This window comes from Candidatus Pelagibacter communis (assembly GCF_001180105.1).
GTDB classification, from domain to species: Bacteria; Pseudomonadota; Alphaproteobacteria; order Pelagibacterales; family Pelagibacteraceae; genus Pelagibacter; species Pelagibacter ubique_K.
This window is the reverse complement of record NZ_CVSO01000064.1, coordinates 1-46590: the sequence shown is the minus strand read 5'-3', so window position 1 is coordinate 46590 and position 46590 is coordinate 1. Positions and strand designations below refer to the sequence as shown.

General features: G+C 30.3%; 54 protein-coding genes and 1 pseudogene. 41 read left to right on the top strand and 14 right to left on the bottom strand.

All coding sequences use genetic code 11. The annotated features are described in order from the left end of the window. From AMN84_RS04045 to AMN84_RS03890, 32 genes and pseudogenes are all read left to right on the top strand, one after another. Positions 1–1373, top strand: a pseudogene (locus AMN84_RS04045) (DNA-directed RNA polymerase subunit beta); the annotation flags it as partial. A gap of 2 nt (positions 1374–1375) precedes the next feature. Further along, the gene (gene rpoC, locus AMN84_RS04040; protein WP_075483606.1) at positions 1376–5545 is read left to right on the top strand and encodes a DNA-directed RNA polymerase subunit beta'; all 4170 of its coding nucleotides are present in this window, start codon (positions 1376–1378) and stop codon (positions 5543–5545) included. Between the two features lie 150 nt (positions 5546–5695). After that, positions 5696–6067, top strand: a complete 372-nt coding sequence (gene rpsL, locus AMN84_RS04035) for a 30S ribosomal protein S12 (protein WP_075483604.1) — start codon at positions 5696–5698, stop codon at positions 6065–6067. Between the two features lie 2 nt (positions 6068–6069). Beyond that, the gene (gene rpsG / locus AMN84_RS04030; RefSeq protein WP_075483602.1) at positions 6070–6540 is read left to right on the top strand and encodes a 30S ribosomal protein S7; all 471 of its coding nucleotides are present in this window, start codon (positions 6070–6072) and stop codon (positions 6538–6540) included. Positions 6541–6546: 6 nt separating this feature from the next. Continuing rightward, positions 6547–8631, top strand: coding sequence for an elongation factor G (fusA, locus tag AMN84_RS04025; protein WP_075483600.1), 2085 nt, complete (start codon positions 6547–6549; stop codon positions 8629–8631). After that, on the top strand, positions 8624–8932 hold the full coding sequence (rpsJ, locus tag AMN84_RS04020; protein ID WP_075483612.1) for a 30S ribosomal protein S10: 309 nt from the start codon (positions 8624–8626) through the stop codon (positions 8930–8932). Before fusA ends, rpsJ begins: the two co-directional genes overlap by 8 nt. Then, positions 8932–9642 carry a 50S ribosomal protein L3 gene (gene rplC / locus AMN84_RS04015; protein WP_075483608.1) on the top strand — a complete coding sequence of 237 codons (711 nt, stop codon included), beginning with the start codon at positions 8932–8934 and terminating at the stop codon, positions 9640–9642. The genes rpsJ and rplC overlap by 1 nt, the downstream gene beginning before the upstream one ends. Next, positions 9643–10266: a 50S ribosomal protein L4 gene (gene rplD / locus AMN84_RS04010; RefSeq protein WP_075483598.1), complete on the top strand. Its 624-nt coding sequence runs from the start codon at positions 9643–9645 to the stop codon at positions 10264–10266. Beyond that, positions 10266–10559, top strand: a complete 294-nt coding sequence (rplW, locus tag AMN84_RS04005; RefSeq protein WP_075483596.1) for a 50S ribosomal protein L23 — start codon at positions 10266–10268, stop codon at positions 10557–10559. Before rplD ends, rplW begins: the two co-directional genes overlap by 1 nt. A gap of 1 nt (position 10560) precedes the next feature. After that, positions 10561–11394, top strand: a complete 834-nt coding sequence (rplB, locus tag AMN84_RS04000; RefSeq protein ID WP_075483594.1) for a 50S ribosomal protein L2 — start codon at positions 10561–10563, stop codon at positions 11392–11394. Position 11395: 1 nt separating this feature from the next. Further along, positions 11396–11701 (top strand): 30S ribosomal protein S19, encoded by a 306-nt coding sequence (rpsS, locus tag AMN84_RS03995; RefSeq protein WP_075483592.1) that lies wholly within the window; start codon positions 11396–11398, stop codon positions 11699–11701. Beyond that, positions 11698–12099 (top strand): 50S ribosomal protein L22, encoded by a 402-nt coding sequence (gene rplV, locus AMN84_RS03990; protein WP_075483589.1) that lies wholly within the window; start codon positions 11698–11700, stop codon positions 12097–12099. The genes rpsS and rplV overlap by 4 nt, the downstream gene beginning before the upstream one ends. After that, positions 12083–12742: a 30S ribosomal protein S3 gene (rpsC, locus tag AMN84_RS03985; protein ID WP_075483587.1), complete on the top strand. Its 660-nt coding sequence runs from the start codon at positions 12083–12085 to the stop codon at positions 12740–12742. Before rplV ends, rpsC begins: the two co-directional genes overlap by 17 nt. A 2-nt stretch (positions 12743–12744) precedes the next feature. Continuing rightward, entirely contained in the window at positions 12745–13155 is a 411-nt protein-coding gene (rplP, locus tag AMN84_RS03980) for a 50S ribosomal protein L16 (protein ID WP_075483585.1), read from the top strand. Continuing rightward, positions 13155–13346 carry a 50S ribosomal protein L29 gene (gene rpmC, locus AMN84_RS03975; RefSeq protein ID WP_075483583.1) on the top strand — a complete coding sequence of 64 codons (192 nt, stop codon included), beginning with the start codon at positions 13155–13157 and terminating at the stop codon, positions 13344–13346. Before rplP ends, rpmC begins: the two co-directional genes overlap by 1 nt. Further along, the gene (gene rpsQ, locus AMN84_RS03970; RefSeq protein WP_075483581.1) at positions 13339–13575 is read left to right on the top strand and encodes a 30S ribosomal protein S17; all 237 of its coding nucleotides are present in this window, start codon (positions 13339–13341) and stop codon (positions 13573–13575) included. Before rpmC ends, rpsQ begins: the two co-directional genes overlap by 8 nt. Beyond that, positions 13572–13940, top strand: coding sequence for a 50S ribosomal protein L14 (rplN, locus tag AMN84_RS03965; RefSeq protein WP_075483579.1), 369 nt, complete (start codon positions 13572–13574; stop codon positions 13938–13940). Before rpsQ ends, rplN begins: the two co-directional genes overlap by 4 nt. After that, on the top strand, positions 13941–14183 hold the full coding sequence (locus AMN84_RS03960; RefSeq protein WP_075483577.1) for a KOW motif-containing protein: 243 nt from the start codon (positions 13941–13943) through the stop codon (positions 14181–14183). Further along, positions 14180–14734, top strand: coding sequence for a 50S ribosomal protein L5 (gene rplE / locus AMN84_RS03955; protein ID WP_075483575.1), 555 nt, complete (start codon positions 14180–14182; stop codon positions 14732–14734). Before AMN84_RS03960 ends, rplE begins: the two co-directional genes overlap by 4 nt. Next, positions 14734–15039 carry a 30S ribosomal protein S14 gene (rpsN, locus tag AMN84_RS03950; RefSeq protein WP_075483573.1) on the top strand — a complete coding sequence of 102 codons (306 nt, stop codon included), beginning with the start codon at positions 14734–14736 and terminating at the stop codon, positions 15037–15039. Before rplE ends, rpsN begins: the two co-directional genes overlap by 1 nt. Positions 15040–15052: 13 nt before the next feature. Further along, a complete protein-coding gene (gene rpsH / locus AMN84_RS03945; protein WP_075483571.1) occupies positions 15053–15448 on the top strand; it encodes a 30S ribosomal protein S8 in 396 nt (131 codons plus the stop codon). Continuing rightward, positions 15448–15987: a 50S ribosomal protein L6 gene (gene rplF, locus AMN84_RS03940; protein ID WP_075483568.1), complete on the top strand. Its 540-nt coding sequence runs from the start codon at positions 15448–15450 to the stop codon at positions 15985–15987. The genes rpsH and rplF overlap by 1 nt, the downstream gene beginning before the upstream one ends. Next, entirely contained in the window at positions 15987–16343 is a 357-nt protein-coding gene (rplR, locus tag AMN84_RS03935) for a 50S ribosomal protein L18 (protein ID WP_075483567.1), read from the top strand. Before rplF ends, rplR begins: the two co-directional genes overlap by 1 nt. 1 nt (position 16344) lies before the next feature. Beyond that, entirely contained in the window at positions 16345–16845 is a 501-nt protein-coding gene (gene rpsE, locus AMN84_RS03930; protein ID WP_075483566.1) for a 30S ribosomal protein S5, read from the top strand. Further along, a complete protein-coding gene (gene rplO, locus AMN84_RS03925; RefSeq protein WP_075483564.1) occupies positions 16845–17300 on the top strand; it encodes a 50S ribosomal protein L15 in 456 nt (151 codons plus the stop codon). Before rpsE ends, rplO begins: the two co-directional genes overlap by 1 nt. 10 nt (positions 17301–17310) lie before the next feature. Further along, positions 17311–18591: a preprotein translocase subunit SecY gene (gene secY, locus AMN84_RS03920; protein ID WP_075483562.1), complete on the top strand. Its 1281-nt coding sequence runs from the start codon at positions 17311–17313 to the stop codon at positions 18589–18591. Between the two features lie 2 nt (positions 18592–18593). After that, entirely contained in the window at positions 18594–19157 is a 564-nt protein-coding gene (locus AMN84_RS03915; RefSeq protein WP_075483560.1) for an adenylate kinase, read from the top strand. Between the two features lie 54 nt (positions 19158–19211). Continuing rightward, the gene (gene rpsM / locus AMN84_RS03910; protein ID WP_075483558.1) at positions 19212–19595 is read left to right on the top strand and encodes a 30S ribosomal protein S13; all 384 of its coding nucleotides are present in this window, start codon (positions 19212–19214) and stop codon (positions 19593–19595) included. 6 nt (positions 19596–19601) lie between these two features. After that, entirely contained in the window at positions 19602–20048 is a 447-nt protein-coding gene (gene rpsK / locus AMN84_RS03905; RefSeq protein ID WP_075483556.1) for a 30S ribosomal protein S11, read from the top strand. Continuing rightward, positions 20048–21076 (top strand): DNA-directed RNA polymerase subunit alpha, encoded by a 1029-nt coding sequence (locus AMN84_RS03900; protein WP_075483554.1) that lies wholly within the window; start codon positions 20048–20050, stop codon positions 21074–21076. The genes rpsK and AMN84_RS03900 overlap by 1 nt, the downstream gene beginning before the upstream one ends. Before the next feature lie 2 nt (positions 21077–21078). Continuing rightward, on the top strand, positions 21079–21519 hold the full coding sequence (rplQ, locus tag AMN84_RS03895; RefSeq protein WP_075483552.1) for a 50S ribosomal protein L17: 441 nt from the start codon (positions 21079–21081) through the stop codon (positions 21517–21519). A gap of 8 nt (positions 21520–21527) precedes the next feature. Then, a complete protein-coding gene (locus AMN84_RS03890) occupies positions 21528–22445 on the top strand; it encodes an RluA family pseudouridine synthase (protein WP_075483550.1) in 918 nt (305 codons plus the stop codon). Here AMN84_RS03890 and lipB read toward each other — a convergent pair. Beyond that, complete coding sequence (gene lipB, locus AMN84_RS03885) at positions 22426–23046, bottom strand: lipoyl(octanoyl) transferase LipB (RefSeq protein WP_218836774.1); 621 nt, start codon at positions 23044–23046, stop codon at positions 22426–22428. The genes AMN84_RS03890 and lipB overlap by 20 nt on opposite strands. A gap of 61 nt (positions 23047–23107) precedes the next feature. Here lipB and mgtE point away from each other — a divergent pair, with 61 nt between their 5' ends. Continuing rightward, the gene (gene mgtE, locus AMN84_RS03880) at positions 23108–24487 is read left to right on the top strand and encodes a magnesium transporter (protein WP_075483546.1); all 1380 of its coding nucleotides are present in this window, start codon (positions 23108–23110) and stop codon (positions 24485–24487) included. Here mgtE and AMN84_RS03875 read toward each other — a convergent pair. After that, positions 24484–25284, bottom strand: a complete 801-nt coding sequence (locus tag AMN84_RS03875; RefSeq protein ID WP_075483544.1) for a pantoate--beta-alanine ligase — start codon at positions 25282–25284, stop codon at positions 24484–24486. The genes mgtE and AMN84_RS03875 overlap by 4 nt on opposite strands. 29 nt (positions 25285–25313) lie before the next feature. Between AMN84_RS03875 and AMN84_RS03870 the strand changes: the two genes are divergently transcribed. Beyond that, positions 25314–26129: a sugar phosphate nucleotidyltransferase gene (locus AMN84_RS03870; RefSeq protein ID WP_075483543.1), complete on the top strand. Its 816-nt coding sequence runs from the start codon at positions 25314–25316 to the stop codon at positions 26127–26129. Next, entirely contained in the window at positions 26126–27424 is a 1299-nt protein-coding gene (locus AMN84_RS03865; protein WP_075483541.1) for a UDP-glucose dehydrogenase family protein, read from the top strand. The genes AMN84_RS03870 and AMN84_RS03865 overlap by 4 nt, the downstream gene beginning before the upstream one ends. Positions 27425–27427: 3 nt before the next feature. Here AMN84_RS03865 and AMN84_RS03860 read toward each other — a convergent pair whose 3' ends face one another. Genes AMN84_RS03860 through ruvX form a run of 6 tightly spaced genes read right to left on the bottom strand, consistent with a single transcriptional unit; the run spans position 27428 to position 33786 of the window. Next, positions 27428–27889, bottom strand: a complete 462-nt coding sequence (locus tag AMN84_RS03860; RefSeq protein ID WP_075483539.1) for a RidA family protein — start codon at positions 27887–27889, stop codon at positions 27428–27430. Further along, positions 27886–30447 carry a type I DNA topoisomerase gene (topA, locus tag AMN84_RS03855; protein WP_075483537.1) on the bottom strand — a complete coding sequence of 854 codons (2562 nt, stop codon included), beginning with the start codon at positions 30445–30447 and terminating at the stop codon, positions 27886–27888. Before topA ends, AMN84_RS03860 begins: the two co-directional genes overlap by 4 nt. A 36-nt stretch (positions 30448–30483) precedes the next feature. Then, positions 30484–31071: a glycerol-3-phosphate 1-O-acyltransferase PlsY gene (plsY, locus tag AMN84_RS03850; RefSeq protein ID WP_075483536.1), complete on the bottom strand. Its 588-nt coding sequence runs from the start codon at positions 31069–31071 to the stop codon at positions 30484–30486. After that, positions 31065–32351 carry a dihydroorotase gene (pyrC, locus tag AMN84_RS03845; protein ID WP_075483534.1) on the bottom strand — a complete coding sequence of 429 codons (1287 nt, stop codon included), beginning with the start codon at positions 32349–32351 and terminating at the stop codon, positions 31065–31067. The genes plsY and pyrC overlap by 7 nt, the downstream gene beginning before the upstream one ends. Beyond that, positions 32348–33289: an aspartate carbamoyltransferase catalytic subunit gene (locus AMN84_RS03840; protein WP_075483532.1), complete on the bottom strand. Its 942-nt coding sequence runs from the start codon at positions 33287–33289 to the stop codon at positions 32348–32350. Before AMN84_RS03840 ends, pyrC begins: the two co-directional genes overlap by 4 nt. 41 nt (positions 33290–33330) lie before the next feature. Then, positions 33331–33786, bottom strand: coding sequence for a Holliday junction resolvase RuvX (gene ruvX / locus AMN84_RS03835; protein WP_075483530.1), 456 nt, complete (start codon positions 33784–33786; stop codon positions 33331–33333). 50 nt (positions 33787–33836) lie between these two features. Here ruvX and gatC point away from each other — a divergent pair, with 50 nt between their 5' ends. The 6 genes from gatC to AMN84_RS03805 are packed head-to-tail and all read left to right on the top strand — an operon-like array spanning position 33837 to position 39975. Next, the gene (gene gatC / locus AMN84_RS03830; RefSeq protein ID WP_075483528.1) at positions 33837–34124 is read left to right on the top strand and encodes an Asp-tRNA(Asn)/Glu-tRNA(Gln) amidotransferase subunit GatC; all 288 of its coding nucleotides are present in this window, start codon (positions 33837–33839) and stop codon (positions 34122–34124) included. Continuing rightward, positions 34121–35578, top strand: a complete 1458-nt coding sequence (gene gatA, locus AMN84_RS03825; protein ID WP_075483524.1) for an Asp-tRNA(Asn)/Glu-tRNA(Gln) amidotransferase subunit GatA — start codon at positions 34121–34123, stop codon at positions 35576–35578. Before gatC ends, gatA begins: the two co-directional genes overlap by 4 nt. Continuing rightward, positions 35575–37038, top strand: a complete 1464-nt coding sequence (gene gatB / locus AMN84_RS03820) for an Asp-tRNA(Asn)/Glu-tRNA(Gln) amidotransferase subunit GatB (RefSeq protein ID WP_075483522.1) — start codon at positions 35575–35577, stop codon at positions 37036–37038. Before gatA ends, gatB begins: the two co-directional genes overlap by 4 nt. A gap of 1 nt (position 37039) precedes the next feature. Next, positions 37040–37696, top strand: a complete 657-nt coding sequence (locus AMN84_RS03815) for an O-methyltransferase (RefSeq protein WP_075483520.1) — start codon at positions 37040–37042, stop codon at positions 37694–37696. Continuing rightward, positions 37696–38598 (top strand): oxygen-dependent tRNA uridine(34) hydroxylase TrhO, encoded by a 903-nt coding sequence (locus tag AMN84_RS03810; protein ID WP_075483518.1) that lies wholly within the window; start codon positions 37696–37698, stop codon positions 38596–38598. Before AMN84_RS03815 ends, AMN84_RS03810 begins: the two co-directional genes overlap by 1 nt. Beyond that, entirely contained in the window at positions 38599–39975 is a 1377-nt protein-coding gene (locus AMN84_RS03805) for an MATE family efflux transporter (RefSeq protein ID WP_075483516.1), read from the top strand. A 1-nt stretch (position 39976) separates the two neighbouring features. Here AMN84_RS03805 and AMN84_RS03800 read toward each other — a convergent pair whose 3' ends face one another. The 6 genes from AMN84_RS03800 to AMN84_RS03775 form a co-directional block, all read right to left on the bottom strand. After that, complete coding sequence (locus tag AMN84_RS03800) at positions 39977–40711, bottom strand: amino acid ABC transporter permease (RefSeq protein WP_075483514.1); 735 nt, start codon at positions 40709–40711, stop codon at positions 39977–39979. Between the two features lie 40 nt (positions 40712–40751). After that, entirely contained in the window at positions 40752–41516 is a 765-nt protein-coding gene (locus AMN84_RS03795) for a transporter substrate-binding domain-containing protein (protein WP_075483512.1), read from the bottom strand. 59 nt (positions 41517–41575) lie between these two features. Beyond that, positions 41576–42121, bottom strand: a complete 546-nt coding sequence (locus AMN84_RS03790) for a sarcosine oxidase subunit gamma (RefSeq protein WP_075483510.1) — start codon at positions 42119–42121, stop codon at positions 41576–41578. Further along, the gene (locus AMN84_RS03785) at positions 42114–45119 is read right to left on the bottom strand and encodes a sarcosine oxidase subunit alpha family protein (protein ID WP_075483508.1); all 3006 of its coding nucleotides are present in this window, start codon (positions 45117–45119) and stop codon (positions 42114–42116) included. Before AMN84_RS03785 ends, AMN84_RS03790 begins: the two co-directional genes overlap by 8 nt. Continuing rightward, positions 45119–45394, bottom strand: coding sequence for a sarcosine oxidase subunit delta (locus AMN84_RS03780; protein WP_075483507.1), 276 nt, complete (start codon positions 45392–45394; stop codon positions 45119–45121). The genes AMN84_RS03785 and AMN84_RS03780 overlap by 1 nt, the downstream gene beginning before the upstream one ends. Further along, positions 45394–46590, bottom strand: a 1197-nt coding sequence (locus AMN84_RS03775) for a sarcosine oxidase subunit beta family protein (protein ID WP_075483505.1), incomplete at its 5' end; no start/stop codon positions are given. The genes AMN84_RS03775 and AMN84_RS03780, both read right to left, overlap by 1 nt.

The following is a 46590-nucleotide window of genomic DNA, read 5'->3' as shown; positions in this document are numbered from 1 at the left end:
AAGAAAAATTATTGAGATCAATTTTTGGTGAGAAAGCAATTGATGTTACAGATACATCTCTAAAAATGCCAAGTGGTAGTGGTGGAATAGTGGTCGATGTTAGAGTTTTTAATCGACATGGAATAGAAAAAGACGAGAGATCAATCACAATTGAAAGGGCTGAAATTGACTTAGTTCAACAAGATAAGTTGGTTGAGGAAGAAATTTTAGAAAGAAGTATAAAACAAAGAGCAGCTCAAATTTTATCAGGGACACAAATTTCCAAAAAAATTAAAAATTTAAACCAGGGCGATATATTAGATCAGAGCAATATAAATGAAGTTCCAATATCTGAAATTTTTAAAATGAATATTAAAGATTCCAGTAAAAATGAAATATTGGAAAAATTGAGAGAACAATATCAGAATGCAAGCCAGGATATTAAAGAAAGGTTTGAGGATAAAGTTCTTAAGATAAGACAAGGTGATGACTTATTACCTAGTGTAATGAAAATGGTTAAAGTTTTTGTTGCAATAAAAAGAAGATTAAGACCTGGAGATAAAATGTCAGGGAGACATGGTAATAAAGGCGTAGTGAGTAAAATTGTACCTGTAGAAGACATGCCTTATAGGGAAAATGGAAAACCTGTCGACATAGTATTAAACCCCCTTGGTGTACCGAGCAGAATGAATGTAGGTCAAATTTTAGAGACACATTTAGGCTGGGCTTGTACAGAGCTTGGCGATAAGTTGAAAAATTTAATTAATGAAAACCAAAAAAAATTAGAAATGTCTCAAAAAATAAAAGAGTTTCTTAAATCTGTTTATGGAAAAGAAATTTTAGAAAATTCAATTGAAAAATTGACTAAAAATGAATTTTCTGATTTATGTGAAAACTTAATGAGTGGTGTCCCTATTTCAACTCCTGTTTTTGATGGTGCTAAAGAAAAAGATGTAACAGAGATGCTTGGTTTGGCAGAATTACCAAAGACTGGCCAAACACCCTTATGGGATGGTAGAACTGGAGAAAAATTTGATCGAGATGTAACTGTTGGAACTATATATATGTTGAAACTGCATCACCTTGTCGAGGATAAAATTCATGCAAGATCGACAGGACCATATAGCTTGGTAACACAACAACCGCTAGGAGGTAAAGCCCAATTAGGTGGTCAAAGGTTTGGTGAAATGGAAGTCTGGGCACTGGAAGCATACGGAGCATCCTATACACTTCAAGAAATTCTCACAGTCAAATCCGATGATGTTGCCGGAAGAGTAAAAGTATATGAAACAATTGTTAAAGGTGAGGAAAATTTTGAGTCAGGTATTCCTGAGTCATTTAACGTATTGGTTAAAGAGATTAAATCTTTAGCATTAAATGTTGAACTTAACTAATTATGAAAAAAGAACTTAAAGATTTATTTAAAAGCACCGAAATATCAGACTCGCAGAATTTTAATAGTATTAAAATTTCATTAGCAAGCCCTGAAAAAATTAAATCATGGACATATGGTGAAATAAAAAAACCTGAAACGATTAACTATAGAACATTTAGACCAGAAAAGGATGGTCTATTCTGTGCAAGAATTTTTGGACCAATCAAAGATTACGAATGTTTGTGTGGTAAATATAAGAGAATGAAGTTTAGAGGAATTATATGTGAAAAATGCGGTGTTGAAGTTACAAAATCAAATGTCAGACGTGAGAGGATGGGACATATTAATCTTGCAACACCTGTAGCTCACATTTGGTTCCTTAAATCATTACCAAGCAGAATTTCTTTAGCAATTGATATGAAATTAAAAGAAGTTGAAAGAGTTCTTTATTTCGAGAACTTTATTGTAATTGAACCTGGCCTTACTGGTTTAAAAAAGAACCAATTATTGTCGGAAGATGAACTGTTAAAATACCAAAATGAATACGGGGATGAATCTTTTACAGCAGGTATTGGAGCAGAGGCTATATTAGAAATATTAAAAAATATAAACCTAGAACACGAAAGAGAAATTCTTGTAAAAAATATTAATGAAACAAAATCTAAAGTTTCAGAAGAAAGATCAATTAAAAGATTAAAATTAATTGATTCATTTATCAAAACAGGAAATAAACCTGAATGGATGATATTAACAGTTGTACCAGTAATACCACCAGAGCTTAGACCTTTAGTACCATTAGATGGAGGTAGATTTGCTACTTCAGATTTGAATGATTTATACAGAAGAGTAATTAATAGAAATAATCGACTAAAAAGATTAATGGATTTAAAGGCTCCTGATATAATCGTTAGAAATGAGAAGAGAATGTTACAAGAGTCTGTTGATGCGCTCTTTGACAATGGAAGAAGAGGAAGAGTAATTACTGGTACAGGCAAACGTCCACTTAAATCACTTGCAGAAATGCTTAAAGGTAAACAAGGGAGATTTAGACAGAACCTTTTAGGTAAAAGGGTAGATTATTCAGGTAGATCAGTAATAGTAGTTGGGCCAGATCTTAAACTTCATGAATGTGGTTTGCCCAAAAAAATGGCTTTAGAATTATTCAAACCTTTTCTATATGCTAGACTTAATAAACTTGGTTTAGCTTCAACAATTAAACAAGCAAAGAAACTAGTAGAAAAAGAAACCAACGCTGTGTGGGATGCTTTAGAAGTTATTGTTAGAGAACATCCAGTTATACTTAATAGAGCGCCAACACTTCATAGACTAGGTGTTCAGGCTTTTGAACCTAAATTAATAGAGGGAGATGCAATTGAGTTACATCCTCTAACCTGTGCGGCATTTAATGCAGATTTTGATGGAGACCAAATGGCTGTACATATTCCGTTAAGTTTAGAGGCTCAACTTGAAGCTAGAGTTTTAATGATGTCAACAAATAATATTCTAAGTCCATCAAACGGTAAGCCAATAATAGTTCCTAGCCAAGACATGATACTTGGAATCTATTATTTATCTCTTCCACCATATCAAGAGAAGAAAATTGAAGGTTATTTTGTAGATAATTCTGAAATAGAACAAGGCTTAGAGTCTGGAAAAATAAAAATACACTCAAGAATTATATCTAGATTTGAAACAGTTGATGAAAAAGGTAATCAAATTTTTGAAAAACATACTAGTACAGCTGGTAGATTTTTGTTGGCAAATCTCCTGCCGAAAAATAAAGATATTAAATTTTCTCTAATTGATAGAGTTTTACCTAAAAAGGTTGTTTCTGAAATAATTGATTTTGTTTTTAGATACACTGGTCAGAAAAGCACCGTTATTTTCTGTGATAGATTAAAAGATTTAGGATTTAAACATGCATTTAAAGCAGGTATTTCTTTTGGTAAAGATGACTTAATTATACCGGACAATAAAGAGCAATTAATCGATGAAACAAAACAATTAATCAAAGATTATGAAAACCAGTATTCTGAAGGACTTATTACTAGAGGTGAAAAGTATAATAAAGTTGTTGATGCTTGGTCTAAATGCACTGATAAAGTTGCATCCGAAATGATGAAGGGGATATCTGCAACGAATAAATCTGATAAAGGATTAGATATAAATTCTGTCTTCATGATGGCTGACTCTGGCGCAAGAGGTTCTGCTGCTCAAATGAAACAATTAGCTGGTATGAGAGGTTTAATTGCAAAACCTTCAGGTGAAATTATTGAGTCACCAATTACATCTAATTTTAAAGAGGGTCTTACGGCTCTTGAATACTTTAATTCTACTCATGGTGCCAGAAAAGGATTGGCAGATACTGCACTAAAAACTGCTAACTCAGGTTATCTAACAAGACGATTATGTGATGTCGCTCAAGATTTAACGGTAACTAAAAAAGATTGTGATTGCAAAAGCCGAGGAAGTATAACACTGTCAGAAATTATTGAAGGTGGAAATATAATTGTAAGTTTATCAGAAAGAGCCCTAGGGAGAGTGGTAGCTTCAGATGTAAAAAACCCAATATCAGGTGAAATAGTTATCAAAAAAGGTCATATGATTGATGAGACAGACTGTGAAAAAATTGATGCAGCAGGAGTAAAATCTATAAAAGTATTTTCTGTTATTACCTGTGGATCTAAAGAGGGTGTTTGTGCAATGTGTTACGGTCGGGATCTTTCTCGAGGTAAAATGGTAAACGTTGGAGAGGCAATTGGCATGATATCTGCACAGTCAATAGGTGAACCAGGGACCCAATTAACAATGAGAACCTTTCACGTTGGAGGAACAGCATCAATAAAACAAGACTCTCAAATAGTGAGTAAAAGTGATGGGGTTCTAAAAATAATCAATACAAATTTGCTAGAGGATTCAAAGAAAAATTTAATAGTAATGGGTAGAAATACTCAAATAAGTTTAGAGGATGATAAAGGTGTACAAATTGCAATTTATAAAGTTCCTTATGGATCTAAACTATTTTTTAAAAATGGAGAGAAGGTAAAGAAAAATTCTAAAATATGTGAATGGGATCCTTATACAACACCAGTTATTGCTGAAAAAAGTGGAATAGTAAATTTTGTAGATTTAATCGATGGAGTATCTTTGTCTGAAACTCTTGATGACACTACTGGTATTTCCTCAAAATCAGTTATTGACTGGAGATCTCAATCAAAAAATACAGATTTAAAACCTAGAATTACTTTAAGGGATGATAAGGGAAATGTTATTAAAAAAGCTGATGATAACGAAGCGAGATATTATTTAGTAGCCGACTCAATTCTATCTGTCCAAGATGGACAGAAAATTTTTGCTGGTGATGTTATTGCACGTTTACCTAAAGAGACATCTAAAACTAAAGACATTACTGGAGGTTTACCTAGAGTGGCAGAACTTTTTGAAGCACGTAAAGCAAAAGACAGTGCCATTATCGCAGAAAACAATGGTAAAGTAATTTTTGGTAAAGAAGTTCGTGGCAAACAAAGAGTTTCAATTGTTTCGTCAAATGGTGAAAGTTCAAATTATTTAATTCCGAAAGGAAAACACATTAACTTCAACCAAGGTGAAGAAATTAAAAAAGGAGAATACTTGTTAGATGGCCAACCTTTGCCACATGATATCTTGAGGATATTGGGTATTGAGGAACTTACTGAATATTTTGTTAACCAAGTACAAGAAGTTTATAGATTACAGGGAGTTATAATAAATGACAAACATATAGAAACTATCTTGAGACAGATGTTAAAAAAAGTTGAGATCAAAACTTCTGGAGACTCAGACCTGCTTCCCGGTGAAATTATAGATAGGTTCAAATTTGATAGTCTTAATGAGCAACTTAAAAAAGATGGAAAGAAGCCAGCAGTTGGTGAAAGAGTTCTAATGGGTATTACCAAGGCATCATTACAAACAGATTCCTTTATATCTGCAGCTTCATTCCAGGAGACAACGCGTGTTCTTACTGACGCAGCTATCAGAGGTAAAGTTGATACATTAGTTGGGTTAAAAGAAAATGTAATTGTTGGTAGGTTAGTACCTGCTGGAACAGGCTCAATTAAGAACAAGTGGAATAAAAAAGCTCTTGATGACGATCAAAAATTCATTGCTGAAAAAGAAAAGATTGAACAGCCTGAAACCCCTGTAAATCAATAGTAATTTCGCATTAAATTAATTGTTTTAGTTTGACAAATCACAAAACTGTAGTATTTTCACCAAGAATTTTGGTTGGAATGTAGTGCCCTTGTAGCACTAAACGCTACCATACATAGGTCACTAGAGTATTTCTTCCAAAATAAAATTATTATGCCAACAATTAACCAATTGTTAAGAAAAAAAAGAGTTAAACCTAAGGCACGGGACAGAGTCCCTGCATTAGAGAAATCTCCACAGAAGAGAGGTGTTTGTGTTAAAGTTTATACAACTACACCAAAAAAACCTAACTCAGCCTTAAGAAAAGTTGCTAGGGTAAGGCTTTCAAATGGTCACGAAGTAACTTCTTATATCCCTGGTGAAGGTCACAATCTTCAAGAACACTCAGTTGTTTTAATAAGAGGTGGCAGAGTTAAAGACTTACCAGGAGTTCGATATCATATATTAAGAGGTAATCTAGATACCCAAGGTGTAACGGGTAGAAAACAACAAAGATCTAAATACGGAGCAAAAAAAGGTAAGTAAAAATGTCTAGAAAAAAAAGCGCTCCTAAAAAACTTAATGTTGTTGACCCAAAATACAAATCAATAATTATTCCAAAACTAATAAATTCATTAATGTATGATGGTAAAAAAACCATTGCCGAAAAAATTGTCTACGATGCAATAGATAAAATTAAATCTAAATCAAAAGACGAACCAATTACAGTTTTTAACCAAGCAATTAGCAATATTAAACCAACTGTAGAAGTAAGATCGAGGAGAGTTGGTGGTGCTACCTATCAAGTCCCCGTAGAAGTAAAAGCAAAAAGATCGCAAGCACTTGCAATTAGATGGTTAATAGATGCTTCAAGAAAAAGAAAAGATAAAAAAATGTCTGATAAAATTTTTAATGAAATTTTTGATGCTTATCAAAATAGAGGTTCAGCAATTAAAAAGAAAGAGGATACACATAAAATGGCAGAGTCAAATAAAGCCTTTGCTCATTTTAGATGGTAAGAAAATATGCCTAGAACTCATAAATTAAATATGTATAGAAACATTGGTATCATGGCACACATTGATGCTGGTAAAACAACTACAACTGAGAGAATTCTTTATTATACTGGCAAGAGTCATAAGATTGGAGAAGTTCACGATGGTGCTGCAACTATGGACTGGATGGAACAAGAGCAAGAAAGAGGTATTACAATTACCTCAGCTGCTACAACATGTTTTTGGAGAGATCATCGAATTAATATTATCGATACACCAGGACACGTTGATTTTACAATTGAAGTAGAAAGATCATTAAAAGTATTAGATGGAGCTGTAGCGGTTTTCGATGGTGTAGCTGGAGTAGAGCCACAGTCTGAAACAGTATGGAGACAAGCTGATAAATATAAAGTTCCAAGAATTTGTTTTGTAAACAAATTAGATAGAACTGGCGCTGATTTCTTTAGATGTGTTGACATGATAAAAGATAGATTAGGGGCTAAACCCATGGTCATGCAAATTCCTATTGGAATTGAGTCATCATTACAAGGTGTTGTTGATTTAGTAAAGATGAAAGCAATTGTATGGAAAAACGAGGATTTAGGAGCCGCTTGGGAAGAAAAAGAAATTCCAGAGGATTTAAAAGAGATTTGTGAAAAATATAGACAAGAACTTGTAGAGTCAGCTGTCGAGCAAGATGAGAAACTAATGGAAAGTTATTTAAACGGTGATCAAATTAAAAACGAAGATTTAATTAAATGTGTAAGAAAAGGATGTCTAAATTTTGACTTTGTTCCAGTTCTAACTGGATCTGCATTTAAGAATAAAGGGGTTCAACCATTACTGGATGCTGTAGTTGACTATTTACCAAGCCCAGAAGATATTGGCTCAATTAAAGGAACAAAGCCTGGATCAGATGATGTTGTTGAAATGAAGTTTGAAGACAATGCTCCTTTTTCAGCTCTTGCTTTTAAAGTTGCAAATGATCCATTTGTTGGATCTTTAACATTTATAAGAATTTATTCAGGAACAGTTAAATCAGGTACCGGAATTTATAACACCTCAAAAGATAAGGAAGAAAGAGTCGGAAGAATGCTTTTAATGCACGCAAACTCTAGAGAGGATATAAAAGAGGCTAATGCCGGTGATATTGTAGCACTAGCTGGCTTAAAATATACTATTACTGGGCACACTTTAGCTAATGAGGAAAGTCCAGTTTTATTAGAGCCCATGGAATTTCCTGATCCAGTTATTGAGATTGCTGTTGAACCTAAAACTAAAGGTGACCAAGAAAAAATGGGGGAGGCTTTAGGTAGATTAGCAAAAGAGGATCCATCCTTTAGAGTTACTTCTGATGAAGAGTCTGGACAAACAATTATTAAAGGAATGGGAGAACTCCATCTAGATATAATTGTTGATAGAATGAAGAGAGAATTTAAAGTAGAGGCAAATGTTGGTGCTCCTCAAGTAGCATATAGGGAAACAATACTTAAACAGTCAGAATTTGATTATACACATAAAAAACAAAGTGGTGGTGCTGGTCAATTTGCTAGAGTAAAACTTTCAATTGAACCTTTAGAACCTGGCAAAGGAAGAGAAGTAGAAAGTAAAATTAAAGGTGGAGCTATTCCAAAAGAATTTATACCAGGCGTTGAAAAAGGAATTGAAAGTGTCTCTGACAGCGGAATATTAGCTGGATTTCCAATTATTGATTACAAAGTAACAATTCTAGATGGATTACACCACGATGTCGATTCAAGCGTTTTAGCTTTTGAATTAGCTTCAAGACAATGTTTTAAAGAAGCTTGCAACAGAGCAACTTTAAAATTACTTGAACCAATTATGAGAGTGGAAGTAGTAACACCTGAGGATTATATGGGTGATGTGATAGGCGATCTTAATAGTAGACGAGGACAGATAAACACTCAGGAGCAGAGAGGTAACGCTACAGTAATCACAGCTATGGTTCCATTGGCAAATATGTTTGGATATATAAATGCACTAAGATCTATGTCTCAAGGCAGAGCACAATACTCAATGTTCTTCGACCATTACGACAAAGTTCCACAAAATGTTCAAGATGAAGTTACAAAAAAGACAGGTTCAAATGGATAAACAAAATATTAGAATTAAATTAAGAGCATACGACAATAAAGTTTTAGATCAATCAACTGAAGAGATAGTTAACACAGTTAAAAGAACTGGTGCAAACATTAAGGGACCTATCCCTTTACCAACAAAAATAGAAAGATATACTGTTTTAAGATCTCCTCACATTGATAAAAAAAGTAGGGAGCAATTTGAAACAAGAACTCACAAAAGATTAATAGATATTATAGAACCAACACCACAAACTGTCGAAGCTTTGATGAAACTAGACTTAGCTTCAGGTGTAGATGTGGAGATTAAAATATGATTCAAGAAATTGGACTTATCGGAAAGAAAATTGGTATGACGAGGGAATTTTATAAATCTGGTCAGTCGGTGCCTGTTACAGCTGTAAAAATTGATAAAGGAAGAATAATTCAACTAATTTCAAAAGATAAAAGAGGTTATAATGCTGTTCAAGTTGGTTTTGGAAAAATAAAAAATTCAAAACTTTCAAAACAAATGAAAGGTTTTTTCTCTAAAAAAAATACTGAACCTAAAAAAGTTTTAAAAGAATTTAGGGTATCTAAGTTAGATAATTACAAAGAAGGTAACGAACTTGGAATAGAGATTTTTAAAGATGCAAAATTTGTTGATGTTCGTTCAAAAACAATTGGTAAAGGATTTGCTGGAGCAATGAAAAGACATAATTTTGGAGGTCTAAGAGCATCACATGGTGTTTCAATTTCTCATAGAGCGCATGGTTCAACTGGTCAAAACCAAGATCCGGGTAAAGTTTTTAAAGGAAAGAAAATGGCAGGCCATATGGGAAGCAAAATGAGAACTAAACAAAATATTGAAATTATCAAAACTGATTTAGAAAATGATATTATATATTTAAAAGGATCAATTCCTGGTTCAAGAAATACTGAAGTTCTAGTTAAACAATCAGTTAAGAATATTAGAAAACTTACAATGTCAGAAAAAATTGAGAAAATGGAAAAATTAAAAAAAGTTCCAGAAAAGAAGAAAAAATAAATGAAAATTGAAAAACTAAATCTTGAAGGAAAAAAAAGCTCAGTTGAAGTTAAAGATTCAATTTTTTCTTCAAAAATCAATGAGAAATTAATCAGCTCCGTTATTTATAAGACTAACGCTAATTACAAAGGAAGGAGCTCCAAAACAAAACAAAAGAATGAAATTATTGGATCTACTTCAAAAATCTACGCACAAAAAGGAACAGGTAATGCAAGACACGCAAGTAGAAAAGCTCCAATTTTCGTAGGAGGTGGTATAGCTCATGGTCCAAAAGGAAGAAATAGTTATAAAACTAGAAAATTAAACAAAAATGAAAAAAGACAGAGTATCAGCTCTATTTTATCAAAAAAATTAAAACTCAAAGAGGTAATTGTTTTTGACGACTTTTCTAAAGAGATAAAAAAAACAAAAGAAATGGACAAAATTTTGAAAAAGTTTGATGCTAAGAACTCAATTTTGATTTTAGATAAAAATTCTAAAGATAAAATATTTAGGGCTACAAAAAATATTCCTAATGTAAAATGTACAGACATAGCTCATTTCAGTGCATACGATATTATGAAATTCAAAAAAATTATTTTTACAGAAACATCGGTAAAAGAATTGGAAAAAAGGTACAATTAATGAGCAAAGTAAATTTATACGACACAATAATATCACCTGTTATAACTGAAAAGTCATCAAATATGTCTTCTCAAAATAAAGTTGTTTTTAAAGTAAGGGATGACGCTAACAAAAAAACTTTAAAGAAAAATATTGAAAAATTATTTAAAGTGAACGTAGTAAAAGTGAATATTATTAACAAAAAATCTATTCTGAAATTTACCAGAGGCAGAAACAGTAGAGTTAAAGGTTACAAAAAAGCAGTGATTACATTAAAAAAAGGTCAATCTATTGATCTAACGACAGGAATATAAAATGGCATTAAAAACATTCAAACCGTATACTAAATCTGTAAGAGGAACTATTCTTGTTGATAGAAAAAATCTTTGGAAAGGCAAACCATTTAAGCCTCTTACATCAGTAAAAAATTCATCAAGTGGAAGAAATAATCTTGGAAGGATAACAGCTAGAAATGTTGGTGGCGGACATAAGCAAAAATATAGGAATGTTGATTTTTATAGAAAAAAATTTGGTGAAAAAGCTGAGGTAGAAAGAATTGAATACGATCCTAACAGATCATGTCACATAATGTTAGTTAAATTTCCTGATGGTGAGAGATATTACTATTTAGCGCCTCAAGAAATTAAGGTTGGTGATAAAATCTCAAATGGACCAAATTCTGAAATCAAAGTAGGAAATTGCTTACCATTATCTGAAATACCTGTTGGTATTGATATACATAATGTAGAAATTAATCCTGGTGGTGGCGGAAAAATTGCGAGATCAGCAGGAACGTCTGTTTCTATTTCAGGTAATGATGGGAGTTATTCAATTATTAAGATGGCATCAGGAGAGGTTAGAAGAATTGACTCTAGAGCAATGGCCACTATTGGAGTTCTTTCAAACCCTGATCAAAAAAATATTAAGATTGGTAAAGCTGGTAGATCAAGGTGGCTTGGTAGAAGACCCCACACAAGAGGTGTCGTTATGAACCCAGTTGATCACCCTCATGGTGGTGGTGAAGGTAAATCTGCAGGTGGTAGACATCCTGTCTCTAGAAAAGGTCAATCTGCAAAAGGTTTGAAAACAAGAGATAATAAAAGAACAGATAAATTTATAATTCGAAGAAGAAAGAAAAAGAAAGGTTAAAATGACTAGATCAGTTTGGAAAGGTCCATTTGTTGAAGAAAGCTTAATTAAAAAGGCTGAAAAACAAAAAAATGAGTCTGGTAAAAAGCCTATTAAAACTTGGTCAAGAAAATCAACGATAATTCCAGATTTTGTTGGTTTAAGTTTTTTAATTTATAATGGTAAAAAGTTTATTCCACTTACTGTATCTGAAGATATGGTTGGCCATAAATTTGGAGAATTTGCACCGACAAGACAATTTTTTGGTCATACTCCAGCCGATAAAAAAGCCAAGGCTGAAGAAACTAAACCTGCAGAGAAGAAATGAAAATGAGTAAAAAAGATAATAAAGAAATAAATTTAGTAAGGTCAGTAAATAAAAATATTAGATCTAGTACCAGAAAGCTTAATCCAATTTTAAAAGGTATTGTTGGAAAAAAAGTTGACTTAGCGATCAGAGATCTTGATTTTTCAAATAAAAGAATTTGTAAGGATATCAAAAAGACTTTATCTTCAGCTATTGCTAATGCAGAGAACAACTTTCAATATGATATTGATAAACTTTTTGTTAAAGAGGCTTACTGCGGTAAACAAATCACTATGAAAAGATTTAGACCAAGAGCAAAAGGAAGAGCAGCTCCAATCTTAAAACCATATTCAAATTTAACTATTATATTATCGGAAAAATTACAAAAAAAAGAGGCTAAAGATGGGACAAAAGGTTAATCCAGTAGGTTTAAGACTAGGAGTTAATAGAGGATGGGATTCAGTTTGGTATGCTAAAAAAAAGGATTTCGGTAAATTTTTAATCGAAGACTTTAAAATAAGAGAATACATTAAAAAAAACGTCATTAACTCCGGAGTTTCAAAAGTGATGATAGAAAGAACTTCAAAAAAATGTTTTGTAACAATTTATACCTCAAGACCTGGTTTTGTAATCGGTAAAAAGGGAAGTGATATTGAAAAGATCAAAGAAAAATTATCTAGACTAACTACAAATGAGGTAAATCTTAATATTAAAGAAGTAAAAAAACCAGAGACAAACAGTTATTTAGTAGCTGAAAATATATCTCAACAATTGGTTAAAAGAATTTCGTATAGAAGAGCTATGAAGAGAGCTATGCAGTCAGCATTAAGATTAGGAGCAAAGGGTATAAAAGTATCTGTAAGTGGGAGACTAGGTGGAAATGAAATTGCAAGAACAGAATGGCTAAGAGATGGAAGTATACCTTCCCATACTCTACGGGCTGACATTGATTATGCAGAAGCTGAAGCTTTGACCACGTATGGAATTATTGGTATTAAAGTTTGGATATATAAAGGTGAAATTTTTACGAAAGAATTTAGTCAGGAAACAAATAAGAGATAACTATGCTACAACCAACTAGAACAAAATTTAGAAAAGCCCATAAAGGTCGTATCCATGGAAATGAGTCTAGATGTAATAAAATGAATTATGGTTCTTTTGGACTAAAAGCATTGCAGCCAGAAAGAGTGATTTCAAAACAAATAGAGGCGGCCAGAGTCGCTTTAACAAGACATATGAAAAGACAAGGTAGAGTTTGGACAAGAGTTTTTCCAAATATACCCGTTTCAAAAAAACCAACTGAAGTTAGAATGGGAAAGGGTAAAGGTTCACCAGAATTCTGGGCATGTAGAGTCAAACCAGGTAGAATTTTATTTGAAGTAGATGGTGTATCTGAACAAATAGCAAAAGAAGCTCTATATAAAGCTTCTGCAAAACTTCCAATTAAAACCAAGTTCATAAGAAGGATCTCATAATGAAGAAAAATGAAATAAAGAAATTTACTAAGGATCAAGCAGTAAAAAATTTAGATAAACTTAAAAAAGATTTGTTTAATTTGAGATTCCAAAAAACAAATGGACAACTTACAAATCCGTCGAAGATATCTCAAACTAAAAAAGATATTTCAAGAATGAAAACATTAATTGGAAGGAATAAAAATGCCTAAAAAAATATTAAATGGAATTGTAGTTAGTGATAAACCAAATAAGACAATAACAGTTATGGTTGAAAGAAAATATCAACATCCAACTTTAAAAAAAGTAGTAAAAGTAAGAAAAAAATTTAGTGCACATGATGAAAATAATAAATTTAAAAATGGAGATAAGGTGAAGATAATTGAATGTAGACCTTACTCAAAAACAAAAAAATTTGAAGTGTTGGGAGATAATAAATGATACAGGTGCAAACCGAACTATTTGTAGCAGATAATACAGGTGCGAAAAAAATAGAGTGTATTAAAGTACTTGGAGGCTCAAAAAGAAGGTACGCAAGCATTGGTGACACAATTGTTGTTGCTGTAAAGGAAGCTATCCCTAAAGGCAAAGTAAAAAAAGGTTCAGTTCATAAAGCTGTAGTTGTAAGAGTTAAAAAAGGAATTCACAGAGATGATGGATCAAAAGTTAGATTCGATAATAATGCAGCTGTTTTGACAGATGACAAAGGTGAACCTATAGGCACTAGAATTTTTGGACCTGTTACAAGAGAATTAAGAAGTAGAGGGCAAATGAAAATAATATCATTAGCTCCAGAGGTAATATAAATGATCAAGAAAGGCTCAAATGTCAAAGTGCTTGTTGGAAAAGATAAAAACAAAACAGGTGAGATTATAGAATTAGATAGAAAGAGGAATAGAGCAAAGATTAAAGGAATAAACATGATAAAAAAACATCTTAAAACAACAAAAGAAAGAAAAGGTGGAATAGTTGATAAAGAAAATTTTGTTCATTTATCAAATCTCAAGTTAGATGAAAAAAAAGAAAAAAAAAAGGTAGCTAAAAAATGATACCAAGATTAAAAACACTTTATCACAAGGAAGTTAAAACCATGCTTAAAGAAAAATATGGTTTTAGAAATCTTAATATGGCACCTAAATTTGAAAAAGTCGTTTTAAATATGGGTCTAGGAATAGATGGAAATGACTCAAAAATATTTAAATCTTGCGAAGAGGATTTAGCTAAAATTGCAGGACAAAAACCAGTTTCAACGAAATTTAAAAAATCTATTTCAAATTTTAAAACACGTAAAGATACGAAAGCTGGACTGAAGGTTACTTTACGAAAAAATAAAATGTATGAATTTATAGATAGACTTGTAAACATTGCGCTTCCAAGAATAAAAGATTTTAGAGGACTTTCTTCTAAAGGCTTCGACAAGTTTGGTAATTTCACCTTTGGTGTAAAGGAGCATATAATATTTCCTGAAGTAAATTTTGACAAGGTAGATAAAATAAGAGGTTTAGATATTACAGTAGTAATTAAATCAAATTCTAAAGAACATAGTTTAGAATTATTAAAGAGATTTAATTTTCCATTTAGAGAAGAAAGGAGTAACTAATGGCAAAACTTAGTTCAATAAATAAAAATAATAGAAGAAGAAAATTATCAGACAGATTTTATGCAAAAAGAAAAAAACTAAAACTGATTATAATGAATAAAAAATTACCTTTAGAGGAAAGGTTTAAAGCTCAACAAAAATTATCAAAGTTACCAAGAAATTCGGCAAAGACTAGAGTAAGAAATAGATGCGAAATAACCGGTAGGCCGCATGGTGTCTACAGAAAATTAAGAATATCAAGAATAGCTCTTAGACAACTAGGTCTTCAGGGTAAAATTCCTGGTATGATAAAATCAAGTTGGTAGAAAGGAAAATTATATGAGTTTAACAGATCCTATAGGAGATATGCTAGCGAGAATAAAAAACTCGCAATTAAGAAATCATAAAAAAGTAGAAATGCCTTCATCAAATTTTAAGATGAAGATTGCAGATGTTTTAAAAAATGAAGGTTATATCAATGGGTTTAATGTGGATAAAAATGACAACAAACAAGTTTTAATTATTGATCTTAAGTATAATTCAGGATCTCCAGTAATAAGTGTAATCGAAAGAGTATCAAAACCGGGTAGAAGAGTTTTTTCTAGCGCACAAAGTTTACCAAAAATTAATAATGGTCTAGGAATTGCAATTATATCGACGCCAAAAGGTGTCATGACAGATATAGATGCAAGAAAACAAAAAGTTGGTGGCGAAATAATTTGTAAGGTATTTTAATGTCTAAAATTGGTAAAATAAGTATTAATATTCCAGATAAAGTCAAAGTCGCTTTAGCAGGATCAGATATAAATATAGAAGGTCCTTTAGGTAAACAAAAATTAAAAATTAATTTAGAAATGTTTGATTTTAAAATCGATGATGGCAAAAATGTTTCAATTAAACCAAAGAAACTAGACGATGATACTAAAAGATTATGGGGAATGAATAGAAGTCTTATTAACAATGCAATAATAGGAACTAGTGTGGGTTTTGAAAAAGTACTTGAGCTAAGCGGCGTAGGTTACAGAGCGGCATTAAAAGGAAAACAATTGAATCTTCAACTAGGTTTTAGTCATGATATTAATTTTGATATTCCTGAAGATGTAAAAATTTTAGTTGAGAAACAAACAACTATAAAAATATCAGGTGTTGATAAACAAAAAGTTGGTATGATTGCATCAAAGATTAAATCCTTTAGACCACCCGAACCCTATAAAGGAAAAGGAATTAAAGAAAAAGGTCAATATATTTTAAGGAAAGAGGGTAAAAAGAAATAATGAAATTAAGCACTTTACAGAGAAAAAAATTCAGAGTTCGAAATAAACTTAAGGGTAATTCTAAAAATGATCGTTTCAGATTAAGCGTATCTAGAAGTTTAAAAAATATATCTGCACAAATAATTGATGATGCAAATAGTAAAACTATTCTGTCTGCTTCATCTAATGAAAAAGGTATGAAATCTGCAAATAAGGTAAATAAAATTGAACTTTCAAAACTGGTTGCTGAGAAATTGGCTAAAAAAGCAGTAGAAAAAAATATCAAGAAAATTTATTTTGATAGAGGGCAATTCAAGTACCACGGAAGAGTAAAGATTTTTGCTGAAACATTAAGAAAAAACGGAATGGAATTTTAGTATGTCAAAAGAAAATGAATTTATAGAAAAACTTGTTCACGTAAATAGAATTACAAAAGTAGTTAAGGGTGGTAGAAGATTTGGTTTTTCTGCATTAGTGGTTGTTGGAAATCAGAGTGGAAAAATTGGTATTGCGCATGCAAAATCAAAACAAGTTCCTGATGCTATAAAAAAAGCAAATGAAATGGCTAGAAGAAATTTAATCCAAATACCTTTGAGAGAGGGAAGAACTATTCATCATGATGTTTCTGGTAAAGACGGTGCTGGAAAAATCAAAATGAGAGCAGCACCAAAAGGAACAGGTATTATTGCTGGCGGACCTGTTAGAGCTGTTTGTGAAGTACTAGGTATAAAAGACATTGTTGCTAAATCACTAGGAACTGCAAATCCCCACAATGTTATTAGAGCATGTCTTAAAGCTTTAAAAAAACAAAATTCTCCAAAACAAATATCAATTATAAGAAATAAGAAAATCTCAGAAATAATAGAAAAAAGAGGATAATGATGCTTAATGGTTTAACTAAATTGAAAACTAAAAAAATCAGAGTTGGAAGGGGTATTGGATCTGGAAAAGGTAAAACTTCTGGCAGAGGTGTTAAGGGTCAAAAATCAAGATCTGGTGTTGCAATTAAAAGTTTCGAAGGTGGTCAGATGCCTTTATATAGAAGATTGCCTAAAAGAGGTTTTAATTCATTCAATAAAAGCAAAATAGGGAAATTAAACTTAAGTGATTTACAACTGCTTATAGAGTCAAAAAGAATAAAATCATCTGACAAAATAGATATAAAATTTTTAAAAAGTACAAAAATTATAAAAAAAAAATATGAAAAAATAAAGATACTTGGTCAAGGTGAAATCAAAAATAAGTTAAATTTAGAAGTTCATTTTTTATCTAATTCAGCAAAAGAAAAACTTTCGAAGAACGGCTCAACAATTAAAATTTTAGAGAGCAAATAAATAATATCATATGAGTACAATGACACAAAATAACGATTTAAGAAATCGTATAATTTTTACTATATTCATTCTAGCAATTTACAGATTTGGAACATTTGTTCCTTTGCCTGGGATAGACCCTGATCAGTTGAAAATTATGATGGAGGGAAATCAAAAAGGTTTACTTGGCATGTTTAATGTTTTTGCAGGTGGTGCAGTAAGCCGTATGGCAATTTTTGCTTTAGGAATAATGCCTTACATCTCATCTTCAATTATAGTGCAATTACTCACAGGGGTTTCTGATTATTTTAAAAATTTAAAAAGTCAGGGGACTATTGGAAGACAAAAAATTACACAAATTACAAGATATGGAACAGTACTTTTAGCAACCATCCAAGGTTATGGTTTGTCTGTTGGCTTGGAGTCATCAGAAAATTTGGTTATTAATCCAGGTATATTTTTCAAACTTACTACTGTGACAACTATTGTAGCTGGTACAATTTTTTTAATGTGGTTAGGTGAACAAATCACTCAAAGAGGAATAGGAAATGGAATTTCATTAATTATCTTTTCTGGTATTGTTGCAGAAATACCTAGAGCATTAGTTACTACTTTCGAATTAGGTAGAACAGGAGCTATATCATCAACAATGATAATTTTTATTTTCATTTTATTAATAGCTACCATAATGTTCATTGTTTTTATGGAAAGAGCTTTAAGAAAAATATTAATAAACTATCCAAAGAGACAAATGGGCAATAAGATGTATGGGGGAGATTCTTCTCATCTTCCTTTAAAAATAAATACAGCAGGTGTAATTCCAGCTATTTTTGCTTCGGCTATATTGTTGTTACCTGCCACTCTTACAAATTTTAATATTACTGAGAATGACAACGTATCAACTTTTTTATCTTTCTTTTCACAAGGCCAGCCTCTGTATATGATTTTATATGCCTCAGGAATAATCTTTTTCACTTTTTTTTACACATCACTTGTATTCAATCCCGATGAAACTGCTGAGAATTTAAGAAAATATGGTGGCTTTGTACCAGGGATAAGACCAGGCGAAAGCACCGCTAGATATATAGAAGAAATTTTAACAAGACTCACAACTATCGGAGCATTATATTTAACATTAGTTTGTTTAATGCCAGAATTTTTAATAGCTAACTATCCTATACCTTTCTATTTAGGTGGAGCTTCAGTCTTAATTGTCGTAGTAGTAGCAATAGATACAGTAACCCAAATCCAGACAAGATTAATGAGTGCGCAGTACGAACAGCTTATTAAAAAAACCAAATTTGGAAGATAGAAGTGAATATAATTTTATTCGGACCCCCAGGTGCTGGCAAAGGCACTCAAGCAAAATATCTCGTTAAAACATTAAATAATTTTCAAGTTTCAACAGGAGATATGTTGAGGGATGAAATTAAAAAAGACACAGAAATTGGAAAAAAAATTATAAATTATATGAATGAAGGTAAATTTGTTGAGGATGAAATTGTTAATAACCTTATGAAAAAAATAGTTTTTAACCCCTCAAAAAAGGGAAAATTAATTTTTGATGGTTATCCTAGAACTATTCAACAAGCAAAAAATTTAGATTTATTGTTAACAGAGTCTAAACAACAAATTGATTTTATTTTCTTTTTAAACGTAAATAAAGAAACCATAGTTAAAAGAATTGAAAAAAGGAAAGTTGAAGAGAAAAGGAGTGATGATGATCTAGATACAATTCTTAAAAGATATGATACTTATTTAAAAACTACCTCACCAGTATTAGATTATTATTCATCTAAACAAAACTTTTATAAGCTTGATGGAAACCAAGAAATTGATCAAATAAACAAGCAAATTAAGGGCTTTTTAAAGTTATAAAAAGTTGACTTTAAATTTTCATCTTATATAAAAGGCTAAATTTTATCTCAAATTATGGCTCGAATTGCAGGTGTAAATATCCCACAAAATAAAATCGTGCAGATTGGACTTACATATATTCATGGTATAGGGGATAAGTGCTCTAAACAAATCTGTAAAGAATTAGAAATACCAAAATCAAAAAGAGTTAATGAACTAACTGATGACCAAATTCTAAAAATTAGAGAGTATATTGACCAGCACTTTACAGTTGAGGGAGATTTAAGAAGAGAAAATTCAATGAGTATTAAAAGATTGATTGATCTTGCATGTTATAGAGGTTTTCGACATAAAAAAAAGCTACCTGTTAGAGGACAAAGAACCAGATGCAATGCTAGAACAAGAAAAGGTAAAGCAATTGCAATCGCAGGTAAAAAATTAACACCATTAAAAAAGTAGTTTGAAATGGCTGATAAGAAAAAAGTAGAAAAAAAAGTTGATGAAAAATCAGAAGTAAAATCAGTTAAAAAAAGTTCTTACTCTAAAAAGAAAAAAGTTAAAAAGAACATAGTAAATGGAATAGCTTATGTTCAGTCAACGTTTAATAATACAATTGTATCAATAGCTGATACACAAGGTAATGTTGTATCTTGGGCATCTGCAGGACAAAAGGGTTTTAAGGGTTCTAGAAAATCAACACCTTACGCAGCACAAATAGCAGCAGACTCAGCTGCATCAAAAGCTTTAGAGTATGGTATGAAAACTTTAACAGTTGAAATCAAAGGACCAGGCTCAGGGAGAGAAACAGCCTTGCGTGCATTACAAGCAAGAGGTTTTAAAATTTTATCTATCAAGGATACAACACCGATGCCTCATAATGGAACAAGACCACCAAAAAAAAGGAGAGTTTAATGGAAACGGCTAATGTAAATTTAAAAAATTGGAAATCATTAATTAAACCTGGAAAATTGGATATTAATTTAAATGATGATAAATCATACGCAAAAATTGTCGCTGAACCACTTGAAAAAGGTTATGGTTTAACTTTAGGTAACTCGTTAAGAAGGATCTTGTTGTCTTCAATAAGAGGTACTGCTGTAACAGCAATTCAAATTGATGGAGTACTTCATGAGTTTACTTCTATTAAAGGAGTAAGAGAAGATGTAACTGATATTGTTCTTAATGTAAAATCTTTAGCATTAAAAAGCACTTCTGAAGGCTCAAAAAAATTAGTGCTTGATGCAAAAGGCCCAGGCGTCATTAAAGCATCAGATATAACAAAAATTAATGAAATAGAAATTTTAAACCCAGATTTGGTAATTTGTAATTTAGATGAAAATACAAATTTCCATATGGAGATGACAATAGGTAATGGAAAAGGTTATGTGCCTGCTGAACTAAACAAACCAGATGAACCACCATTAGGTCTTATACCTATAGACTCACTTTTTAGTCCAGTTAAAAAAGTTTCATATTCTGTTAGCACTGCTAGAGAGGGCAAAGCTTTAGATTATGACAAATTAACTATGGAAATAGAAACTAATGGTTCTATCTCAGCAGAAGATGCATTAGCTTATTCAGCTAGAATTTTTCAAGATCAATTAGGAATGTTTGTTAATTTTGATGAACCTCAAGAAGTTACTATTACTGAAAAACCAAGTGAACCAGAATTTAACAAAAACTTATTAAGAAAAGTTGACGAATTAGAGCTTTCTGTAAGGTCAATGAACTGTCTAAAAAATGATAATATTATTTATATTGGAGATTTAGTTCAAAAGTCAGAAGGAGAAATGTTAAGAACACCAAACTTCGGAAGAAAATCGCTAAACGAGATTAAGGAAGTTTTAAATGGCATGTCGCTTTATTTAGGTATGGAAATACCTAATTGGCCACCTGACAATATAGCTGAATTATCTAAAAAGTTAGAGGAAAGCATTTAATAATGAGACATAGATTGGGTTATAAAAAACTTAATAGAACATCTGAGCATAGAAAAGCGTTAATAAAGAATATGCTTAATAATTTAATTAAATACGAGCAAATAATTACTACTTTACCTAAAGCAAAAGTGTTGAAGCCACAAGCTGATAAAATAATAACTTTAGGCAAGAAAAAAAATCTGCAAAATACAAGGAGATTAGTATCTCAACTTCAGGACAAAACTAATGCAAATAAAGTTATAAAAACTTTATCAAAAAGATACGAAAAAAGATCTGGAGGATACACAAGAATTGTAAAAGCTGGATTTAGATATGGTGATAATGCACCATTAGCTGTAATAGAATTCGTTGATAGAGACGTTGAAGCAAAAAGAAAATTTAAAAAAAAAAAATCACAAGATAAACCTGCAAAGACAGAAGAAAAAAAATCAGCTACTGCATAAACTAAATAATGAATAAGTCCTACACTATTAAGGAAATTTATTCAGGAATGCGTATAGATAGGTGGATAAGAAACAATATAGCTTCTTTACCACAATCATTAATCGAGAAATCTTTAAGAAAAGGTAAAATTAAAGTTAATATTAAAAAAGTAAACAGTTCCTATAAATTAAAAACAGGAGACAAAATTAAGTTTTTTAATTTTACTTTTGAAGTTAAAAAAAGTAAAGAAACAAACAAAAAATTTTCTCCATCTTCTAAACTTCTAAAAGTTCATGAAAACAGAATATTGGAAAATAATGATGACTTTATCGTAATAGACAAAAGTCCAGGTGTACCGGTTCAAGGCGGAACAAAATCAAAAAAAAACTTAATTGATATTCTTGCATCTAGTGAATTTTTTAAAGATACAAAGCCATTCCCAGTTCATAGATTAGATAAGGAAACATCAGGTATAATGATAATTTCTAAAAATCATAATTCAGCAAGATTATTGACAACCTTATTTAGACTAAGAAAAATTCATAAAACTTATTTAGCTGTGTGTCATGGTCACATAGATAAAAAAAAAGGTGAATTTAACAACGAACTTATTACATTTGAAAATAACAAAAAAAAAATTGAGAAAGCCATAACTTATTATAGGGTTCTTTCTGAAACCGACTCAACATCATTTCTTGAACTGAAACCGGTAACAGGAAGGAAGCACCAACTAAGAAAACAGTTAGCTTTGATTGATAATCCAATTGTGGGAGACAAAAAATATATTGTATCGAATAAAAAAATTAAAAGTGATAAAGATTTAATGCTCCATGCTTATTCTCTAAAATTTTATATCAATAATAAAAAATTTTCTTATAAAACAAGTCCACCTGAAGCCTTTAAAAAGTATCTAAATAAAAAAAAACTTAATATCTTAAATTTTTAATTAGATTTATTTTAAGTTCGTTAATAACTTTACTTTTTGATATTTTTTTAAAACTATCAACCTTAGAAATACCCTTGTCTGAAATACCACACGGAACTATTTTTTTATAATTATTCAAATTATTTGATAGGTTTAATGAAAATCCATGGAAAGCAATCCATTTTTTTACACGAAAACCTATTGCAGCAATTTTTTTTTCTTCTTTTTTATCTAAAACCCAAATACCGATATTTTTTCTATCACTGAAAGAGTTTATCTTAAAATTTTTTAAGGTCTCTATAATGGAATTTTCAATGGCTGTTATAAATTTTCTTATGTCTTTTTTTCTCTTAGAGATGTCTAGAACAAAATAGCATATCAACTGTCCAGGACCATGCCATGTAATTTTTCCACCTCTATTTGTTTTAATTATTTTTATTTTTTTATCTAAAACGTCTTTTTGGTTGAAATTTACACCAGATGTATAAACAGATTTGTGTTCTAAAAACCAAATTAATTCGTCATTTATATTCTCATAAACTTGATGAACTCTTTCATCAAGAAATTCAATAGCTTTCTCATATTTTACTGGTTTTTTTGATATTTTAATCTCCATAAGAATTTAAAAATTGTATTATATTTAATTTGTATTAATAGTTCTAATAATTTTTATAGGATTTAAAATGAGCAATTTGAAAAAAAAAATCGATAAAAAAGTAAACTTTGAATTTAATAAAGAATATATCAAAGTAATTGAAGATAAAATTCAAAAAAACGATGTAAATTTTATTACAAATTCTTTTAGAGAGATGCACCCTGCTGATTCGGCAGACATTATTGAACATTTAAGCCAAGACGATAGAGAAAATCTTATAAAATTAAATAATTTTAAGTTAGATCCAGAATTATTTGTCGAATTAAATGAAAACATTCAATCTGAGATTATAAAATTACTATCTACCGCTTCAATAATATTCATTCTCAAAAATTTAGAGTCTGATGACGCTATAAAGATATTAGAAAATATTGAAGAAAAAAGTAAAAATGAAATTTTAAGTTCTTTACCGCCTAAAGATAGATTTGCCTTATTAGAAAGTTTAAGTTATCCCGAAGACTCTGCTGCACGTATTATGCAAAGAGAATTTACAGCTATTCCAAGTAATTGGTCAGTCGGACAAACAATTGATTATTTAAGAGAAAACAAAGATCTTCCTGAACAATTTTTAGAAATTTATATTATCGATAATGAATTTAAACCTCTTGGAACTGTCCCGTCCTCAAAAGTTTTAAGAACACCTCGTGAAACTAAAATGGTTGAAATTATGCTGGAGTCCCAAGTTACTATTCCAGTTGATATGGATAGAGAGGAAGTCGGAAGACTTTTCGAAAATTACAATCTTAATTCAGCAGCCGTAATTGATAAAACAAAAAAATTAGTTGGTATGATTACTAGTGACGATATTTTGACTGTTCTTAAAGAAGAGGCAGAGGAAGACACTTTGAGACTAGCTGGTGTTGGTGATGAAGAAATTACTGATGGGGTAATTAAAAAAACACAAAGACGATTTAATTGGCTTTTACTAAATCTTTTTACAGCTTTTTTAGCAACTTGGGTTATTAGTAAATTTGGTGCAACTATTGAACAGATGGTTGCTTTAGCCTTTTTAATGCCAATAGTAGCTTCAATGGGCGGCAATGCTGGAATGCAAACGTTAGCTGTAACCATTCGTGGTATAGCTACAAATGATTTAACAAATAGTAATTTTTTAAAAATTGTTTTAAAAGAATTCAATATTGGAGTTCTAAATGGATTTATTTTTGCAATAATAAGTGCTTTAATAGTTCAACTTTGGTTTAAGGATTATATTTTATCCATAATCATTTCCATCTCAATGATATTAAATATGATTGTAGCTGGCTTGTTTGGCATTTTAATTCCAGTGACACTAAAAAAACTTAATATTGACCCAGCAATAGCATCAAGTGTTTTTGTAACAACTGTTACAGATGTAATTGGTTTTTTGTCCTTTTTAGGTATTGGTGCATATTTCTTTTACGGCTAAAAATTATCTATCAATCTCACTTTCTTAATATAAAAAGATACAAATAGTTTTAAATTTTTTTTGTTAAAAAATGGACTAAGATTATTTTTGTTTCTCAATTCTAAATACTCAATTTTAATATTACTGTTGCTTTTAATTTTTTGAAGTAAATAAGTATTTTTAGTATTTCTTCTTATAATTTTGACCACATCAACTATCTTTTTTGTAAACTTTTGTGCTATTCTAATACTTTTGTTATCAAGTAATTTATTTCTGGACGAGTAGGGTAATGAACCACTCATTCTAATAGTTTTACATAACACAACTTTTGTTTTAAATCTTTTTTTTATAAAATTTTTGATTAAGAAATATTGTTGAAAATCCTTTTCCCCTAAAAAAATCTTTTTAACTTTTAGATCTTTTAAAAATTTGTTTATTACAGCTAAAACTCCTTCAAAATGACCTGGTCGATATTTACCGCATAATACCTTATATTTTTTGTTAATATTAATTTTTCTTGGAGTATTTCTTGAATAGATTTCTTTTATGTTTGGTACCAGAACATAGTCTACTTTAAGCTTCTTTAAAATTCTTATATCTTTATCTAATGTGCTTGGGTAATTTTTAAAATCAATCTTTCGGTTAAATTGCATTGGATTAATGAATATACTAACTAGTGTTTTGTCACATGTTTTTTGGCAATTTTTTACCAAACTAATATGCCCCTTATGCAAACTGCCCATTGTTGGGACAAATCCTATGTTTGCCTTAAAATTAACTTCTTTATTAAGTTTATTAATACTTTTAAAAATAATCATTTATGGTAATTCACTTAGTATAAGATTTTATGATTAAACAAGCAATAATACCTTTAGCTGGTTTAGGTACAAGACTTTTACCTTTAACTAGCGTTTTTGCAAAAGAATTATTACCTATCAATGGGAAACCTGGAATACAATATATTTTGGACGAATGTAAAGAAGCAGGAATTAAAGAAGTCGTTTTTATCATTTCTAAAAAAAAACAAATGATAAAAAATTATTTTTATAATGACAATTTTTATAAGAAAATTATTAACAAAAAAAAAGACCCAAGAATTATTAAAGAATATAAACAAATCTTGAAATATAAAAAAATGATTAAATTTGTATATCAAAATAAACCCCGTGGTACTGGCGATGCAGTTTTAAAAACAAAGAAATATATTAGAGATAAGTTTTTCTTAATGCTTTTGCCTGATGATCTAATAATAAAAAAAAATTGTTCAAAATCTATGATTAAAATTCACAATCGTTACAAATCTTCTGTTATGGCAAGCATGAATGTAAATAAAAAAACAGTTTCAAGATGGGGTATATTTAAATTAAGTAAAAAATTAGATAGAAATAATTATTTAATCAAAGATGTAATTGAAAAACCATCTATTGCTAGCGCTCCTTCAAACAAAGCGGTAATAGGAAGGTATATTTTGCCTAAAGAAATATTTTCAAAATTATCTAAACAAAAACCAGGTAAAGGTGGTGAAATTCATATTACAGATGCAATTCAATCTTTAATTAATGAAAACAGCAAGTTCATCGCTCATAATTTTTCAGGTAAATACTTAGATTGTGGAAGTATGAATGGTTATATTAAATCAACTTTGGAGATAGCTAAATCATGAAATTATGCATGATAGGGACCGGCTACGTAGGATTAGTTAGTGGTGTATGTTTTGCAGATTTAGGCAACGAAGTGATTTGTGTAGATAAAGATTTAAATAAGATTAATTTCCTTAAAAAAGGAAAAGTTCCAATCTATGAACCCGGACTTTCAGAGTTGGTTACTAAAAATTTTAGAAATAAAAGATTAAATTTTTCAACAGATCTAAAAAAATCTGTTAAAGAGTCGGACATAATTTTTATTTGTGTTGGAACACCTACAAAAAAAGGAGGAAGTTCAGCAGATTTGAGTCAAATCTATAATGTAACCAAGGAGATAAGTTCCTCTATTAATAAATTTAAAATTATTATAACAAAATCAACAGTTCCTGTAACCACAGGTGATGAGATCGAAAAAATTTTATCTAGAAAAAATAGTAAAAAAAAATTTTCAGTGGTTTCTAATCCAGAATTTTTGAGAGAAGGTGAGGCAATAAGAGATTTTTCTTTTCCTGATAGAGTGGTAATTGGAACGAATGACAAAAAAGCTGCTAAAATTATGAAAAATCTTTATAGCCCACTTATTTCTAAAGGGGCTTCATATTTACAAACATCTAGAAGAGCGGCAGAATTAATCAAATACGCCTCTAACGCTTTCTTAGCGACCAAAATAACTTTTATTAATGAAATAGCAAATTTATGCGAAAAAACGGGGATTAATGTGGAAGATATATCTATAGGAATGGGTTTAGATAAAAGAATTGGTAGTAGATTTCTCAGAGCAGGCCCTGCTTACGGTGGATCTTGTTTTCCAAAAGATACAAAAGCAATCATTTCAACTGCTGACAAATTTAAAACTAACTTATCAGTAGTAAAATCTGTAATTAAGTCGAATGAAAATAGATCAAAAATTTTATTAGATCGAATTTATCGAATGTTAAAAAAAAAATTAAAGAATAAAAAAATAACTTTTTTAGGTGTAACATTTAAAGCAAATACTGATGATATGAGAGATTCATCAAGTCTTAAAATGATACCGTGGTTATCTAAAAAAGGAGCTATAATAAAATATTTTGATCCAACAGGTCATAAAAATGAATTTTCAAAATTAAAAAATGTTACTAATAAGACATCAATTAAGGATGCTGTTCAAAACTCAGATCTTGTTATTCTACACACAGAATGGAATGAATTTAAATCAATAAATTTTAAAAATTTAGTTAAGGGTAAAAAGTTTATTATTTTTGATATGAGAAATTTGTATTCTTCTTTAAAAATTAAACAACAAGGTTTTAAATATTATAGTGTTGGAAAATAAAATTTATTTCAACTCAAATATTGCATCTACTTCTACTGAAACACCTAACGGCAAACTATTTGTACTTACAGCAGCCCTAGCATGCATACCAGCGTCACCAAAAACTGAAGCTATTAGATCTGATGCACCATTTAATACCTTAGGTTGATCTATAAAATCATCTGTTGAATTAACAAATCCTGTTAATTTTACACACGATTTGACTTTTGATAAATCATTATCACAAGCTTTTTTTACTTGTGCAATAATACTTAACGCACATCTTTTGGCAGCATTATAACCAGCTTCTGTATCTAAATCTTTACCAACTTTACCTTTAATTAACTGACCAGCTTCATCAATAGAAATTTGTCCAGATACAAATAACATTTTTCCTGAAACTTTTGTTGCAACATAATTTCCAACAGGTGCTTTTGCCTCAGGAAGATTAATTTTTAATTCTTTTATCTTTTCTTCGTAACTCATTTTGATTTCCTTTTTTTTGATTTTTTTGTTTTATCGTATTCTTTCCGTTTCTCAATCAATATCAAAGCTTCTTCCATTGTCAATTCTGTTGGATCCTTTTCTTCAGGAATAGTTGCATTGAGTGATTTATACTTTATGTAAGGTCCATATTGACCCTTCATGACTCTTACAGGTTTTTTGTCTTCAGGATGTTCACCTAAATCTTTAATCATTGATGAAGACATTCTTCCGGGTTTCGCTTCAGATATTAAAGTTATAGCTCTGTTTAAACCAATTGAAAATAATTCATCCACACTTTCTATTCTAGCGGATTTGTTTTCGCACTTTAAATATGGTCCAAATCTACCAACGTTGACTGTAATTTCTTTGCCAATATCTGGGTGAGTACCTAAGATTTTAGGTAGAGAGCATAGATATTTTGCTTTTTCTAAATCTATATTTTCTATATCTAAGCCTTTAGGGATCGATACATTTTTTAAATTATTTTCTTCTTTCTTCGTTTTTCTTTTTTTTGTTTTTACTATTTCATCTTCTAATAATTCGTATTGTAAATAAGGACCAAATCTTCCATTTTTTAAATAAATTTCTTTATCATTATCATTTTTACCAATTAATTTAGGTTCTGCTAAATTTATTTGTTGAGATGCCTTAATCTTGGAAAGTGGTCTTGTAAACTTGCATTCTGGATAATTAGAACAACCAATAAACGCACCTCCTCTAAAACTATTTTTCAAACTTAGTGTACCATTAGTACATAATTTGCAAGATCTGTCGATTTTTCCATCATCATTTGTATAAAATATTAAATTACCCAAGCTTTCATTTAGCATATCCAGAACTTCTCTAGTTCTTATCTCTTTCACAGACGAGACATTCTTATTAAAATCTTTCCAGAATTGATCTAGTACACTTAGCCAATTTTCTTTTCCTGAAGTTATGTCATCTAATTGATCTTCTAATTTTGCAGTAAAGTCATAATCAACATATTTTGCAAAAAGTTTTTCAAGAAAGGCAGATAAAAGTTTTCCTCTATCAGTTGGAAAAAATCTTTTGTTAACAACATCTGCATAACCTCTATTAGATATTACAGAAATAATACTTGCGTACGTAGAGGGACGACCAATACCTAATTCCTCTAATTTTTTAACTAAACTAGCCTCAGAATATCTTGGGGGTGGTTGAGTAAAGTGTTGTTCATCTATAAAATCAGATATATTCACTTCTCCTTTTTCTACTTTAGGTAAAATATTTTCATCGTTACTGTCATCATCTAAATTAATTACCTTCATAAAACCATCAAACACTATCGTTGAACCCGATGACTTAAAGATATGTTCATTGTTATTTGATTCAATAATAATTGTTTTTCTATCAAACTTTGCTGGTGTCATTTGTGAAGATAGAGCTCTTGACCAAATCAAGTTATATAATTTATTTTGATCTGAGCTTAAATATTTTTTCATTTTTTCAGGTGTATTACTTATTTCTGTTGGTCTTATAGCCTCATGAGCTTCTTGCGCATTTTTTGCCTTTTTACCCGAGTAATTAATTGGTTGATCAGGTAAATATTCATTACCAAAGTTATCACTTATAAAGTTTCTAAAAACTGGCAAAGCTTCTTTAGATATATTGGTACCATCTGTTCGCATGTAAGTGATTAATCCTTTTGTTTCACCTTCAATTTCAATACCCTGATACAGCCTTTGAGCAATTTGCATTGTTCTTGAGGCACCAAAACTAAGCTTGCTTGAAGCTGACTGTTGTAATGTTGAAGTTGTAAAAGGTCCAGAAGGATTTCTAGTATATATTTTTGATGTAATATCTGTAATTTTATATTTATCGTTTTTTATTTTTTCTATTGCTTTATTAATATCGTTTTTATTTTTGAAACTAAACTTTTCAACTTTTTTGTTTTCAATTTGAAAAATATTTGATGTTATTAAACTTCCATCATTTGTTTTAAAATTTACTTTTAAAGACCAAAATTCCTCAGGCTTAAAAATTTCAATTTCATGTTCTCTTTCGGTTAAAAGTCTCAGAGCAACAGATTGTACTCTACCTGCTGATTTAGATCCCGGGAGTTTAGTCCAAAGTATGGGAGAAATATTAAAACCTACTAAATAATCTAAGGCACGCCTTGCCATGTAAGCATTTACAAGATCAGATTCGATTTCTCTTGGATTTTCTATTCCATTTGTGACTGCCTTTTTAGTTATTTCGTTAAAAACAACTCTCTCAATTTTTTTATCCTTGAGTAGTTTTTTTTCATTTAAAAATTCTTTAACATGCCATGCAATTGCTTCACCTTCTCTGTCAGGGTCTGTGGCAAGTATTATCTTTTTAGAGTCTTTTGCTACATCAGAAATTTCTTTTAAATATTTTTTAGAAAAACTATCAATTTCCCAAATCATCTTAAATTCATTTTCAGGATCTACTGAGCCATTCTTAGATGGAAGATCTCTAATATGTCCATAACTAGCAAGGACCGTATAATCATTTCCTAGATATTTATTTATTGTTTTTGCTTTAGCGGGACTTTCAACAATTACTAGATTCATGTAAACAAAAAATCATAAATAAGATTGATAGTCAAATTAATAAATTTTTGATTTAGATTCTGTATTATTTCTCAAGCGTTTTATATTTTCTCTATGTGTGAAAAAAATCAAAATGAACATCATAAAGTAAAAATAGTAGTCAGAATTAGAATTATAAAAAAACTGAAAAATTGGAATTGTTAAACTTGCAAGTAGGGAACTTAATGATGAAAACTTAAAGAGTATAAAAATAGAAATCCAGACGACTCCAAAAATTAAGGCAGTAAAAATATCCAAACAACAAAGAATTCCAAGATAAGATGCAACACCTTTACCACCTTTAAACTTTAACCAAATAGGGAAGACGTGTCCTATAAAAATTGACAATGCAGATATATACAAATAATCGTTCATGAAAAATTTTACATATAAAATTGGAAGAACAGCTTTTAATATATCTAGAACCAAAGTTGAGTAGCCTAAAATTTTGTTACCAGATCTTAATACATTTGTTGCACCAATATTACCAGATCCTATTTCACGGATATCTTTTTTTAAAAAAATTTTAGTTAAAAGTAACCCAAAGGGTATGGATCCAAATAAATAACTTACTAGTATAATTAAAAATAAATCAAAATTTAACATTTATATAGTTCTACACCTTTAATATATGTATTAAGCACTTTACCTTGAAGTTTTTTATCTTCTATGCATGTATTTTTAGATTTACTTATCATATTTTCTTTTTTTACTATCCATGGTTTAAATAAATCAACTATACAAAAGTCAGCATCATTTCCTATAGATAAACTTCCCTTATCTATCTTTAATATTTTTGCAGGATTACTTGTTAAACACTGAATTATTTTAGATAGTTTTAAAGACTCATTGTGAAATAACTCTAAAGCGAGGGATAATAAAGTTTCTATACCCGATGCTCCAGTTGCAGCTTGTGAGAACGTTAATCTTTTTGATTCTTCGTCTTCAGGTTTGTGATCTGAAACTATGACTTCAATTAAATCTTGATTAATACCTTTTATTAATGAAAGTCTATCATCCTCTGTTCGAAGTGGTGGAGAAAGTTTTAAAAAAGTTCTAAAATCTCCAATATCATTTTCGTTAAGTGATAAATTGTTAATAGAAACTCCAGTTGTAAAGTTTACGTTATCTTTGCTACGTTTGATTACTTCCAAAGATTTTGCTGAAGATACTTGTGAAATATGATATCTGCAATTATAATCCTGAAGTAAACTTAAGTCTCTTTCTATAATTATTTTCTCTGCATAATCTGGTATACCATGTAGACCCAATTTAGTTGCGATAATCCCATCATTAACCTGGCCGTTTTTTGCTAATTCGAAATCTTCAGCATGTTGTATGATCAATGAGTTCAAATCGTAAGCAGATTTCATTATTCTAGACATTACTCTTGTGTTTTGAATTGTTTTTATTCCATCCGTGAAACCAATTATTCCTTTTTTTTGTAAAAGGCCGAACTCATTCATATTATTACCTTCAAGATTTTTAGTTAAGGTAGCAGTTGGATATATATTTATTTTTGATTTATCTCGTCCTCTCCTTTTTAAAAAATCAACCATGGAAACGTTATCAATAACAGGTGAAGTATTTGGCATTGTAACAACAGATGTAACCCCACCTGCTAAGGCGGCATTACTTAATGTTTTAAAATTCTCTTTATACTCAAAGCCTGGCTCCCCAACAAAAACCCTCATATCGATTAAACCGGGAAATATATATTTTTCTTTGAGATCTGTGAATTTTTCACGTGAGGGAATATTATTTTTATTTACTTTTTTTCCTATTGCCTCAATTTTTCCATTCTCATTAATAATTAAACCACCTAATTCCTCCACAGAATTGGCTGGATCAACTATGTTTGCATTTAAAAAATATTGTTTCTTCATTTTTCACAAAAAATTTTTAAACAAGCCATTCTTACCGCAACACCCAACTCAACCTGTTCTTTGATTACGCTTTTATTTATATCGTCAGCGAGTTTGGTATCAATTTCAATACCTCTATTCATTGGTCCAGGATGCATAATTATTGCATCTTTCTTTGCTTTTTCTAGTTTGTCAGGAGTTAAGCCATAATACTCATAATACTCTCTATTTGATGACAAAAATGAACTACTCATCCTCTCATTTTGTAACCTTAACATCATAACTATATCACAATCTTTCACACCTTCTTTCATATTTGAAAATGTTTTAACTCCAAATTTTTCAATATCTTTTGGCATGAGATTTGTTGGCGCGACTATATTTACCTCAGCACCTAACATGTTTAACAAAAAAATATTTGATCTAGCTACTCTTGAGTGTAAAATATCTCCACAAATAGCAATTCGCAAACCTTCAATTTTTTTCTTTTTTTCGATTATTGTAAGCGCATCAAGTAAAGCTTGTGTTGGATGTTCACGTCTACCATCACCAGCGTTTAGAACTGAACAATTTACTTTCTGTGAAAGAAGATTTGATGCACCACTATCTTGATGTCTTACTACAATTATATCTGGATGCATTGCATTTAGTGTCATTGCAGTGTCGATTAATGTTTCACCTTTTTTAATAGCAGAATTAGTTATATTCATCGACATCACATCTGCACCAAGTCTCTTTCCAGCTAGTTCAAAAGAACTTTGGGTTCTCGTCGAAGGTTCAAAAAAAAGATTTATTTGAGTTTTTCCTCTAAGAATATCTAACTTTTTGTTTTTACTTTTATTTAGTGAAATAAATTTCTTTGCTTCATCTAAGATAAGTTTTACATCTGAAATAGAAAGATCTTGGATACCTAGTAGGTGTTTTTGAGAAATTTTAATAGCGTTATTGTTTATAGCCATTAAAACCAACTCTATAGCTTTAAAGCATTGATATTGCAAGCTTAATTATTTAAGAATTCAATCGCTCCCTGCAATATAAACGTTGCTGCATTTTCATCTATTTTTTGAACTCTTTTAGATACATTAATGTCTAATTGACTTGATATCTTAAAGGCACCGACAGTTGATAATCTCTCATCCCATAAAGCCACAGGTGTATTTGTTTTATTCTCAATCATCTTAGCTTTGTCTAAAGCTGATTGAGAAGAGGGGCCCTTACTTCCATCCATATTCAATGGATTTCCTACAACAATAGCCTTTATATTTTCTTGATCAATTATTTCTAAAAGTTCACTGATAAAATTTTCATGATCAACATATTCTATAGTTTTAAAAGGAGTCGCTACAATTCGTTTATGATCACAGATTGAAACACCAATTCTCTTTTTTCCAAGATCTAAACCAATTAACCTTGCGTTTTTATCAATTTTAGACTTGAGTTCCTTTAAAGTGATCATATTGTTTTTTTCTTATATAATGATATTTTTCCTTTAAATTTAATTATCATATGAGCATAGATCTTAAAACAATTAAACATATAGCAAAATTATCAAGAATTTCCATAGATGATAAAAAAGCAAAAGAACTTGAAAAAGATCTAAATTCTATTTTTGAATTTATCGAAGCTTTAAATAAAGTTGATACTAAAAAAGTGGACCCGCTGACATCAATTGCCGAAACATCATTGAAATTAAGAGGCGATGAGGTCAAAACAAAAAATATAAGAGAACAAATTTTAAAAAATTCACCAGACGAAAATAAAGATTTTTTTGTCGTACCAAAGGTTGTAGAATGAGTGATATAATAAATCTTACTTTATCAGCTTTAATTGATAAAATTAAAAATAAAGAATTATCTTCTCAAGAAATTACAAAAGCATATATTGCTAGAGCTGAAAAATCGAAAGATTTGAATACATACATCACTACCGATTTTGAAAATGCAATTGAAAAAGCCAAAAAATTTGATGAAAAGGGAAATTTTGATTACAAGCTGCCTGGAGTTCCTCTTGCAGTTAAAGATCTTTTTTGTACCAATAATCTAAAGACAACAGCTGGAAGTAAAATACTTTCAAATTTTATTCCTAGTTACGAGTCCACTGTAACCCAACATTTATGGGATGAAGGGGCTATTTTGCTTGGAAAACTTAACTGTGATGAATTTGCAATGGGTTCATCAAACGAAACTAGTTTTTTTGGAAATGTCGAAAGTCCAGTTGGTAAAAAAGTTGTGCCAGGTGGGTCTTCAGGTGGATCAGCTTCAGCACTTGCAGCTAAATTGACACCAGCAACTATTGGAACTGATACTGGAGGTTCAATAAGACAACCAGCGTCTTTTACTGGTACTGTGGGTTTGAAACCAACATATGGCAGTTGTTCTCGATATGGTATTGTTGCATTTGCTTCTTCATTAGATCAAGCAGGACCGATGACTCAGGATGTGTCTGACGCTGCATTAATGTTAGATGTTATAAGTAAGTACGATACAAAAGATTCAACATCGGTAAATTTTAAGAGAGGTGATTATTTCAAATCGTTAAGTTCTAATATTAAAGGAAAAAAAATTGGTATTCCAAAAGAATATAGAGTCGATGGCATGCCTAAGGAGATTGAAAGTTTGTGGCAAGATGGAATTACTTTATTAAAAAAATTAGGAGCAAAAATTATCGATATATCTTTACCTCACACTAAGTACGCATTGCCTGCTTATTATATAGTTGCACCAGCTGAAGCATCTTCTAACCTAGCTAGGTATGATGGAGTAAAGTACGGATATCGTTCTGAGGGAGAAAATTTGATCAGTATGTATGAAAACACAAGATCAGAAGGTTTTGGTGATGAAGTAAAAAGAAGAATAATGATTGGAACATATGTTTTGTCATCTGGTTATTATGATGCATATTATTTAAAAGCACAAAAAATTAGAAGATTAATCAAAAATGATTTTGATGAAGCTTATAAATCTGTAGATGCAATTTTGACTCCTTCCACACCTAGTTCGGCCTTCAAGATTGGTGACAAAACAGATGATCCTGTATCAATGTATCTAAATGATATCTTTACAGTGCCAGTCAATTTGTCAGGACTGCCAGCTATATCTATTCCAGCAGGTAAAGATAAAAATAATTATCCTTTAGGCTTACAACTAATAGGCAAAGCATTTGAAGAGCAGAATTTATTAGATATTTCATATTCAATGGAAAAAGAATTAAGTTTCAAAAACAATTTGCAGGATTGGTGGATTAAATGAGTAAAAATAAAGAATATTTAATAAAGAGAGGTAACTCAGAATACGAAGTTATAATTGGTTTAGAAGTTCATGCTCAAGTTCTTTCAAAATCGAAGCTATTTTCTGACTCGCCTACAAACTTTGGTGCTGAACCAAATACCCAAGTGAGTTTGGTAGATGCTGCATTTCCTGGAATGCTACCAGTAATAAATGAATTTTGTATAAAGCAAGCAGTAAAAACGGGCATAGGTCTCAATGCAGCGATAAATAAAAAATCAATTTTTGATAGGAAAAACTATTTTTATGCTGATTTACCACAAGGATATCAAATTTCTCAATACAAAGATCCAATAGTTGGTGAAGGTTCAATTTTATTAGATTTACCAGATGGAGAAAAAAAAGTTGGTATTGAAAGGCTGCATTTAGAGCAAGATGCAGGAAAAAGTATTCATGACATTGATCCCCAAAACACTCTAGTAGACTTAAATAGGTCTGGAGTTGCCCTTATGGAAATAGTAAGCAAACCAGATTTAAGATCTCCAGAGGAAGTAAATTTATACATCAAAAAACTTAGATCAATTATGAGATATCTTGGAACTTGTGATGGAAATATGCAAGAAGGATCTTTAAGAGCTGATGTGAATGTTTCAATCAGAAAGACAGGGGATAAAAAATTAGGCACAAGATGTGAAATTAAAAACGTCAATTCTATAAAATTTATGCAAATGGCAATTGAATATGAAGCAAACCGTCAAGCTGATATATTAGAAGAGGGAGGCTCTATTGATCAAGAAACTCGTCTTTTTGATACTAAAAAAAATGAGACTAGATCGATGAGATCAAAAGAAGATGCTCACGATTATAGATACTTTCCTGATCCTGACTTGTTACCACTCGAATTAACTGACGATTTCATATCAAAAATAAAAAAGGAAATACCCGAACTTCCTGATGAAAAGAAAAAAAGATTTGTAGATAAGTTTAAATTAACTCCATACGAGGCAAATATATTGGTATCTGATATTGAAACATCAAAATATTTTGAAGATGTAATTAAAAATTCAGATATTAAGCTAGCAACAAACTGGATAACAGGTGAATTATTTGCATTACTTAATGATAGAAATTTAGAAATATCACAAAGTCCTATTTCATCTAAAAATTTATCATCTTTAATTAACTTGATTAAAGATGGTACTATTTCTGGCAAAATTGCAAAAACAGTTTTTGAAATAATGGCAAATGAAAGCAAAGATCCAAAAAGCATTATTGACGAAAAGGGATTGAAACAACAAAGCGATCCTAAAGAAATTGAAAAAATTGTAGATGATGTAATTAAAGAAAATCCTAAAAATGTTGAATTATTTAAATCCGGTAAAGATAAATTGTTTGGTTTTTTTGTTGGTCAAGTTATGAAAAAGACAGATGGCAAAGCCAATCCTAAGTTAGTAAATGATATTTTAAAGAAAAAATTGAACTAGTATGAGTTCAAATCTACCTATTAATAAGCAAATAGAAAAATATATTGATGAGCACTCTTTAAAATTACATCCAGTACAAGATGAAATTATTAAACATAACGACACACTTGGAAAAAAAAAGAAATTACAAATTTCAATTAACCAATGTCATTTTTTATATTTAGTAACAAAATTATTTAGACCGAAAGAAATTTTAGAAATTGGTACTTTTACTGGTCTTAGCTCATTAAGTATGTGCATTGGTCTAGAAAACGACTCCAAGATCACCACTATCGATAAAAACAAAGATACTTCATTAGTAGCAAAAAATTTCTTTGAAAAGGCAAAAGTTTCAGAAAAAATTGATATTATTATTGATGAAGCTATTAATGGAATTAATAAATTAATAAGCCAAAAAAAATTGTTTGATTTGATTTTTATAGATGCTGACAAAGAAAATTACAAAAAATATTATGAATTGTCTTTTAACTTATTAAAAAGGGATGGTTTTATAATCATTGATAATGTTTTGTGGCATGGCGAAGTTGTAGATAAAAACAATAAAGAACACTTAACTGAGATAATTCGAGATTTTAATACTTATGTAAATAACGATATAAGAGTTGAAAATATGATTATCCCAATAGGTGATGGCTTTTCAATTTGTAGAAAATTATAATGTATACCATCTTTGGTTTTTATAAATTTAAACAATTAAAAAAGATCAGTAAACTCAAAGATAAACTTCAAAATTTCATATATGATTACAAAATTAAAGGAACTATAATTATCTCACCTGAGGGGATTAATGGATCAATTTCTTTCCTAAAAAAAAATACTAAACAAATAAAAATCAATCTTAAAAAAATCTTTGCCATTACAAAATTTGATAATGAAAATATTTCTTTTAATAGATTTATTCCTTTTCATAAGGGGAGGGTGAAGGTTAAAAAGGAAGTTGTTCCAATTGGAAAAAGACTTAAAAAAAAAGTTAAAGATAATCATCTTTCTCCTAAGGAATGGAATAATTTTGTTTTAAACAAAGACACCTATATAATAGATACCAGAAAAGATTTTGAGTTTAGGATTGGGACTTTCAAGAGATCTATAAATCCAAAATTAAACAACTTTAGAGATTTTTCTAAATATTTTAAAAAGTTTAATAAGAATTCGAAAATCGGAATGTTTTGCACAGGAGGCATTCGATGCGAAAAGGCCAGCGATTATTTATATAATAAAGGTTATAAAAATGTTTTTCAGTTAAAAGGAGGTATTATTAATTATTTGTCAAAAATTAAAAGAAAAGAAAGCCTGTGGAAAGGAGAATGTTTTGTATTTGATAATCGTGTTTCTGTGAACCATAGTTTAAATATAGGCAAATATTCAATTTGTGCTGGATGTAGAGAACCTATTTCTGTTAAAGATAAGAAGTCCGTAAAATTTGAAGAGGGTGTTTCTTGTCCTAATTGTTATAATAAATCAAGTGATGAACAAAAGAAAGGGTTTAGAATGAGACAAGGTCAAATTGATAAAGCAAAAAAAGAAAAAAAAGATTACATGTTTAAAAAAATTTATAAATAGATGGCTAAGAAGATTAATTTAACAGTGGATCCAATGTGGCAACTTCTAAGGAGAGTTACATTTCCTGCGAGTATTGGATCTTTATTTCAAACCTTTTATAATCTGGTTGATACTTTTTTTGCTGGAAAGATATCACCTGATGCACTAAGTGCTCTAGCAAAATCTTTTCCAATTTATTTTATTATAATCGCAATAGGTGTTGGTGTTGGAGCTGGTACTAATACACTTATAGGAAATTCCATAGGTGAGAAAAAAGAAAAAGTTGCTTCATTATATGTTGCTCAATCAATAATTTTTGCAATAGTTATTTCATTATTAGTCACATTTATTGGAATTAATTCATCCAATTATCTTCTTCAATTATTAGGGTCTTCTCCAGAGAATATTATTTTAACTAGGGAATATTTAGATATAATTTTTTATTGCACAGTAATAGTATTAATCCAAATATCTTTAAATGGAACATTAAACGCTCAAGGAGATACAAAAAGTTATAGAAATGTCCTTATTTTTACTTTTTTTTTAAACATCATACTTAATCCAATTTTTATTTTTGGTTTTTTCGTAATACCTGCTTTTGGCATTTCAGGTATTGCAATCGCTACAGTTATTTGCCAACTTATTGGAACAATCTATTTAGCGCAAAAAGTTTATTGTTGTAAACTCAAAGAGTATTTATATGCAAAGTGTTTTATTCCAAAAATTAATTTTTTAAGTAATCTTACTTTTCAGTCTGTGCCAATAATGTTTAGCATGCTGTTAATCGGTGTTGGTATATTTAATGTATTATACTTTGTAGGAAAATTTGGAGATATTGCTGCGGCTGGTTATGGAGCTGCACTTAGAATAGAACAAGTTTTCTTATTACCAGTCATAGCATTGAATACGGCTGTATTATCAATTGGAGGTCAAAACTTCGGAGCTAGAAATTTTGAAAGAATAAGAGACCTTTATAAAAAAGCATTAATATTTGGTTGTTCATTTATGATCATGGCTGGCTTTATTCTTTATTTTGGGGCAGAAAATCTCCTTGGATTAATTACTGACGATCCAGAAACTATTAAATTTGGATCTCTATATTTAAAGATTGCAGCATTGATAGGTCCAATATATCCAACTTTTTTTATTACTACTGCTGTATTTCAGGCTCTTAAGAGACCCATCTTTAGTTTGTATCTTAGTATATTAAGGCTTACTGCAATTCCTTTTTTATGTTTATGGTACGTTATTAATATTAAAGGAGGAGGTTACAGCGATATCTTTTATACAATATTAGTTACAAATTGGTTAATGGGATTAGTAGTACTATTTTTTATAGGATCTTTTTTTAATTATATGTTTAAAGATAATAAAAAATATTTTTTTATAAAAAGTTAGATTAACTATCTTTTTTCATTTTTTTTTCAAGCCGTCTTACTAAGAATGATACAATTAAAATTAATATAAGATACTCTAAGATCAAAAACGTATATATTTCTAAAGGTCTGTATGTAGTAACAACAAGTTCATTCGCCTTTCTAGTTAAATCTCCAATACCAATAATCGAAACTAAAGAAGACATTTTTAGAACGTATACAAACTGATTTCCAATAGCAGGCAGTATATTTCTTATAGCTTGAGGAAGAATGACAAGTCTTAATTTTCTAAAAAAATTAAGCCCTAAAGAACTTCCAGCTTCCCATTGAGGTTTTCTAATTGAGTTTATTCCAGCTCTAAAAATTTCAGCCTGAAATGCGCTTTCACTTATAGATAAAGCTATAATACCAGATACAAATGGACTAAAACTAATTCCTGTCATAATAGGTAATCCATAATAAATCCATAAAATCAAAACCAACAGAGGTATAGCTCTAACTATTTCGACATAACCTATATTTAAGTATGTTAAAAATTTATTTTTGGCTAAGGAGGGGATAGCAACTATTAACCCTAATACTATCGATAGAGATATTGATACGATAGATATAAAGATAGTTGTTGTAAATCCACTTAATAAAAATTTTAGATTTGTTAAACCGTTAACATTGTTGGGTGATAATATTAACCAATCTAATTCCTGCTTTCCACATGATAATAAGAATAACAATGAAAATAATAAAAATAAGTTTTTCACACTTATATTTATAAAGAATTAATTATTAATAGCTAATTTATTATAAGCTTTTAAGATTATATTTTGCTAGAAGATCTTTGAAGAAACCAGATTTCTTTTTCTTATTAATCCAATCGTTAACGTACTTTCTCCACTTATCGTCATTTTTACCAACCATCATAGCTAAGAAAGCAGGATTTTTTTCACCATCTGGAACAATTGCCAATTGTGGATATTTTATAACCAATTTGTTGGCTTCTGTTGAACTTGTAATATTACCATCAGCTCTTCCTGCTAGTACTTCCTGAAAATCTCTTGCAGGTGCCTCTACTGAATTTAATTTTGATTTAGGAAAAAATTCTTTAGCTTTTTCCTCTTGTGATGTTCCAAGTGTTGTTGCGATTGTAACATCTTTACTGTTTAAAGAATCCCAAGTTGAAAACTTACTTAAATTTTTCTTTAAAACCAGTGGAACAGTTCCATATTTGTAATAAGTCTCTGTGAAACCTGCTACTTCTGCTCTTTTAGGAGTTTTTGTTACACTTGTTGAAATATCATATCTGTCTGAAGTTATTCCAGAAACTATAGTTTTCCATTCAGCAGGAACAAACTTAATTTTTACACCCATGTCTTTTGCAAGTTCGTTCATGACGTCAATGTCAAAACCTTTATAGGTATTTGTAGACGGATCTTTCATAGTCATTGGATCCCAGTCTCCAGTTGTACCAACTCTTAACTCTCCGTTTGAAAGAATTTTGTCTAAAGAAGAAGCGTTCGCTGAAAATGAGAATAATAAAGTAAATAATAATATGATAATTTTTTTCATAAGAATTTAATAAGGTAATTTATGATATTTTTCTATGCTAACCTTGACGCAGTTAAATTTTATAATAGATTAGCCCCATCATTAAACCAATCCCATAAATGGTTAGAAAATGATCTTCTTACAAATAAATTTATATTGTTATCACCCAAATTATGAATGATTACATCAATATGATTAATTATAGTTTGGGTTGTAGATCCTTTAGTGTCTTTGAATTTTGAGAAATCAAATGGACAACTCATTGAGAGTAATTCGTATAATTTATCCCCAGAAATATTAATACACACCCATTGGTCACTTACATTTGTGACAGCTCCGTAGTTAAGTGATGAAATTTCTTTAAAAACTCTATCAAAAATTTCTTTATTTTTATTATTTGTATAAACCATCCATTCATCTGGACTTAGCCACAAAGCGTTCAACTCTTGGTTACTTGTAGAAGTATTACTTTCCGTTGGCAAAATAACAGAGAGTATTTGACCAACTTTTGCAAAGAACTCTCTTTTTTTTCCACGTAAGTTAATTTTAGTAATTGGTTCTACTTCTTTCAAATTTAAATCTGAATATTCTCTTTTATCTTTAATAGCTGTATTAATGTTATCCATTTATTCTCTCATTTTCTTTATCTAAGAAGATCGTATCTGATACAGTTACTTTAATTGTTTTATCTATCATTGGAACTAAGAGTTTTTGTCCTTTAAGTTGTTTACCTTCTTTTAAAACTGCTAAAGCAATAGATTTTTTTAAAGTTGGACTGAAATAACTTGAAGTTACATGTCCAAGCATATCGACAGGCTTTTTATTTTCGTCTTTAACTATTTGAGCACCTTCCTCTAAAATTTCATTAGGGTCATCAGTTAAAAGTCCGACTAATTGTTTTCTGTCTTCTCTAACAGTATCGCTTCTGTATAGAGATCGTTTACCAATAAAGTCGTATTTTTTTTTACTAATTATCCAGTCCATTTGAAGATCTACAGGTGTCATCGTTCCATCAGTATCTTGACCAACAATTATAAATCCTTTTTCAGCCCTTAAAAGGTGCATAGTCTCAGTTCCATAAGGAGTAATGTTAAATTCTTTTCCAGCTTCAATACATTTTTCCCAAATATATTTACCGTATGATGCTTCAACATTAATTTCATAACTTAGTTCACCTGTAAAACTTATACGCATAACTCTACAATTAATTTCACCAAGCTTTACCTCTTTAAATGACATATGTGGGAAACTTTCATCAGATAAATCTAAATCTTTAAAAATTTTATTAATAATTTTTTTTGCATTTGGACCGCATACACTTGCTGTAGCATAATGATCTGTTACTGAAGTAAGAAATACATCTAATTCCGGCCATTCAGTTTGCAAATAATCCTCAAGTTTAGACATTACATTTGCTGCACCACCAGTTGTTGTTGTCATTAAATAGTGATTTTCACCAAGTCTTGTTGTTACTCCGTCATCGTAAACCATACCATCTTCATTAAGCATTAAACCATATCTACATTTTCCGATTTGTAATTTTGACCAAGCATTTGTATAAACCCTATTAAGAAACTCATTTGCATCTGTGCCTTGAATATCGATTTTTCCGAGTGTCGAAGCATCTAATATTCCACTAGACTCTCTTGCAGCTTTACTTTCTCTCTGTACGGCATCATGCATTGTTTCACCATCTTTTGGATAATACCAAGCCCGTTTCCATTGTCCGACATTTTCAAACTTTGCATTATTATCAACGTGCCACTCATGCATAGGTGTTTTTCTAAAAATATCAAAAAATTGCCCAACATTTCTACCAACTATGGTTCCAAAAGTAAGTGGTGTATATGGAGGTCTGAACGTTGTTGTTCCTAGATCACCCATATTAGTATTAGTTGTATCTGCAACTATACCCAACGCATGCATATTAGCGAGTTTACCTTGATCTGTACCCATTCCAGTTGTTGTATATCTTTTTACGTGCTCAATTGATTTGAAACCTTCTCTTAAAGCTAATTTAATATCTTTTGCGGTACTATCATTTTGATAATCTAAAAATGGTTTTGTTTTACTTAATGGCCTATCTGATGGAAGCAACCATATATTTTTTTTCTCTTTTTCTTTAGAACATTTAACATCAATTTTATCAAAATTAGAATTTTCGATATTTAAAAACTTTTTGGTATCCTTTATTGAATTTTTTAAAACATCATCTAATTCAAAATCTCCTTTAGCAGAACCAATACTTAATTGATCTAAATTTGTTTTATCTGGAACAAAAATATTATCTTTGTTATCAAACCTAAGTTTACCACCTGATTGAGTAAATAAATGAACCATCGGGGTCCAGCCACCAGAAATTGCTAAGCAATCACAATTTAAATCAATCTTTTTTCCGATAACATCATTGCCTTTATCATTTAGCTTCATTATTGTTACTTTATTAATTCTTTTGTAACCTTTAGTGTCTACTACTGTATGGTTCCAATAAATTTGTATTCCTAGATTTTTAACTTGTTTTACTATTTCTGAAGATGAATTGTCTCTTATGTCTATTATTGCATTTAATTTTGTCCCTGATTTATGTAAGGATAAAGCTGTTTCATAAGCACTGTCATTATTGGTGAATATAATATTTTCCAAACCACATCTCACACCATAATAATCTATGTATTTTTTTACAGCAGATGCCAACATTATACCGGGTCTATCGTTGTTATGAAAAACTTGAGGTCTTTCTATTGCACCCGTGGAGATAATTACTTTTTTTGCTCTTATTTTGTAAAGTCTTTGTCTTATTTTATTATTACGATCATTAACACTTAAATGGTCAGTTAAATTTTGCCTTGCTAGTAAAAAGTTGTAATTATGATATGCAGCAAGACTTGTTCTAGTTTTGATAGTAATGTTTTTGTTCTTTTTAATATTATCAATGAGTTTTTTTAACCATTCACTACTTTTTTGATTATCGATCTTAGAAATATCACTGTCATCATAAATTAATGAACCTCCCAGTAATTCCTTATCCTCTAACAATAAAACTTTTTTATTATCATCAGAAGCTATTTGAGCCGCCATTAAACCAGAAACTCCACCACCAACTATTAAGATGTCACAATGCAAATATCTATGATCGTACATATCTGGGTCTTGTTTTGTTGGTGATTTTCCTAAACCAGCAGATTTACGAATAAAGAATTCGTACTTTTCCCAAAAACTTGCAGGCCACATAAATGTTTTATAATAAAAACCCGCAGGGAGCAGGGGTGATAAAAAGTTATTTATCCCACCTATGTCAAATTTTACACTTGGCCAACAATTCTGACTATTACAAATTAAACCATCATATAACTCGATTTCAGTTGCTCGTACGTTAGGCTCTGTTAAAGCATCGTCATTTCCAATTTGAAGAATTGCATTTGGTTCCTCAGAACCAGAAGTCATTATTCCTCTTGGTCTATGGTATTTAAAACTTCTTCCTACAAGATGAATATCATTTGATAGAAGGGCAGACGCCAATGTATCACCTTTATAACCATATAATTTTTTTCCATTAAACGTAAAAGATAATTTCCTAGTTTCATCTACAAAATGTTTATTATTTATTCTTAGATTTTTAGACATTATATTTTTGGAGGTTGTTCACCCATTTTGTATATTTTTTCTATTTTATCATTTGAGGTGTCACGAGCAACATTAAACCATTTTCTACATCCATGTACATGGTTCCATCTTTCAAATTGAATACCTTTAATATTTTTTCTCATGAATAAATATTCTGCCCATTGATCATCATTTAATTCAGTTGGCTGTTTGGGTCTTGCTATGTGAGCTTCACCACCAGAAACAAATTCTGATTGATCTCTTTCACCGCAATATGGACAACTAATTAAAAACATTAGTGGGCAACAGCTGCTGCTCCATGCTCATCTACTAGATCACCACTTACAAATCTATTAATGTTAAATGCAGCATTTAATTTATGAGGTTCATCATTAGCAATTGTGTGAGCAAATAAATCGCCAGAACCAGGTGTTGCTTTAAATCCACCCGTTCCCCAACCACAATTAAAATAAAGTCCTTTAATAGATGTTTTGCTTATTATAGGGCTTGCATCAGGACATATATCAACAATTCCTCCCCATTGTCTTAACATCTTCATTCTACTAAAAATTGGATATAATTCTAAAATAGCTTTAAGTGTCTCCTCTACAATATTAAAACTACCTTTTTGAGTGTAAGAAACATAAGAGTCTGTTCCTGCACCAATGACTAATTCACCTTTATCTGATTGACTTACATATGCGTGAACAGCATTAGACATTACAACAGTATCAATAATTGGTTTTACTGGCTCAGATACAAGTGCTTGTAAAGGTTTACTTTCAAGTGGCAACTTAAGTCCCGCCATGTTTGCTATAACGCTTGAATGACCTGCGGCTACAACTCCAATTTTTTTAGTTTTGATAAAACCTTTTGTTGTTTCCAAACCTTCAACTGCATCACCATTTCTTTTAATCCCTTTCACTTCACAATTTTGAATAATATCAACGCCCATTTCATCAGCACCTCTTGCATAACCCCAAGCAACAGCATCATGTCTAGCTGTACCAGCTCTTTTTTGTAATGTACCACCTAATACTGGGTACCTAATATCTTGAGAAGTATTTATTATTGGACAAAACTTTTTTACCTCATCTGTTTCCAACCAAACAGCATCAATACCATTTAATCTATTTGCATGCGTTCTTCTTTTTAAATCTCTTACATCTTGTAAATTATGGGCTAGGTTCATTACACCTCTTTGACTAAACATAACATTGTAATTAAGTTCTTGAGACAAACCTTCCCAAATTTTTAAAGCATGATCATATAAACCTGCACTAGCGTCCCATAAATAATTTGATCTTATTATTGTAGTATTTCTTCCAGTGTTGCCTCCACCAATCCAACCTTTTTCAACAACAGCAATGTTTGTTAAATTATGTTTTTTCGCCAAGTAATATGCAGTAGCTAAACCATGACCACCGCCACCAACAATTACAGCATCATACTCTTTTTTAGGCTCAGGATCTCTCCATGCTCTTTGCCAATT

Excerpts from the sequence above, each read along its gene's own strand:
- AMN84_RS03790 (WP_075483510.1), bottom strand. The coding sequence starts at position 42,121 with ATGGATAACATTAATACAGCTATTAAAGATAAAAGAGAATATTCAGAT.
- gatB (WP_075483522.1), top strand. The coding sequence starts at position 35,575 with ATGAGTAAAAATAAAGAATATTTAATAAAGAGAGGTAACTCAGAATAC.
- AMN84_RS03840 (WP_075483532.1), bottom strand. The coding sequence starts at position 33,289 with ATGGCTATAAACAATAACGCTATTAAAATTTCTCAAAAACACCTACTA.
- rplW (WP_075483596.1), top strand. The coding sequence starts at position 10,266 with ATGAGCAAAGTAAATTTATACGACACAATAATATCACCTGTTATAACT.
- rplR (WP_075483567.1), top strand. The coding sequence starts at position 15,987 with ATGAAATTAAGCACTTTACAGAGAAAAAAATTCAGAGTTCGAAATAAA.
- rpsH (WP_075483571.1), top strand. The coding sequence starts at position 15,053 with ATGAGTTTAACAGATCCTATAGGAGATATGCTAGCGAGAATAAAAAAC.
- rplE (WP_075483575.1), top strand. The coding sequence starts at position 14,180 with ATGATACCAAGATTAAAAACACTTTATCACAAGGAAGTTAAAACCATG.
- AMN84_RS03865 (WP_075483541.1), top strand. The coding sequence starts at position 26,126 with ATGAAATTATGCATGATAGGGACCGGCTACGTAGGATTAGTTAGTGGT.
- rpsE (WP_075483566.1), top strand. The coding sequence starts at position 16,345 with ATGTCAAAAGAAAATGAATTTATAGAAAAACTTGTTCACGTAAATAGA.
- AMN84_RS03815 (WP_075483520.1), top strand. The coding sequence starts at position 37,040 with ATGAGTTCAAATCTACCTATTAATAAGCAAATAGAAAAATATATTGAT.
- rpsC (WP_075483587.1), top strand. The coding sequence starts at position 12,083 with ATGGGACAAAAGGTTAATCCAGTAGGTTTAAGACTAGGAGTTAATAGA.
- rplD (WP_075483598.1), top strand. The coding sequence starts at position 9,643 with ATGAAAATTGAAAAACTAAATCTTGAAGGAAAAAAAAGCTCAGTTGAA.
- rpsQ (WP_075483581.1), top strand. The coding sequence starts at position 13,339 with ATGCCTAAAAAAATATTAAATGGAATTGTAGTTAGTGATAAACCAAAT.
- topA (WP_075483537.1), bottom strand. The coding sequence starts at position 30,447 with ATGAATCTAGTAATTGTTGAAAGTCCCGCTAAAGCAAAAACAATAAAT.
- rpsS (WP_075483592.1), top strand. The coding sequence starts at position 11,396 with ATGACTAGATCAGTTTGGAAAGGTCCATTTGTTGAAGAAAGCTTAATT.
- secY (WP_075483562.1), top strand. The coding sequence starts at position 17,311 with ATGAGTACAATGACACAAAATAACGATTTAAGAAATCGTATAATTTTT.
- rpsN (WP_075483573.1), top strand. The coding sequence starts at position 14,734 with ATGGCAAAACTTAGTTCAATAAATAAAAATAATAGAAGAAGAAAATTA.
- AMN84_RS03960 (WP_075483577.1), top strand. The coding sequence starts at position 13,941 with ATGATCAAGAAAGGCTCAAATGTCAAAGTGCTTGTTGGAAAAGATAAA.
- rplB (WP_075483594.1), top strand. The coding sequence starts at position 10,561 with ATGGCATTAAAAACATTCAAACCGTATACTAAATCTGTAAGAGGAACT.
- AMN84_RS03890 (WP_075483550.1), top strand. The coding sequence starts at position 21,528 with ATGAATAAGTCCTACACTATTAAGGAAATTTATTCAGGAATGCGTATA.
- rpsM (WP_075483558.1), top strand. The coding sequence starts at position 19,212 with ATGGCTCGAATTGCAGGTGTAAATATCCCACAAAATAAAATCGTGCAG.
- AMN84_RS03795 (WP_075483512.1), bottom strand. The coding sequence starts at position 41,516 with ATGAAAAAAATTATCATATTATTATTTACTTTATTATTCTCATTTTCA.
- AMN84_RS03860 (WP_075483539.1), bottom strand. The coding sequence starts at position 27,889 with ATGAGTTACGAAGAAAAGATAAAAGAATTAAAAATTAATCTTCCTGAG.
- mgtE (WP_075483546.1), top strand. The coding sequence starts at position 23,108 with ATGAGCAATTTGAAAAAAAAAATCGATAAAAAAGTAAACTTTGAATTT.
- AMN84_RS03810 (WP_075483518.1), top strand. The coding sequence starts at position 37,696 with ATGTATACCATCTTTGGTTTTTATAAATTTAAACAATTAAAAAAGATC.
- rpsK (WP_075483556.1), top strand. The coding sequence starts at position 19,602 with ATGGCTGATAAGAAAAAAGTAGAAAAAAAAGTTGATGAAAAATCAGAA.
- AMN84_RS03900 (WP_075483554.1), top strand. The coding sequence starts at position 20,048 with ATGGAAACGGCTAATGTAAATTTAAAAAATTGGAAATCATTAATTAAA.
- rplP (WP_075483585.1), top strand. The coding sequence starts at position 12,745 with ATGCTACAACCAACTAGAACAAAATTTAGAAAAGCCCATAAAGGTCGT.
- rpmC (WP_075483583.1), top strand. The coding sequence starts at position 13,155 with ATGAAGAAAAATGAAATAAAGAAATTTACTAAGGATCAAGCAGTAAAA.
- rplV (WP_075483589.1), top strand. The coding sequence starts at position 11,698 with ATGAAAATGAGTAAAAAAGATAATAAAGAAATAAATTTAGTAAGGTCA.
- fusA (WP_075483600.1), top strand. The coding sequence starts at position 6,547 with ATGCCTAGAACTCATAAATTAAATATGTATAGAAACATTGGTATCATG.
- rpsG (WP_075483602.1), top strand. The coding sequence starts at position 6,070 with ATGTCTAGAAAAAAAAGCGCTCCTAAAAAACTTAATGTTGTTGACCCA.
- AMN84_RS03805 (WP_075483516.1), top strand. The coding sequence starts at position 38,599 with ATGGCTAAGAAGATTAATTTAACAGTGGATCCAATGTGGCAACTTCTA.
- pyrC (WP_075483534.1), bottom strand. The coding sequence starts at position 32,351 with ATGAAGAAACAATATTTTTTAAATGCAAACATAGTTGATCCAGCCAAT.
- rplN (WP_075483579.1), top strand. The coding sequence starts at position 13,572 with ATGATACAGGTGCAAACCGAACTATTTGTAGCAGATAATACAGGTGCG.
- rpsL (WP_075483604.1), top strand. The coding sequence starts at position 5,696 with ATGCCAACAATTAACCAATTGTTAAGAAAAAAAAGAGTTAAACCTAAG.
- rplO (WP_075483564.1), top strand. The coding sequence starts at position 16,845 with ATGATGCTTAATGGTTTAACTAAATTGAAAACTAAAAAAATCAGAGTT.
- gatC (WP_075483528.1), top strand. The coding sequence starts at position 33,837 with ATGAGCATAGATCTTAAAACAATTAAACATATAGCAAAATTATCAAGA.
- AMN84_RS03785 (WP_075483508.1), bottom strand. The coding sequence starts at position 45,119 with ATGTCTAAAAATCTAAGAATAAATAATAAACATTTTGTAGATGAAACT.
- AMN84_RS03875 (WP_075483544.1), bottom strand. The coding sequence starts at position 25,284 with ATGATTATTTTTAAAAGTATTAATAAACTTAATAAAGAAGTTAATTTT.
- rpsJ (WP_075483612.1), top strand. The coding sequence starts at position 8,624 with ATGGATAAACAAAATATTAGAATTAAATTAAGAGCATACGACAATAAA.
- plsY (WP_075483536.1), bottom strand. The coding sequence starts at position 31,071 with ATGTTAAATTTTGATTTATTTTTAATTATACTAGTAAGTTATTTATTT.
- AMN84_RS03870 (WP_075483543.1), top strand. The coding sequence starts at position 25,314 with ATGATTAAACAAGCAATAATACCTTTAGCTGGTTTAGGTACAAGACTT.
- rpoC (WP_075483606.1), top strand. The coding sequence starts at position 1,376 with ATGAAAAAAGAACTTAAAGATTTATTTAAAAGCACCGAAATATCAGAC.
- rplF (WP_075483568.1), top strand. The coding sequence starts at position 15,448 with ATGTCTAAAATTGGTAAAATAAGTATTAATATTCCAGATAAAGTCAAA.
- gatA (WP_075483524.1), top strand. The coding sequence starts at position 34,121 with ATGAGTGATATAATAAATCTTACTTTATCAGCTTTAATTGATAAAATT.
- rplQ (WP_075483552.1), top strand. The coding sequence starts at position 21,079 with ATGAGACATAGATTGGGTTATAAAAAACTTAATAGAACATCTGAGCAT.
- AMN84_RS03780 (WP_075483507.1), bottom strand. The coding sequence starts at position 45,394 with ATGTTTTTAATTAGTTGTCCATATTGCGGTGAAAGAGATCAATCAGAA.
- ruvX (WP_075483530.1), bottom strand. The coding sequence starts at position 33,786 with ATGATCACTTTAAAGGAACTCAAGTCTAAAATTGATAAAAACGCAAGG.